Raw genomic sequence first — 57,671 nt, 5'->3', positions numbered from 1 at the left:
GGTATCGGCGAGATGGTCGACAAGGGGCTGAAGGCCACCGGCTTCGAGGAGGTCGGGCTGCTGTCGCTGTCCTCCGCCGACCACACCGAGATCGGCGACATCGCCAAGGGCCTCGCCGACCGGTACGAGGAGGACAAGATCGGCCTGTCCCTCCCCTCCACCCGGGTGGACGCCTTCAACATCGACCTCGCCAATGAGCTGACCCGCAACGGGCGCCGCTCCGGCCTCACCTTCGCCCCCGAGGGCGGCAGTGAGCGCATCCGTAAGGTCATCAACAAGATGGTCTCGGAAGAGGACCTCATCCGTACGGTGGCCACCGCCTACGGCAACGGCTGGCGGCAGGTGAAGCTGTACTTCATGTGCGGTCTGCCCACCGAGACCGACGACGATGTGCTCCAGATCGCCGACATGGCGACCAAGGTCATCGCCAAGGGCCGCGAGGTGTCCGGCAAGAACGACATCCGCTGCACCGTCTCGATCGGCGGTTTCGTCCCCAAGCCGCACACCCCCTTCCAGTGGGCGCCGCAGCTGAGCGCCGAGGAGACCGACGCCCGGCTGGAGAAACTGCGCGACAAGATCCGCGGCGACAAGAAGTACGGCCGCTCCATCGGCTTCCGCTACCACGACGGCAAGCCCGGCATCGTCGAGGGGCTGCTCTCGCGCGGTGACCGCCGGGTGGGCGCGGTCATCCGCGCCGTCTACGAGGACGGCGGCCGCTTCGACGGCTGGCGGGAGCACTTCTCGTACGACCGGTGGATGGAGTGCGCCGAGCGGACCCTGCCCGCGTTCGGCCTCGACGTGGACTGGTACACCACCCGCGAGCGCACCTACGAGGAGGTTCTGCCCTGGGACCACCTCGACTCGGGCCTCGACAAGGACTGGCTGTGGGAGGACTGGCAGGACTCCCTGGACGAGACCGAGGTCGAGGACTGCCGCTGGACCCCCTGCTTCGACTGCGGCGTCTGCCCGCAGATGCAGACCGAGATCCAGATCGGCCCCACCGGCCGGAAGCTGCTTCCGCTGTCGGTGAAGTAGCGGGTCACCGCGCCGGTGCGGTGGCCGCCCGCCCTGCCGGTGCGGTGGCCGCCCGCCCGCCGGGTCGGTGAGGCAGCTGTCCAGCGGGCCGGTGAGGCGGTTGTCCACCGGCTCTCCGCTCACCGGGCCGCCCACAAAGTAGGCTGGGAGGAACCGGGGTCCCAGCGGCCCTGGTGTTCGACCGCAAGGAAGTACAAGGAGACAGTCCCCTGGGCAAGCGACAGCCCGAAGGCCCGCCGCCCGCTCCCGCGGTGCAGCGCATCCGTTTGCGTTACACCAAGCGCGGCCGCCTCCGGTTCACCAGCCACCGCGACTTCCAGCGCGCCTTCGAGCGGGCGCTGCGCCGCGCCGAGGTGCCGGTGGCCTACTCGGCGGGCTTCACCCCGCACCCCAAGGTGTCGTACGCCAATGCCGCACCCACCGGCACCGGCAGCGAGGCGGAGTACCTGGAGATCCAGCTGACCGAGGCGCGTGACCCCGAGACGCTGCGTGTGCTCCTCGACGCGTCGCTCCCCGCGGGGCTCGACATCACCGACGCCGTCGAGGCCCGCACCCCGGGGCTCGCCGACCGGCTCCAGGCGTCCGTCTGGGAGATCCGGCTCGACCAGGTATCCCCCGAGGAGGCCGGGCGAGCCGTCGCCGCCTTCCTCGAAGCCGACACGGTCGAGGTGGAGCGGCGGACGAAAAACGGGTTGCGAACCTTCGACGCCCGTGCCGCGGTGGCCCGGCTGGAGGCTTTTCCGCTTCGGGCCGATAGGCCCGGAGACACTGGCTGTGCGATACTGCGGCTGGTGGTACGGCATCTGACACCTGCCGTGCGACCCGACGACGTCCTGTCCGGTCTCCGCGCTACGGCCGACCTGGCGCCGCCGGTCCCCGCAGCGGTGACCAGGCTGGCGCAGGGGCTGCTCGATGAGGAGTCCGGCACGGTGACCGACCCGCTCGCGCCCGATCGCGAGGCAGTTCAGGCCGCCCCATCCACGGCCGCCGAGCTGACCGCCGCGATGGCGCCGGAAGGTTCCGCGTAGGGCCGCCGTCGATGCGCCGCCGATGCACTTGGGAGCCACCCGGGTCCGGCTGGCGCACTGACCAGGAGACTTTCGCCGGTCCCGACACACTCGGTCCCGGCGAGCGAGACGACAGCTCCCGTGCGGCGACCGCGCCCCGGACGGCGGCACACGCGCACAGTGCGCGAGTGGCCGGCCGGAAGCAGGCGCGGCGCCCGGGAGCGTGACGGGAGAAACGCCCGCATGCTCGAACCAATTGAGCCGACCGAACCTGTCCAGCCCCTCGGGCCGTCCGTGCCGCGTGCCACGGCGCCAGGGGATCCCATCGAGAGCACGCCCAGCGACACCCTGCCGCCGCGCCGCCGCCGTGCGGCCTCCCGCCCGGCCGGCCCGCCGGCCGGCGCGGTGAGCGACGCCGAGGTCACCACGCCCTCCGTACCGGCCATACCGGCTGATCAGATCGGTTCCGCCGGTGCCCCGGAGGCCGCTTCCGAGCCTGTCGCCACCGGTGCCGCCGTGGCCGGCGCGAGTGGATCCGCGTCCGGCGCCGACACCGAACCGGCCGCTCCGCCCGCCCGTCCGCGGCGCCGCGCGACGCGCAAGGCGGCGGCTCCGGCGGGTTCACCGGAGGCGGCGGAGACCGTGGTGCCGGCCGATGCCGGCCGTGGCGCCGAGGAGACCGAGGCCGCCGCCGAGCCCCCCGTGGCGGAGGTGACCCCCGAGGCCGCTCCGCCCGCTCGTACGCGTCGTCGTGCGACCCGTAAGGCGACCGCTCCGGCTTCTCCGTCCGTGGAGGCGGAGGAGCCGGTGGAGGCGGAGGAGTCCGTGGCTGCCGCGGAGGCCGAGGCGGAGGCGGAGACCGCGCCCGCCGCGCCCGCTCGTACCCGCCGCCGTGCCACCCGTAAGGCCACCGCCCCCGCCGGAGCGCCCGCGGAGGCCGAGGCCGCCGAGGGCAGGGCCGCCGAGCAGCGGAGCGAGAGCGCCGAGGAGCCCGCCGGTACGGAGGCCGAGGAGGCGCCACGCGCCCGCACCCGCCGCCGTGCCACCCGTGCCACCGTCCCGGCCACGCCCGCCGCCGAGGAGCCCGCCGCCGCTCCGCAGCCGCGGGCCGCCGAGGCCCCGGCCACCGAGCCTGAGACCGAGCCCGCGCCCCGTTCGCGGCGTCGGGCGGTCCGCCCGCCGACGGCCGTGTTCCAGGCGCCGGTCTTCACCGAGCCGGTCTTCCAGACGCCGGAGAGCGCCGCCGCCGAGGCCGCCGCCGCGCTGGAGGAGGCCGAGGAGGAGGAAGACCAGGACCAGCCGAACCAGCCGACGGCCGAGGCCGTCGAGCCGGAGGCGCCCACCGGCCGCCGTCGGCGCCGCCGCCGTGGCGGTGAGCCCGTCGAGGAGCACCCGGAGGCCGAGGAGACCGCGGCCGAGGCCGAGTCCGGCCAGCCCGAGTCCGGCCAGCCCGAGGGCGAGCACGGCGAGGAGGAGTCGGGCGACCGTCCGGCCCGCCGCCGTCGCCGTGGCGGACGGCGCCGCCGCCGGGGCGAGACCGCCGAGACCGAGGGTGCCGAGGGGCGCCCCGAGGGCGAGGGCGACGAGCGGTACGAGGACGAGCCGGCCGCCGAGGGCGAGAGCCCCGAGGAGCAGGACGAGGGCCGGGAAGAGGCGGGCGCCGAGGCCGGTGAGCCCGGCGGCTCCTCCAGCACCAGCAGCCGTCGCCGTCGTCGCCGCCGCCGTCGCACCGGCGAGGCCGTCGACACGGAGGCGGGCGGCGACGACCCGGAGCGCACGGTCGTCAAGGTCCGCGAGCCGCGGGAGCGGCGCGGCAAGGAGACCGAGTCCAGCGCCGACGAGGTGCAGTCGATCAAGGGCTCGACGCGTCTGGAGGCCAAGAAGCAGCGCCGCCGCGAGGGCCGTGAGCAGGGCCGCCGCCGCGTTCCGATCATCACCGAGGCCGAGTTCCTGGCCCGCCGCGAGGCGGTCGAGCGGGTCATGGTCGTCCGGCAGAACGGCGACCGCACCCAGATCGGAGTGCTGGAGGACAACGTCCTCGTCGAGCACTTCGTCAACAAGGAGCAGGCCACCAGCTACGTCGGCAACGTCTACCTGGGCAAGGTCCAGAACGTGCTGCCGTCGATGGAGGCCGCCTTCGTCGACATCGGCAAGGGCCGCAACGCCGTGCTGTACGCGGGCGAGGTGAACTTCGAGGCGCTGGGGCTCGCGGGCGGCCCGCGCCGCATCGAGACCGCCCTGAAGTCCGGCCAGTCCGTCCTGGTGCAGGTCACCAAGGACCCGATCGGCCACAAGGGCGCCCGGCTGACCAGCCAGGTCTCCCTGCCGGGCCGCTATCTGGTCTATGTGCCCGAGGGCTCGATGACCGGTATCAGCCGCAAGCTGCCCGACACCGAACGGGCGCGGCTGAAGCAGATCCTCAAGAAGATCGTCCCCGAGGACGCGGGCGTGATCGTCCGCACCGCCGCCGAGGGTGCGAGCGAGGAGGAGCTGTCCCGCGACGTCGCCCGGCTGCAGGAGCAGTGGGAGGAGATCCAGAAGAAGGCGAAGAGCGGCGGCGCCCCGTCCCTGCTCTACGGCGAGCCCGACATGACCGTCCGGGTCGTCCGCGACATCTTCAACGAGGACTTCTCCAAGGTCATCGTCAGCGGTGACGACGCCTGGGACACCATCCACGGCTATGTCTCGCACGTGGCGCCCGACCTCGTGGACCGGCTCCAGAAGTGGACCTCGGACGTCGACGTCTTCGCCACCTACCGGATCGACGAGCAGCTGATGAAGGCACTGGACCGCAAGGTCTGGCTGCCCAGCGGCGGCTCGCTGGTGATCGACCGGACCGAGGCGATGGTCGTCATCGACGTCAACACCGGCAAGTTCACCGGCCAGGGCGGCAACCTGGAGGAGACGGTCACCAGGAACAACCTGGAGGCGGCCGAGGAGATCGTGCGCCAGCTGCGGCTGCGCGACCTCGGCGGCATCATCGTGATCGACTTCATCGACATGGTCCTGGAGTCGAACCGCGATCTGGTGCTGCGCCGGCTGCTGGAGTGCCTGGGCCGGGACCGTACCAAGCACCAGGTGGCGGAGGTCACCTCGCTCGGCCTGGTCCAGATGACCCGTAAGCGGGTCGGCCAGGGGCTGCTGGAGTCCTTCTCCGAGTCCTGTGTGCACTGCAACGGCCGTGGTGTGATCGTCCACATGGACCAGCCGTCGGCCGCCGGCGGCGGTGGCGGCAAGCGCAGGAAGAAGAAGTCCGCGGCCGTGGCCGGTCAGCAGCCGGCCGAGCAGGAGCAGGCCGCCGTGGCCGAGCCGGAGGACGTCACCGAGGCGGCGGCCGAGATCGCGGCGGAGGCCACGCAGCCCAAGCCGCTGCCCGAGCCGGTCTTCGCGGCCGACGAGGAGCTGTACAGCAGCGCCGCGGAGGCCGAGGCCGCCGCGACGCGTGGGCGTACGCGCCGCCGTGCCACCCGTAAGGTGACCGCCCCGGCGGGCGCCCCGAAGGCCGCCAGGCAGCCGGAGGGCGTGGTGGTCGTGGTGGCCGACGAACCGAAGGAGGCGCCCAAGGCGGAGCCCGAGCCGGAGGCGGCTGCCGAGGCCCCCGCCCCCGCGCCCGTCGAGGAGCCGCAGGCCGCGGCCCCGCTAGAGGCCGTTCCCGCGCCGCGTACGCGCCGCCGTGCGACCCGTAAGGTGACCGCCCCCGCGGGCTCGCCCACGGGCTCGGAGGAGGCGGCCGTGGTGGTCGTGAGCGCGCCCGCGGCGGAGCCGAAGCCGGAACCGGAGGCGGTGTCGGAGCCGAAGCCGGAACCGGTGTCGGAGTCGAAGCCGGAGGCGGCGCCCGAGCCCGAGGCGGCGCCCGAGGGCGCGTCCGCCGAGGACGTGCCCGCTGCCGAGGCGGCACCCGCCGAGGGCGAGGCCGAGGCACCGGCGAAGAAGACCGCCCGTAAGGCCGCCAAGAAGGCCCCCGCCAAGGCCTCCGCGAAGAAGACGGCGGCGAAGAAGACGGCCGCGAAGAAGACGGCGGCGAAGAAGACGGCCGCGAAGAAGACCGCGGCGAAGAAGACGACCGCCAAGAAGGCGGCGGCCAAGAAGACCGCGGCGGCGGAGCAGCAGTCTCCGCAGTCGGTGTCGGCCGCCGCCGACGACTGACGGCATCCGGTGCCCGAGGGGCGCCCGCGTACCCGCGCGGGCGCCCCTCGGGGCTCTGGTAGCCTTGACCCTCGGCGTCTGTACGCCAAACCCCTGAGCACATCCCTTCCGCTCCGCCGGAAGAGGCCGTTCGGCCGACGGTGAATCGCATGATCACTCGGTTGTCACGACCCCTGTGGGCCGTGTCGGGCGGCTGGCATCAGAGGTCCCCGATTTCTAGCGAGAGAGTGAGAACCGCGTGTACGCAATCGTGCGCACCGGCGGCCGCCAGCAGAAGGTGGCCGTGGGCGATGTCATCGAGGTCGACCGTCTGGCCACCAGCAAGGTCGGCGACACCGTCGAGCTCTCGACTCTGCTCGTTGTCGACGGCGACGCCGTCACCAGCGACCCGTGGGTGCTGGCCGGTGTGAAGGTTCACGCCGAGGTCGTTGACCACCACAAGGGTGCCAAGATCGACATCCTGAAGTACAAGAACAAGACCGGTTACCGCAAGCGGCTCGGCCACCGTCAGCTGCACACCGCGCTGAAGATCACCGGCATCGACTCGGCTGCGAAGTAAGGGACTGAGGAGACATGGCACACAAGAAGGGCGCATCGTCCACTCGGAACGGTCGCGACTCCAACGCCCAGCGGCTCGGCGTCAAGCGCTTCGGCGGCCAGACCGTCAACGCGGGCGAGATTCTGGTCCGTCAGCGCGGCACGCACTTCCACCCGGGCGCGGGCGTCGGCCGTGGCGGCGATGACACGCTGTTCGCGCTGGCCGCCGGTGCGGTGCAGTTCGGCACCCGCCGTGGCCGCAAGGTCGTGAACATCGTCCCGGTCGCTGAGTAATCAGCCCGGAGCGACATCGCACAGCCTTTCCGAGGGCGGACCGCTCTTCCCGTGAGGGGAAGCGGGTCCGCCCTCGGCGCGTTATGAGCGTGAGGCACGTAACCACACACCCAATCCGTACGTAACTGGAGGCACCCGTCATGACCACCTTCGTGGACCGCGTCGAACTGCACGTCGCCGCGGGTAACGGAGGCCACGGCTGCGCCTCCGTGCACCGCGAGAAGTTCAAGCCGCTCGGGGGGCCGGACGGCGGCAACGGCGGCCGTGGCGGCGATGTGATCCTGGTCGTGGACCAGTCCGTCACCACCTTGCTCGACTACCACCACAGCCCCCACCGCAAGGCCACCAACGGCAAGCCCGGCGAGGGCGGCAACCGCTCCGGCAAGGACGGCACCGATCTGATCCTGCCGGTCCCGGACGGCACCGTCGTCCTCGACAAACGGGGCAACGTCCTGGCCGACCTGATCGGGCAGGGCACCACCTACATCGCCGCCCAGGGCGGTCGCGGCGGCCTCGGCAACGCGGCGCTCGCCTCGCCCCGCCGCAAGGCCCCCGGGTTCGCGCTGCTGGGCGAGCCGGGCCACTCCGGCGACGTCGTCCTCGAGCTGAAGACCGTCGCGGACGTGGCCCTCGTGGGCTACCCGAGCGCCGGCAAGTCGTCGCTGATCTCGGTGCTCTCGGCGGCCAAGCCGAAGATCGCCGACTATCCGTTCACCACGCTGGTGCCCAACCTCGGTGTGGTCACGGCCGGTTCCACCGTCTACACCATCGCCGACGTCCCCGGTCTGATCCCCGGCGCCAGCCAGGGCAAGGGCCTGGGCCTGGAGTTCCTGCGCCATGTCGAGCGCTGCTCGGTGCTGGTGCACGTGCTGGACACGGCGGCCCTGGAGTCCGAGCGCGACCCGCTGACCGACCTCGATGTCATCGAGGCCGAACTGGCCCAGTACGGCGGTCTGGACGACCGGCCGCGCGTCGTCGTGCTCAACAAGGTCGACATCCCCGACGGCCAGGACCTCGCCGACATCATCCGGCCCGATCTGGAGGCCCGCGGCTACCAGGTCTTCGAGGTCTCGGCGGTGGCCCATCTCGGCCTCAAGGAGCTGTCCTTCGCCCTGGCGAAGATCGTCGCGCAGGCGCGGGCGGCCAAGCCGAAGGAGGAGGCGACCCGGATCGTCATCCGGCCGAAGGCCGTGGACGACGCGGGCTTCACGGTCGTCGCCGAGGAGGGCTTCTACCGCGTGCTGGGCGAGAAGCCCGAACGCTGGGTCCGCCAGACCGACTTCGCCAACGACGAGGCCGTCGGCTACCTCGCCGACCGCCTGGCCCGCCTCGGCGTCGAGGAGGAGCTGGTGAAGGCGGGGGCCCGCTCGGGCGACGAGGTCGTCATCGGCCCCGAGGACGACGCGGTCGTCTTCGACTGGGAGCCGAGCATCGCGACCGGGGCGGAGATGCTGGGCCGCCGTGGCGAGGACCACCGCTTCGACGCCCCGCGCCCGGCCGCCCAGCGGCGACGCGACCGGGACGCCGAGCGGGACGAGGCGCAGCAGGAGTACGACGCCTTCAAGCCGTTCTGAGTGGCTGAACCGGTCTCGGTCCCGGAGCCGTTCCGAGGACCGATCCGTTCTGAGGACGGAGCCGTTCTGAGGAGGCGTTTCGCGGCCCCCGCCCGGCCCAGCGGGGCGCCCCCGACGCCCAGAGCCCCGACACGGGCCCTGGGCGGGCTTCTCGGGGCCTTTCGGCGGATGGCACGGGGAAGGGCCCGGGAGTAATCTCCCGGGCCCTTCCCCATGCCGTCTCGGCGGTCGCGCTCACCGGCGTGTGTGCGGCCGGTCCGGAGCCTCAGACCGTCGCGCTCTCCTCCGTCTCCGGAGCGCTGGACTCCAGCTCCATCTCCTCCGCCGCGTCCCGGGCCTCGCGCTGCGAGGGGATCTCGTCGGACAGCCGGGTGGCCATCCGCGCCCGGCGCTGGTCGGCCTTGTCGCACAGGTCCTGCGTGGCCCGGTTGAAGCGCACCAGCGACGGCGGGTCGGACGGGCCGAGCAGATGGACCTTCAGCTCGGCGCGGGCGGTCGCGAGGGTGTCCTTCCCGGGGTCGCGGACCGCCTCCAGCAGCCCGGCCACGCCCTTGGCGTCCGGCGTGAGGATCGTGGCGGCGCGCACGGTCGGGAAGCCCGCCCGGAACTCCTCCTCCGACATCCCGCTGGTGTTCGCCACCGCGTACGGCTTCTCGCTCGTCAGGTAGTCAGAAACCACGCTGGAGACATCGCTGATCAGCACGTCGGCCTGGTTGAAGCAGGCGAAGATGCCCGGCTGCGGACCGGTGATGATCTGGTGCTCCCAGACCGGCAGCGAGGCCCAGTACGCGCTCTCCCAGGCGGCCGTGGCCGCGGTGACGGCCGCCGCGCGGTCGCCGTCCGGGGCCCCCTGGAGCTTCATGCGCTCGATCTCGTCCGCGCTGGGGCGGAAGGAGGCGCTGGTGAGGCGGTTGAGCTCAGCGGCGCGCCGGGCCAGCTCGGCGGCGGCCTCCGGGCCGGGGCGGGCGCCGGAGCGCTTGCCGTTCGCCTCGGTGATCATCGCCATGATGCGCTCGTTGGCGCGGCCCGCACGCGGGTCGACGGAGCCGGTCATCGGGTGCGGCTTGTAGAGCAGGCGCACCTTGGGGTCGGCGAGCAGCTGGCGGACGATGTTCTCACCGGCCAGGATCACCGAGGTGTTGCCGGGGTTCCCGTCCCAGCCCTCCCAGGTCGGCGCGTACAGCACGGTCGTGAAGTGTTCGCCACCGGCGCCGCCGAGGGCTCCCGTGGGCACGCCCGCGTAGGGGCGGATGGGGGCCAGCTGCGGCCGGCCGACCTCCACGACGTCCTTGTCCTCGACGCCGATGTCGGCGAGCTGGTAGCGCTCGCGCGCCGCCGGACCCGCGACCCACACCTCGTCGTACGCCTTGGCGTACGGGTTGCAGCTGGAGAGCTTGTCGCTCTCGCCGTGGTTGATGAACGCGTGCTTGATCGACGGGATGCGCAGCACCTGGGAGGTCTTGCCGGAGTTCGCCGGGTGCAGCAGCACCTTGAGCGTCGAGTGCTCCAGGCGCATCAGGTGCGCGACCTTGGGGATGCAGATGATCGGCACGTCCGTCGCCTCGATCTTCTGCACCATGAACCGCTCACGGAGCACGATGAGCGGCTTGCCGTCGAGCGCGGAGAGCGTGGAGAGCCACATGTTCGCCTGGTATGCCGAGGTGGTGCCGCCGGAGAAGTACATCCCCACGGTCGGCTTGTAGTCGGCCAGCCACTTGTCCAGCCACTGCAGGGCCGCGGCCTCGTTCACCACGCGCTTGCGCGGCAGCATCCAGGTGGCGAGGTGGGCCGTGCCGCCGATGCCGATCAGCAGCGCGATCGCCAGGCCGGCGCCGCCCCAGACGGCGTTCTTGGTGGCGGCGGTGGCCAGCAGACCGGCGGTGGACGGGACCGCCAGACGCAGCAGCCGGCGCCCGTGCTGGCGGGCGAACAGCCGCGGCGGGGCCTCGCTCAGCCGCAGCGCGGAGGCGTCGATGTTGCGCGTGACGAACGGCAGCTGGCGGCTCCGGCGGACCAGGATGGCCGCCGCCTGGCAGGCGAAGTGCACCAGGTAGAACAGCAGCAGCCCCACGGTGAGCGGCGCCTGCTCGTGCAGGGGGTTGATGCCCTCGATCCGCAGCAGCCCGACCACGATGAGCATGTCGCGGAACAGCTGGCGCACCGTGACGTCGAGGCGGATCTTGCCCAGCAGCGACAGCAGTCCGGGCTGCTTGTGCTGCAGGAAGAGATCGAGCGCGAGACCACACGCCGAGGCGACGATGAAAAGCGGTACGTTCGGAAGCACGGCGCCGACGAGCTGTGTGGCGAAGAACACGAGCATCGCGAGCAACGCCGTCAGCTGTACGACCCGACGTGGGGCGATTCCGGCAGAGGGCACGGGGTGGGCTCCTGGCAGGAGAGCGACGGACTGAATGGGGGACCCCTGACCGTATGCCGACGCCCCGCCCGGTGACAATCCGCGCTGGTGCCAACCGGTCGCAATCGGTGTCAAAGGTGTCCCCGCGAGGTGTCCGCTGTGCGCCGCCGAGGCGTCCGTGGCGTGCCGGCGAGGTGTCCGCGGGCCCCGGGAGGTGTCCGCCGGGCCCGGCGAGGTGTCCGTGCGGTGTCCGTGGTGTGCCGTCCATGGTGTCCCGGTGAAGTGTCCGTGCGGTGTCCGTGGTGTGTCCGTGGCGTCCCCTGTGAGGCGTGTCCGCGGGGCCCCGTTGGGTGTCCGTGTGGTGTCCATGTGGTGTCCATGTGGTGTCCGCCGACCGCTCGGAGCGGCCCGTAGGGCGGTGTCCGGGGGCTGAAATGCCAAGGCGGGCCAGGCCCCGACTGTCGTAGATTGCCCACTTGTCATGATGAGTGTGTAGGGCATGCGTTTCTTCGGGACGTGTGGTGAGCCGGGGACGAGCGAGGGAGCGGCGTGGCGGAGCAGGACGGGTCGGCGCTACGGGACGAGGTGGCCGCCGCCCGCAGGATCGTGGTCAAGATCGGCTCGTCCTCCCTCACCACCGCGGCGGGGGGTCTGGACGCCGACCGCGTGGACGCGCTGGTCGACGTGGTCACCAAGGTGCTCGACGGCGGCGGTAAGGGCAGCGGCAAGAACGGCGGCAACGGCAAGGAGATAGTCCTGGTCTCCTCCGGCGCCATCGCCGCCGGGCTGGCGCCCCTGGGCCTGGACCGCCGCCCCCGCGACCTCGCCCGCCAGCAGGCCGCCGCGAGCGTCGGACAGGGGCTCCTGGTGGCCCGCTACACCGCTTCCTTCGCCCGCTACGGGCGGCGGGTCGGACAGGTGCTGCTCACCACGGACGACACCAGCCGCCGCGCCCACTACCGCAACGCCACCCGCACCCTGGACCAGCTGCTGGCCATGGGCGCGCTGCCGATCGTCAACGAGAACGACACGGTGGCCACGGACGAGATCCGGTTCGGCGACAACGACCGGCTCGCGGCCCTGGTCGCCCATCTCGTACGGGCGGATCTGCTGGTGCTGCTCTCCGATGTGGACGGCCTGTACGACGGGGACCCCAGGACCCCCGGCGCCTCCCGGATCGAGGAGGTCCGGGGCCCCGCGGACCTGGACGGCGTCTCCATCGGCAGCGCGGGCCGCTCCGGGGTGGGCACCGGTGGCATGGTCACCAAGGTGGAGGCGGCGCGGATCGCCGCCGCGGCCGGGGTCCCGGTGGTGCTCACCTCCGCCAGCCGGGCCGGTGACGCCCTGTTCGGCCGCCGTACGGGCACGTTCTTCCACCGCACCGGCCGCCGCTCCGCGAACCGGCTGCTGTGGCTGGCCCACGCCTCCGCGCCGCGCGGCGCCCTCACCCTGGACGACGGGGCGGTACGGGCCGTCGTGGAGCGCCGCACCTCGCTGCTGCCGGCCGGGATCGCGGGCGTGGAGGGGGAATTCACCGCCGGTGACCCGGTCGAGCTGAGGGACACCGGGGGCCGTCCGGTGGCCCGTGGCCTGGTCAACTTCGATGCCAAGGAGATCCCCCAGCTGATCGGCCGGTCCACCCGGGACCTGGCCCGGGAGCTCGGCCCGGCCTACGAGCGCGAAGTGGTCCACCGCGACGACCTCGTCGTCCTGGACTGAGCCGCTCCGCGGCCGAACCGAGCTTCCGAAAAACCTCAAAAGCGCCCCGCGGGCGGGCGGGGGCTGGTCAACTTTGTTCAACGGGGTCGCGCGGGGCAGCGCACCCGCTGTGGGAGACGCGGCGGCGACCGAGCGGTATGCCGCGCCTACGGCACCGTCACGAGTGCTCCGCCCGCGCGTGAGCGGAGCAGCGAGTTACAGGAGGCCGCCGGTGAGACGAGGGCGCCCGGGGGCGTCGCCCGGAGGGGCGGCGGAGCGCACCCTGACCAGTGTCGGAGCGGGCGACGGCGACGCCGCGGCGGACGGCGGCGCCGTGGCGCGCGGTGCCGGGCGCGGCGAGGCGTCCCGGCTGTGGCACATCACGCTCAGCGTCTCGGGGAACGAGGCGCCGCTGAGGGAGGTCCGCAGGGCCCTGGAACAGCTGGCCCACGACCATCCCTTCCTGCTGACCAGCCGCTACGCCAACGATCACGCCGAGATCCGCTACTGGGAGGAGGCCCGTGATCTGCACGACGCCGCGGCGGTCGCGCTGCGGCTGTGGGGCGAGCACCGCTCCTCGGCCAGGCTGCCGCCCTGGGAGATCGTGGGGCTCGAGGTCATCGACCGCGATACGTATCACCAGCGGGTCGCCGAGGGGTACGGACCGCCGCCGGCCTCCCCGGTGGGCGTACACCCGTTCTGAGGACGGAGGTACGGCACCGAGATGTGAGAATGCCATCTCGAACTACGGAATAGCACGCGGTTCCCGGCCGTCGGCTCAGTAGGCTTCCTGCATGACCAGCGCACCCACGTCGCCGCTCACCGACCCCTGGCCGAAGTCCCCGGTCCTCCAGGCCGCCTACCGGGCCCGTGCCGCGGCCGCCGATCTCGCCCCGCTGCCCCGTGCCGTCAAGGACGACGCGCTGCTCGCGATGGCCGACGCGCTCGAGGTGCGCACCAAGGAGATCGTCGAGGCCAACGCGGCCGATGTGGCGCGGGCCCGGGAGGCCGGCACCAGCGAGGCCATCGTCGACCGGCTGACGCTCACCCCGGAGCGGGTGCGGGCCATCGCCTCCGATGTCCGCGACGTGGTCGCGCTGCCCGACCCGGTCGGCGAGGTGGTGCGCGGCTCCACGCTGCCCAACGGGATCGACCTGCGCCAGGTGCGGGTGCCGCTCGGCGTCGTCGGGATCATCTACGAGGCCCGGCCGAACGTGACGGTGGACGCCGCCGCGCTCTGCCTGAAGTCCGGCAACGCGGTGCTGCTGCGCGGCTCCTCGTCGGCGTCCCACTCCAACGCCGCGCTGGTGAAGGTCCTGCGGGACGCCGTCGGCGGGGCCGGGCTGCCCGCGGACGCCGTGCAGCTGGTGCCGGGGGAGAGCCGGGAGTCGGTGCGCGAGCTGATGCGCGCCCGCGGCCTGGTGGACGTGCTGATCCCGCGCGGCGGTGCCTCCCTCATCCGTACGGTCGTCGAGGAGTCCACGGTCCCGGTCATCGAGACCGGCACCGGCAACTGCCATGTGTACGTGGACGCCGACGCCGACCTCGACATGGCGGTCGAGATCCTGGTGAACTCCAAGGCCCAGCGGCCGAGCGTGTGCAACGCGGCCGAGACGCTGCTGGTGCACCAGGACATCGCCCCCCGGTTCCTGCCCCGCGCGCTGGACGCGCTGGCCGAGGCCGGGGTCACGGTCCACGCCGACGAGCGGGTCATCGCCCTCGCGGAGAGCTCCAAGGCCACGGTGGTCCCGGCGGTGGTCGAGGACTGGGAGACCGAGTACCTCTCGTACGACATCGCGGCGGCCGTCGTGGACTCCCTGGAGGCCGCGGTGGGCCACATCCGCCTGTGGTCCTCCGGGCACACCGAGGCCATCGTCACGTCCTCCCAGAAGGCCGCCCGCCGCTTCACCCAGCTGGTGGACTCCACCACGGTCGCCGTGAACGCCTCCACGCGGTTCACCGACGGCGGGCAGTTCGGCTTCGGCGCCGAGATCGGCATCTCCACCCAGAAGCTGCACGCCCGGGGGCCCATGGCGCTGCCCGAGCTGACCTCGACCAAGTACATCGTCACCGGCGACGGCCACACCCGCTGACTCACCCGTTCGGGGGATACCGCTTCCCGGCGGCGCCGGGGCGGACCTTCCCCGGACCGGGGGCGGATCTTCTCCGAACCAGGGGGCGGATCTTTCCCGGACCGGGGGGCGGATCTTCCCCCGAATACCATTTCACCCTGCCCAAATTGACCCATCCGGTCTACTCTGAATGGGTGCCGGACGACGTGGGGGGCAAGCCGTTCCCGAACGGCGACGAGCCCGACGACCGCAGCCACGGCGAGTCGAACGACGAGTTCGCCGCCGTGGTCTTCGACGAGGACTTCGTACGGGCGGCCCCGGTCCATGAGCCCACTGCCATCGAGCGGATGCTGGCCGCCGCGGAGGCCCGTGCCGAGGCCGAGGCGTCCCGGCGCCGCAGGCTCGGCGTACCTCCCGAGGACGAGCTCTTCGAGGACGGCTACGGCCCGGAGACCGAGTTCTACGGCCCGGACGACCCCGGCCGCTTCGGCCCCGCCGGGGACGCGGACGACGCCTATGGCCCCTACGGGCGGTACGGCAGCGCGGGGCGTCCTTACCGCGGCCATGCGCGCTGGCACCGCCCGGTGGCCTGGCTGCTGGCCGTCCTCATGGGCATCGGCGTGGTCGCCCTGGCCTTCACAGCCGTCTACCGGGGCGCCTCGGGCAACCGCCAGGACCCCGCTCCGCCGCCCGCCACCACCGGTGTCGACGGCTCGCCCCCGGGGCAGCCGCGCCTGGAGCCGTCGGGTTCGGAGTCGGCCCCGGAGCCGGCCGGGTCCACGAGCCCGCCCGCCTCCGCCGTACCGCCGTCACAGTGACGTCCTCGCAGGTCGCCGACGTGTCGCGGGATATGAGGGGGTTCCTCCCCGGCTGTCTCCCAACTTGTGGAGTACCACGGCGTTTACCGTCGCCCCCGGCGACCTACTCTTGAGACATGACCGGGCGTGGAGACCCTCCCGAGGGGACACCCGATGGCGTCCCGGGAGGTGGTGAGGACGAGTACCGCTCCGTCGTTTTCGACGAGTCGTTCGTCCGTGCTGCCCGGCTCCAGGAACTCTCCGCCCAGGAGCGCATGGGCGAGCACGCGCAGGCGGTGCGCAGCCGGCACGCCTGGGCCAGGGCCGGGGCGTCGCGCCAGGCCATCGCGCTCATCCTGCTGATCGCCGTCGCCTTCGCCACGGCCGTCTATATGGGGGTGCGCCACCCGTACCGGGCGCCGCAGCCGCAGGCCGTCGAACCGCTGCGCAGCAGTGTGGTGCCGCTCGCACCGCGCGGTGAGGTGCCCGGGGGGCCGCCGGACCGGCTGTTCCGCACCAGCCCGGCCGCCGAGTTCCGCACCGGCGCGGAAGGCGTCACCGTGCCCGGCGCCCGCCGGACCCGGAGCTTCTCCGAGAGCCAGGTGATGGCGGCGCTCACCACGGCCAAGGAGTACGTGGTCAAGTCCGCCATCGACCCGAGCGTGCTCACCGGCGGCCCGGTGCAGGCCGTAAGGCTGCTGCTGGACCCGGCCCAGCAGACCCAGTTCGACCAGAGTTTCGCACACCCGGTCGACGACGGACGGCATGCGGCCATCGGCTGGCTGACCCGCTTCAACCCGGCCGAGGTGACCCTGGCCGACACCCCGGTACGGGTCCGCGGCACCCTTACCGTTCTCGAGCGCAGCCCCGCGACCCTGGAGATCGCCGCCGACCACGTCTTCGTCTACGCGGTCCAGCGGGCCCACGAGCGCGGACCGGACCACGCCTCCCTGTACACCGTGCGCCGTGAGACACGGTTCCGCTTCGACCGTGACGATCTGCGCGACCACCATGTGGAGCTGGTGCAGAGCGCCGTCATGGCGGGCCCGCAGGCATGCGCCGCGAACGCCGCCGGCTATCTGCGGCCCCTGCTCGCCGGCCAGAGCGCCAAGGGCGACGCCCCCACCGGCACCAACCCGTACACCAGGGGCCGCACCCCGGTCTCGCTGTGCGGCGTCCTGGCCCCGGGGACCCAGCCCACCCTGAACGGGTAGTCCTGGCCGAGGGGAACGGGAGGTCCTGCCCGAGGGCCTTCAGGGGGCGCCGCGGGCCCGTCCGCCCCACTGGGGTGCGCGTCTCGGGCCCGGCCGTTGTCCCGGGCCCGCCCGGTCCGTCTGGGGCCCGTCTCGGGCGGTCTGCCCCGCCCGGCCCGCCCGGGGGCCGTTTCGGGCGGTCTGCCCCGCCCGTCCTGTCTGCGGCCCTGGGGCCCCTGGGCCGGTCTCTCGGACACAGGGGCCCCAGGGCCCGTCCGTGGGCGCGGGGGCCCTCTCCGGGGCGTCTCAGCGCTTCGGCGGGGTGTCTCCGGGCTCGTCGCCCCCCGGCCGCTGCTCCGGCCCGTCCCCCGGCCGCTGGTCCTCGGACGCGTCACCGGGCCGCCGGTCCTCGGATCGCCGGTCCTCGGACGCGTCCCCGGGCTCCTCCCGGGGCGGCGTGTGGTCCTCCGGGGTCTGCCCGCCCGGCTTGCCCCCGCCGCCGGTGAACCGGTCGCGCAGCTTGCTGCCCAGGTCCCCGGCGCCGCCCGCCACGTCCCTGACGAAGGCGAACAGCGGGTCCTTGCTGCTGCGGACCGACTCGCGGTAGTGGTTCGCCGACTCCCGGAGCGAGTCGCTGACCGAGGTGTCCTTGTCCTCGTCGCGCCGCGGGTAGTGACCGTCCATGAGCCGCTGGTAGTCGCGGGTCGCGGCCCACTTCTTGAGTTCGGCGGCGCGCACGGTGGTGAACGGGTGGCTGCGCGGCAGCATGTTCATGATCTTGAGGACGGAGTCCCGCAGATCGCCGCTCGACTCGTACTCCTCCGCCTGCTCCAGGAACGCGTCCACGTTCATCTCATGGAGGTGGTGGCCGCCCGCGAGCTTCATCAGCCCGCGCATCGAGGCCCGCAGATCCTGCCCGACCAGCAGCCCCGCCCGGTCGGCCGACAGCTCCGACTTGCGGAACCACTCCCGCAGCGCCGTCACCAGCGCCAGCACCGCCACATTGCCGAGCGGGATCCAGGCGACCTTCAGCGCGAGGTTGGTGAGGAACAGCAGTATCGTCCGGTAGACGGAGTGCCCCGACAGGGCGTGGCCCACCTCATGGCCGATGACCGCCCGCATCTCCTCCTCGTCGAGCAGTTCGACCAGTCCGGTGGAGATCACGATGATCGGCGCGTCCATGCCGATGCACATCGCGGTCGGCTGCGGGTTCTGGGTGACGTACATGGCCGGAACCCGCTCCAGGTCCAGGATGTAGCAGGCGTCCCGCAGCATGTCGTGGAGATGGGCGAACTGCCGCTCGCTCACCCGCACCGAATCGGACAGGTAGAGCAGCCGCAGGCTCCGCTCCGGCAGCAGACCGCTCATCGCCTTGAAGACCGTGTCGAAACCGGTCAGCTTGCGCAGCGCGACCAGCGCGGAGCGGTCCGCCGGATGCTCGTACGCCCGTGAGGAGATGCCGGGGAACCGCCGCCGCTCCCGGCCGGGCACATGCTCCCGGGCGCCTCCCGCCCCGTTTCCGCCACCGGTCTGGTGAATGTCGCTCATCTGGCCCCCTCGTTCGATTGCCCCTCGACGGGGCCGCCCGGTCCGGCCACCTCGTCCGGCGGCCCCCAGCCTAGGCCCTGGGCGGCCGGGGGTTAGCGTGGAGACATGCCCGACATGACTGGCCTCACCGAAGTCCTCGCCGCCACCTCCCACAGCAACGACGGTCCGGGGGCGCTGCTGCGCATCGTCATCGTGGTCGGTGTCGTGGGCGCCGCGCTGCTCGCCTGGCTCCTGCTGCGCGGGTACAAGCAGGACTGACCGCGGGGCCGGGGGCCGGCCACCGCCCCGCCGGCGGGGCGGGGCCCGAAGCAGGACGGACATCAGGATCGAAAACCGCCTCGCATACGATGTGGCCGACGTGTTGTGACGCCCAGACCCGGATAGGTATTGCCTGCGATGACCGCTATCAGCACCGCACACGCTGCCCTGACCACGCTCGCGTCCGAGGGCGGTGAGCACACCGACACCCACCCGAGCATCAGCCCGTTCATGACCGGCGGTGCGGCCCTGGTGATCCTGTTCCTGCTGCTGTGGATCACCACGCGTTTCAACCGGGACCGCTGACCTGGGCACTAGCCCCCATGGGCCCCGGCTCCGGGCCGGGCCCAGTAGGGTCTGCACGCATGGAAGAGCAGAAAGGGTCCGGTAAGCGGCGACTCGGTGTGATGGGCGGGACGTTCGACCCGATCCACCACGGTCACCTGGTCGCGGCGAGCGAGGTGGCCTCGCAGTTCCACCTCGACGAGGTGGTGTTCGTGCCGACCGGTCAGCCCTGGCAGAAGAGCCACAAGAAGGTCTCCCCGGCCGAGGACCGCTATCTGATGACGGTCATCGCGACCGCCTCGAACCCGCAGTTCTCGGTCAGCCGCATCGACATCGACCGCGGCGGCCCGACCTACACCACCGACACGCTCCGGGAACTGCGTGCGCTCAACGGTGACGCCGATCTGTTCTTCATCACCGGAGCCGACGCACTCGCCCAGATCCTCACCTGGCGCGACGCCGAAGAGCTCTTCTCGCTGGCCCACTTCATCGGGGTGACCAGACCCGGGCACATACTGGCCGACCCGGGGCTGCCGGAGGGCGGGGTGTCGCTGGTCGAGGTCCCGGCACTGGCGATCTCGTCATCGGACTGCCGGGCGCGGGTCGCTCACGGCGACCCCGTCTGGTACCTGGTGCCGGACGGCGTGGTGCGCTACATCGACAAGCGCGAGCTGTACCGGCACGACTGCTGAAGGGGTACCGGTGAACGACCGGCAGGACTCGTACGACCCGTACGCACAGGACCCGTACGGCCAGGAGCACCCGCAGATCTACGGCTATGACGCCTACGGACGTCCCGTGTACCAGCCGCAGGCGGCGCAGCAGCAGGGATACGACCCGTATGACCCGTATGCGCAGCAGCAGCCGCAGTACGGGCAGCAACAGCACGACGGGTACGGCTACGACCCCTACACCCAGCCGGAGCACCACCAGCAGCACACCCAGACGCACGGTTACGACCCGTACGCTCCGCAGCAACAGCAACAGCAACAGCAACAGCAACAGCAACAGCAGGACCAGTACCAGGGCCACTACCAGACCCAGGAGCACCAGTACCAGCAACAGCCACAGCCAGAGCCACAGGGCTACGGCTACCCGACGGCCGCCGCCCCGACCGTCCCCCCGCAGCGCGAGTCCAACCCCTATGAGGAGCTGAGCCCGGAGCAGCTGCGCGGCGCGGCCGACACGTCCCCGGCCGAGGAGCCCCGGTCCGCGGAGCCGGAGCGGCCCCGGGATTCCGGCCAGGAGGAGTACCGCACCGAGCAGTTCTCCTTCGTCGAGGAGGAGAACGAGGACTCCGACGACGTCATCGACTGGCTGAAGTTCGCCGAGACCCGTTCCGAACGCCGTGACGAGCGCCGCCGTAAGGGCCGCAACCGCCTCATCGCGCTGGTCGTGGTCCTGGCCGTCGCCGTCGTGGGCGGGGTCGGCTTCCTCTGGTACGCGGGCAAGCTCCCGGGGCTGTCCGGCGGCTCCGGGGACCAGGCGGCCGCGGGCGGGCCGCAGCAGCGCGATGTGATCGTCGTCCATCTGCGCGAGACCAAGGGCGGGCGTTCCTCCACGGCCCTGCTGGTGGACAACGAGACCACCAAGAAGGGCACCACCGTGCTGCTGCCGAACTCGCTGGCCGTCTCCACCGAGGACGGCGCCTCCACCACACTCGGCAAGTCGGTGACCGACGAGGGCTCCGACTCCACCCGGGACTCCCTGAGCACCCTGCTGGGCTCGAAGATCCAGGGCACCTGGCGGCTGGACACGCCGTATCTGGAGAACCTCGTCGAACTGGTCGGCGGGATCACCCTCGACGCCGACGCGACCGTCCCCAGCCCGGAGAAGGGCCAGGATCCGCTGGTCAAGCGGGGCAAGGACCAGATGCTGGGCGGCCAGGCGGCCGTGGCGTACGCCACCTACCGCGCGCCCGGCGAGGCGCAGACCAAACAGCTCGCGCGGTTCGGACAGGTCATGCACGCGGCGCTGAAGAAGCTCTCCAGCGATGCCAAGGACGCCACCAGCACCGTGGAGTCGCTGGCCCAGATCCCCGACCCCTCGCTGTCCGAGCAGCAGCTCGGCGCGTCGCTGGCCAAGCTGGCCGAGCAGGCCAAGACCGGCGCGTACGACACCACCACGCTGCCGGTCCAGCCGGACGGGACGCTCAGCAGCCAGGCGACCGACCATGTGGTCAAGGACATCCTCGGCGGCACGGTCAAGAACACCGACAAGAGCACCGCGCCCCGGGTCAGCGTGACCAACGCCGGAGGCCCCGAGGACGCCTCGAGCGCCGCGCGGGTCGCGCTGGTCAACGGCGGCTTCACGGTCGTCACGGCCACCGAGAGCGGCGGTACGCCGCAGCCGGCCTCGCAGGTGACCTACGCGGACGCCGCGCAGGCGGGGCAGGCCAAGGAGGTCGCCAAGACGCTCGGGCTGCCCGCGACCGCGGTGAAGAAGGGCAAGGGCGCGGCCAACGCGGACATCACCGTCCTCCTGGGCCCGGACTACGACGCCAAGGGCTGAGCCGGACATCCCGGGCACCCCGGGCATCCCGGGCGGCCGATTCTCGGCCGCCCGGGGTGACGGTGGGGCGTGAGACCCTGGGGGGAGCCAGACCTTCGAGGTACCACCGACCGAAAGCCTTGCCTGTGACCGCCACGGACCGCTCCGTCGAGCTCATCAATGCCGCCGCCCAGGCGGCCGCCGACAAGCTCGCGCACGACATCATCGCGTACGACGTCAGTGACGTGCTCTCCATCACCGATGCCTTCCTGCTGGCCTCGGCGCCCAACGACCGCCAGGTCAAGTCGATCGTCGACGAGATCGAGGAGCGGCTGAACAAGGACCTGGGCGCGAAGCCGGTGCGCCGCGAGGGCGACCGCGAGGCCCGCTGGGTGCTGCTGGACTACGTGGACATCGTGGTGCACGTCCAGCACAGCGAGGAGCGGGTGTTCTACGCCCTGGAGCGGCTCTGGAAGGACTGCCCGCAGCTGGAGCTGCCGGCCGACGCCGAGGCCACCCGGGGCAAGGCGGAGGAGTACGCGCAGGCGCAAGGCCCGGACGGTGGCGCGGGCGGTGAGCTGAGCTGAACGGCATCCAAGGCGGCCGTGGCCGCCGCATCGTCCTGTGGCGCCACGGTCAGACGGCCTGGAACATAGAGCGCCGTTTCCAGGGCTCCTTGGACATCGAGCTGACCGACACCGGTGTCGCGCAGGCGCACCGGGCGGCCCGGCTGCTGGCCGCCCTGAAGCCGGACGCGATCATCGCCTCCGATCTGAAGCGGGCGGCGGCCACGGCCGCCGAGCTGTCCGCCGTCACGGGTCTGTCGGTCACGCATGACGCGGGGCTGCGGGAGACCTACGCGGGCGCGTGGCAGGGGCTGACCCACGAGGAGATCGTCGAGCGCTTCGGCGAGCAGTACGCGGCGTGGAAGCGCGGCGAGCCGGTCCGGCGCGGCGGCGGTGAGCTGGAGGCCGAGGTCGCCGACCGGGCGGCGCCGGTGGTGCTGGAGAGCGCCGACAAGCTGCCGGACGACGGCACGCTCGTGGTGGTCAGCCACGGCGGCACCATCCGCACCACCATCGGCCGGCTGCTCGGCCTGGAGCCCTCGACCTGGGAGGCGCTGGGCGGGCTGTCCAACTGCTGCTGGTCGGTTCTGGGCGAGGGCGTGCGGGGCTGGCGGCTGCTGGAGCACAACGCCGGTTCGCTGCCCGAGCCGGTGCTCGGCGACGACGACTGAGCGGATTTCCTTTTCCGGCAGCTCACCAGCTATGCTCCTTCTCGTTCGAAGCGCTCCGGCGCAGCGAAGAGCGGGGCTATAGCTCAGTTGGTAGAGCGCCTGCATGGCATGCAGGAGGTCAGGAGTTCAATTCTCCTTAGCTCCACACGACCACGATCCCGCCTCCCTTGTCAGGGAGGCGGGATCGCCGCTTTCGGCGGCCCTGTCCGCGACCCCTGCTCGGCGGGCCCGGGACCTGGTTCCGCCCGGGACCGGCTCCCGCGCGCCGACGGCCCGTCACCGTAGCGCCGTCCCCACGCGCTGTTCCCATGTGCCATCCCCACGTGCTGTCCCCATGCGCCGTTCCCCTGGCTTCCGGTGCGGGGCCGTGCGTCCTGCGGCCCCCGCTCGCACGGGCGTTGACGACCGTAAGGGGGCATGGGGCGGTGGACAGCGGCGAGTTCCGGCGATGTGGGCTCAACTCGGCCCGCCGGCCAGGGCCGGTGCTCCTGGCGGCGTGTTCTCCGAACGCGTCGGACGGTACGGTGCCCCGTAAGGATTCCTCCGCACACGCCCCGCGGGTGACCTGCGCCGCCTTGGCCGGGCCGCGCCGCGCGGAGTACTGCGGAGTACTGATGAGTCTGGTGAGACGAGTGGGGAATCTCCGCTGACCTGCGCGTCGTCCCGTGGCAGAATCGGACGGCCGGAGGGGGATGGGGCCGACGTCCGATGGGGAGGGCAGGTGGGATGCCGACGAGCATCCTCGATGCGATCGAGGACCCGTCCCGCAGGGTGCGATTGGCCATGGTGTGCCCGTCGCACAGGGCGAGAGCGGACATGGCGTGCCCGTCCCGTGGCTCCGCGAAGGTGGCCCAGGTCCCCGGTGACAACGGCGGTGTTTCCTACGTGTGTACGGCCTGCGGACATAGCGGGAGCTGAGTGAGATGGGAGCCCACAGCCGGAAGTGCGACTGGTGCGGCACCGGCACACCGATCGTCCGCGACATGGAGCCGCTCAACTCCGACTACCAGTACTGGTGCGCGGAGTGCGCGCGGGCGCTGATCATCAGGGGCGACCCCATCGAGACGTACCGCGAGCTCGAGGGGGAACCGATCTACGGCCGGCTTCTCGACGAGCACTGCACGCTGAAGCGTTTCTATTCGTTCGCCACGGCGTAACGGGGCCCTGCTCCCGGCCCCCGGGGAATCGATTTGGCGGAAGGCCGGGGCATCCGTGTAATGTAGGCGTCGCCGCCGGGGAAACCGGGCGGAGCAGGACCTGGGGCTATAGCTCAGTTGGTAGAGCGCCTGCATGGCATGCAGGAGGTCAGGAGTTCAATTCTCCTTAGCTCCACATCGCGGAGGCGGGTCGTCCGGAAAGGGCGGCCCGCCTCCGGCATTGTGTGGCGGAGGCCACCTCCGTGCGGGTCGTCGGCGCCCTGCGGTAACCTGGCCCCATGCGTGCCGTACGCCTTCTGCTTAGCGGGCCGCGCTGATCAGCACCGACCGAGAACAGCTCCGGTCGGTATCAGCGCGGCGTCCCCTCCTGTGCGAGGGGTCTTTTTGTTTCGGAAGCGAGGGGCATCCGCTGCGTTGCCGCAGGCAGAGACGATCGATGGAGCTTTGAGGACCATGAGCGAGACCAATGCCGCGGCCGAGGTGGCCGCGCCGCACCGCTACACGGCCGCCTTGGCCGCCGACATCGAAGCCCGCTGGCAGGACTTCTGGGACGCGAACGGCACGTATGAGGCGCCCAACCCGAGCGGTGACCTGGCCGGCGACGCCGGGACGGCCGCCCGGCCCAAGAAGTTCGTCATGGACATGTTCCCCTACCCGTCCGGCGCCGGACTGCACGTGGGCCATCCGCTGGGCTACATCGCCACCGATGTGTTCGCCCGCTACCACCGCATGGCGGGCCACAACGTCCTGCACACCCTGGGCTTCGACGCCTTCGGCCTGCCCGCCGAGCAGTACGCGGTGCAGACCGGCACCCACCCCCGGGTCAGCACCGAGGCGAACATCGACAACATGCGGCGCCAGCTGCGCCGCCTGGGCCTGGGCCACGACCAGCGCCGCTCCTTCGCCACGATCGAGCCGGAGTACTACAAGTGGACCCAGTGGATCTTCGTGCAGATCTTCAATTCCTGGTACGACCCGGAGGCGAAGAAGGCACGCCCGATCGACACCCTGGCCGAGCAGTTCGCCTCCGGTGAGCGCGCCACCCCCGACGGACGCCCCTGGGGCGAGCTGACCGACGTCGAGCGCGCGGACGTGCTGGGCGAGTACCGCCTGGCCTACGCCTCGGACGCGCCCGTCAACTGGTGTCCCGGTCTGGGCACCGTGCTGGCCAACGAGGAGGTCACCGCCGACGGCCGCTCCGAGCGCGGCAACTTCCCGGTCTTCAAGGCCAAGCTGCGCCAGTGGAACATGCGGATCACCGCCTACGCGGACCGGCTGCTGGAGGACCTGGAGGCGCTGGACTGGCCCGAGGCCATCAAGCTGCAGCAGCGCAACTGGATCGGCCGCAGCGAGGGTGCCCGGGTGGACTTCCCCGTGGCCGGCCACCCCGACGCGAAGATCACGGTCTTCACCACCCGCCAGGACACCCTGTTCGGCGCGACCTACATGGTGCTGGCGCCCGAGCACGACCTGGTCGACGCCATCGTCCCGGCCGCCTGGCCGGAGGGCACCCACGAGGTGTGGACCGGCGGGCACGCCACCCCGGCCCAGGCGGTCGACGCCTACCGCAAGCAGGCCGCGGCCAAGTCGGACGTCGAGCGGCAGGCCGAGGTCAAGGAGAAGACCGGCGTCTTCACCGGCGCCTACGCGGTCAACCCGGTCAGCGGCGAACGGGTCCCGGTCTTCATCGCCGACTACGTCCTGATGGGCTACGGCACCGGCGCGATCATGGCCGTCCCGGCGCACGACAGCCGTGACTTCGCCTTCGCCCGCGCCTTCGAGCTGCCGATGCGCTGCGTCGTCCAGCCGTCGGACGACCGCGGCACCGACCCGTCGACCTGGGACGACGCATTCGCCTCGTACGACGCCACGATCGTCAACTCGGCGGGCGAGGGCGTCACCCTGGACGGGCTGGGCGTCGTCGAGGCCAAGGCCCGCATCACCGAGTGGCTGGAGGCCCGCTCCATCGGCGAGGGCACCGTCAACTACCGGCTGCGCGACTGGCTGTTCAGCCGTCAGCGGTACTGGGGCGAGCCCTTCCCCATCGTCTACGACGAGGACGGCGTGGCCCACGCGCTGCCCGAGTCGATGCTGCCGCTGGAACTGCCCGAGGTCGAGGACTACTCGCCGCGCACCTTCGACCCCGAGGACGCCGACACCTCCCCGGAGACCCCGCTGTCCCGGAACGAGGAGTGGGTCAACGTGGTGCTGGACCTGGGCGACGGCCGCGGCCCACGCCCGTACCGCCGCGAGACCAACACCATGCCCAACTGGGCCGGCTCCTGCTGGTACGAACTGCGCTACCTGGACCCGCACAACACCGAGCGGCTGGTCGACCCCGACATCGAGCGGTACTGGATGGGGCCGCGCGACGGGCAGCCGACCGGCGGCGTCGACCTGTACGTCGGCGGCGCCGAGCACGCCGTGCTGCACCTGCTGTACGCGCGCTTCTGGTCCAAGGTGCTGTACGACCTGGGGCACATCTCCTCGGCCGAGCCGTTCCACAAGCTGTACAACCAGGGCATGATCCAGGCCTATGTCTACCGGGACAAGCGCGGCATCGCGGTCCCGGCGGCGGAGGTCGAGGAGCGCGACGGCGCGTACTACTACCAGGGCGAGAAGGTCAGCCGCCTGCTGGGCAAGATGGGCAAGTCCCTGAAGAACGCCGTCACCCCGGACGAGATCTGCGCCGAGTACGGGGCCGACACGCTGCGCCTGTACGAGATGGCCATGGGCCCGCTGGACGTCTCGCGCCCCTGGGACACCCGCGCGGTGGTCGGCCAGTACCGGCTGCTGCAGCGGCTGTGGCGCAATGTCGTCGACGAGGGCACGGGAGAGGTCACCGTCGTCGACACCGAGCCCGACGAGGCGACGCTGCGCGCCCTGCACAAGGCGATCGACGGCGTCCGGCAGGACATGGAGGGCCTGCGCTTCAACACCGCCATCGCCAAGATCACCGAGCTGAACAACCACGTCACCAAGGTGCGCGAGGTGCCCCGCTCGGTGGCCGAGGGCCTGGTGCTGCTGATCTCGCCGCTGGCCCCGCATATCGCCGAGGAGCTGTGGCGGCGGCTGGGCCACTCGACGTCGGTCGTCCACGAGCCCTTCCCGGTCGCCGACCCGGCGTATGTCGTGGACGAGACCGTCACCTGTGTGGTGCAGGTCAAGGGCAAGGTCAAGGCCCGGCTGGAGGTCGCGCCCTCGGTCTCGGACGAGGAGCTGGAGGCGCTGGCGCTGGGCGATCCGGCGGTCGTGGCCGCGCTGAACGGCGCGGGCATCCGCAAGGTGATCGTGCGGGCGCCGAAGCTGGTCAACATCGTTCCGGCCTGACGGCGGGCCGGGGTCCCACGCATGGGCGGGTCGGAGGTTCGTCAGGAACCTCCGGCCCGCCCGGCGCGTTTACGCTGGGAGGACGACCGCCACCGCGCCGTGACCGCCGCCCCAAGGAGCGCACATGGAAGCCATCTGGATCCTGTTGCTGCTTTTCGTGTTGATCATGCTGCTGGGTGTCTACGCGGCCGTGCGAACGGTCAGGGCGGCCAAGCGCGGTATCGACCGCACCGTGCACCAGGCCCGCCGCACGGTGGAGGAGACCAGACTCCGGGCCCGGCAGCTCGCCCAGCCGGGCGCGGCCGGTGACCTCGCCCAGCTACGGCTCTCCCTGCGCGGCTCGATGCGCGCCACCGAGCAGGCGCTCCAGGCAGCCGCCCCGCAAGACCGCTCCCTCTCGGAGTCGTTGGGCCTGTTCCAGCGGCTGAGCGCGCATGCGCAGGATCTGGACGCGGATCTGAAGCGGCTGGAGCAGGAGCCCGACAAGGCCCGTATCGCGGCCCTGCTGCCCGAGCTGCGGCAGCGTACGCAGCGGATCACCCACTCCGCCGACTCGCTGCGCTGGGCGGTGCAGGAGCGGACACAGCGGTTGGCACACGACGATCTGGACTCGCTGGGCCGCGAGATCGAGCTGGAGACCGGGGCGCTGCGGCACTGGACGGCGGCGGAGCCGGAGGGTCCGCGGACGGAGACGCCGGGGACGGAGGCGCCGGGGCCTGGGGCGGGGGCCCGGCCGACGCCCGAGGCGGAGGCCCGGCTGACCCCTGAACCGGGGCCGCGGACGGGGCCCGAGGCGGGGAGGGAGCCGGAGTCGCCCCCGTCCCCGCCCGCGCTCGGAGCGACGCCGACGGAGCCCCGTACGTGGCAGAACTCCTGGCAGAAGCCCTGGCAGGAGCCCACCCGCCCCGAGAACCCGGCCTGAGAACGGCGAGAGCCCGGTCAGCACGCCGAGAGCCCGGCCTGAGAACGGCGAGAGCCCGGTCAGCACGCCGAGGACCCGGCCTGAGAAAGCTGAGAGCCGGGTCTGAGCACGCCGAGAACCCGATCTGAGAACAGGAAGCTGAGCCACGTCTGAACAGGGCATGATCGGAAAGGCAATTGATCATCCGCTGGGGTCGCGCTGTGAGCGGACTCCCTCCACCGATAACCTCCCAGTCATGTCCCGCCATGTCGCGATCGTGACCGATTCCACGGCTTACTTGCCGCCGGATGCGATGGAGCGGCATCGCATCACCTCCGTACCGCTGACGGTGGTGCTCGGAGACCGGGCGCTGGAGGAAGGCACCGAGATCTCGGCCCGGTCCCTCGCGCAGGCGTTGCAGAAGCGCAAGTCGGTGACGACGTCCCGGCCCAGTCCGGAGATGTTCGCGGCCGCCTACCGGGCCGCCGCCGAGGAGGGCGCGACGGGCATCGTCTCCCTGCATCTGTCGGCCGAGTTCTCCGGCACCTATGACGCGGCGGTGCTCGCGGCGCAGGACGCACCCGTTCCGGTGCGGGTGGTGGACAGCGGAATGGTCGCGATGGCACTCGGCTTCTGCGCGCTGGCGGCGGCCGAGACGGCGGAGGGCGGCGGGACGCTGGACGAGGCCGTGGCGGCGGCGGAGAAACGTGCCGACGGCACCGCCGCCTACTTCTACGTCGACACCCTCGACTATCTGCGGCGCGGCGGCCGCATCGGCGCGGCCCAGGCCCTGCTCGGCTCGGCGCTCGCGGTCAAACCGCTGCTCCAATTGGATGAGGGCCGGATCGAGCTGCGGGAGAAGGTCCGCACCGCCTCGAAGGCCATCGCCCGGCTCGAGGAGATCGTGGTGGAGCGGGCGGGGCGAAGCCCGGTGGACATCGCGGTGCAGCATCTGGCGGCGGGCGAACGGGCGGCGGCGCTCGCGGAGCGGTTGCGGGAGCGGGTGCCAGGGCTGGAGGAGCTCTACGTGAGCGAGGTCGGCGCGGTGATCGGGGCGCACACCGGACCGGGGCTGCTGGGAGCGGTGGTCTCTCCGCGGTAGCGGAGGGTGGCGGTGGTGGGGTGGGCGGCGAGTGGTCGGGGGACTCACCCGGTGGGGTGACTGAGTTGTCCACAACCTGGGGGTTATCCCCGGAAAACGCGGTCGGTCGGTGCGATCGGCCGCGGGTGTCTACCGTCAGGTGGCATGAGGTCACGATCACGCACGGTAATCAGCGCGGGGCCGGGGCGCGGCCGCCATCGCGACGTCGGGGCGGGACGCCGGCCGCGCCCGCCATCCGGCACCGGACCGTCCCGGGCCGGAAGCCGCCACGGCGGCGCACCCCGCCGTACCCACCCGACCGCACCCGCACGTGCCACTCGCGCGGCGGCGCTCTTCGCCAGGTCGCCGGCGCCCCCGGCCGCGGCCGGATCGCGCGCTCTGGGCAGCCGGGACGGGCCGAAAGGTGTGACGGGGGTCGGGGGCGAGGGGCTCCCGGGCAAGGACTTTCCGGCGGAGAGTCTCCCGGCGGGGAGCCTCCCGGCGGAGAGCCCAGCGGAGAGTCTCCCGGCCGATGGCTTCTCGGCGGAGGGCGACCTGGCCGAGAGCCGGATGGCCGGGGGGTTCCAGGCCGAGAGCCGTCTGGTGGGGGGCTTTCCGGCCGAGAGCCGTCTGGCCGAGAGCCGTCTGGCCGGGGGCCGTCTGGCCGGGGGCTTGCCGGACAAGGACGCGCGGGGCGAGGGCGCGGAGGAGAGGCGGAAGGAGGAGCCCGGGCCGCCTGAGGACGGTCCGCTGCGCCGCCGTGACCGGGTGGGGCTGGCTCTGCGTGAGCGGCTGCCGGTGTGGCTTCAGGTGCGCTGCGGTATGGAGCTCAGAACGGTCGCCGCCCTGGCCATCGTCCTGCTCGCCGCGGTGGCCTTCGCGGCCTACCACTTCTGGACCGGCCGCCCACAGACCGTGCGGGCACCGGACCCGGAGCCCGCACGCGCCGCGCCCTCCGGACCCGGCCCGATGACCGCCGGGCGGCCCACCCCCTCCGGCGGCGGTGGTCGGACGGTCGTGGTGGATGTGACGGGCAAGGTCCGGCGCCCGGGGCTGCGGAAACTGCCGCCCGGGGCGAGGGTCGCCGATGCCCTGGAAGCGGCGGGCGGGGTACGGCCGGGCGCCGACCTGAGCGGGCTGAACCGGGCCCGCCCGCTGGTGGACGGAGAGCAGATTGTGGTCGGCGCCCCCGCGGGCGGCCCGGCCGCACCGGGCGGGGCCGCCGCCCCGGCCGCCGGTGTGCCGAACGGGCCGAGCGGGTCGAACACGGTGAACGGGCCGAGCGCGCCGAGCGGGCCGGACGCGGCGAGTGCCCCGGCCGGACCGGTCGGCGTGGGGGCACCCGGCGGTCTGGTCAGCCTCAACTCCGCGACGGCCGAACAGCTTGACACCCTCCCAGGAGTCGGCCCCGTACTGGCCCGGCACATCATCGACTACCGCACCCAGCACGGAGGTTTCCGATCCATTGATGAACTCCGCGAGGTGAACGGCATCGGTGAGCGCCGGTTCGCCGATCTGCGTCCGCTGGTCCGGCCGTGACGGTCGCGAATCCGACACGGGCCCGCGCCCCGGTCCACGCCACGGCCGCGTCCCCGCGCGGTGCCTCACAGCCACGCCAGGAAGGCCCGCCCGACCTCCGCCTGGTACCCCCGGCCCTGGCCGCCTGGGCGGCCGCGGCCCTCGCCCTGGACGCGCCCGTCCATACGGTGACCCTGGCCTGCACCCTGGCCTCCCTCGTGGCGGCCGTCCTGCTCATCAGGGCTCGCCGACGAGCCACCCCGGCACCGGGTGGACGACGGCGTGGTGAACCCCGCTCGCGGCGTGGTCCGGACGCCTCCTCACCCGTGCTCCGTTCGGATGCCTGGGCCGCGCTCGAGCCCGCCGCGCCGCAGCCGGGCGGCACCGCGCCCCGGCCACGGGGGCAGGGGCGGAAGGGACCACGGTTGACGGCCGGACGGTCCTCCGGTGCTGGGTCCGGGGCGTCTGGTGCCGCATCCGGTTCGCCTGGTGCCGGGTCCGGTGCTGCGTCCGGGTCGTCTGGTTCTGGGTCCGGGGAGTCTGGTGCCGCGCCTGGCGTCCTGCCCGGGGCGTCTGGTGCTGGGGCCGGGGCGCTTGGTGCCGTGCCTGGCGCCGCGCCAGGGTCGTCTGGTGTCGCGTCAGGGCCGTCCTGCGCTGCATCTGGTTCGCCTGGTGCCGGGCCCGGTGCTGTGCCCAGGGCGCCTGATGCCGGGTCCGGTGCTGCGCCCGGGGCGTCTGGTGCCGTGCTTGGCGTTCGGCCAGAGACGTCCGGCGTCCTGCCCGGGGCGCCCCGGGCCGCGCCTGGGCCGCCTGGTGTCGTACCCGGGCCGTCCGGTGCCGCGTTCGGCGCCTCCTCCCGGTCGCCTGGTGCCGCATCCGGCGCTGGGCCCGGGGTGCGTGGCGCCGCGTCCGGTCTCGGACCTGGGGCCCGTGGGCGGATGGGTGGGCGGATGGGCAGTGGCGCGAGCCGCGACGCGCTGGGGGAGCAGGCGGCATCGCCGCTGCGAGCCGTCGCGTGGCGTGGACGGCGTGCGGCGGGGGCGGTGGCGGCGATGCTGCTGTGCGGGGCCGCCGCGGGGGCGGTCGCCGGGCTGCACGGGGCGGACGTGCGGACCGGCCCGGTGCCCGCGCTGGCCCGGGAATACGCCGAGGCCACGGCCGAGGTGACCGTCACGGGGGATCCACGGCTCACCCGGCCACGGGTGCGTGGCGCCGCGCTCGCGCCCACCTCCGTGGTTCTCGAAGCCGAGGTCACCCGCGTCACCGGGCCGGGCGGCACCACGACCGCCACCCGGGCCCCCGTCCTGCTGACGGTCCACCCCGGGGCACGCGAGCAGCGGGCGGCCTGGCTCGGGCTGCTGCCGTCCACCCGTCTGCGCGTCCACGGCCGCCTGGCGCCGCCGCTGCGCGACGGGGACCGTATCGCGGCCGTCGTGCGCGTGAGCGGCGGGGCCCCACGGGTCACGGGTGCGCCCAGCGCGGTACAGCGGCTGGCCGGGCGGCTGCGCGCGGGGCTGCGCACCGCGGCCGACGGGCTCTCGCCGGACGCGCGGGCCCTGCTCCCGGCGCTGGTCGTGGGGGACACCTCACGCGTGCCGCCCGAGCTGGACGAGGCGTTCCGGGCCACGGACATGCTTCATCTGATGGCCGTCTCGGGGAGCAACCTGACGCTGGTGCTCGCGCTGCTCACGGGTCCGCCACGGTTGGCCGGGCGGGCCGAGCGGCGTGGACTCGCGGGCGCGCTCGGTATCCGGCTGCGGACCACCGCCCTGCTCGGCGGCGGGCTCACGCTCGCCTTCGTCATCGTCTGCAGACCCGAGCCCAGCGTGCTGCGCGCCGCGGCCTGCGGGCTGATCACGCTGCTCGCCCTCGGCACCGGCCGCCGCCGCTCCCTGCTCCCGGCCCTGGCCGCCGCCGTCCTCGCGCTGGTGCTCTACGACCCCTGGCTGGCCCGGAGCTACGGGTTTCTGCTCTCCGTGCTGGCCACCGGTGCGCTGCTCACCTTCGCGCCGGGATGGAGCGCGGCCCTGCGGCGCCGTGGTGTACCGCCCCGGGTGGCCGAGGCGCTGGCGGCCGCCGCCGCGGCCCAGGCGGTCTGCGCACCGGTCGTGGTGGCGATGGCCGCGAGGGCCAGTCTGGTGGCCGTCCCGTGCAATCTCATCGCCGAGGTGGCGGTTGCCCCCGCCACCGTCCTCGGGTTCGCCGCGCTCGCGGTGGCCGCCGTCGCGCCGCCCGTCGCCGAGTGGATCGCCTGGCCGGCGGGTTGGCCCGCCGGATGGATCGCCCAGGTGGCCCGTACCGGCGCGGCGCTGCCCGGCGCCGAGGTGGACTGGCCGGGCGGCTGGACCGGCGGGCTGCTGCTGGCCGCCGTCACCCTGGCCGTGGTCCTCGCGGGCCGCCGGTTGCTGCGCCACCGACTGCTGTGCGCCGTGTGCGCGCTGCTGTTGCTGCTGGCCGTCGTGCGTCCGGCACCCCTGGCCCGGGTCATCACCGGCTGGCCACCGCCCGGTTGGCGGATGGTGGCGTGCGATGTGGGGCAGGGCGACGCCCTGGTCCTGGCCGCGGGACCCGGCACGGCCGTCGTCGTGGACACCGGACCCGAGCCGCGGGCCGTCGACCGCTGTCTGCGTTCCCTGGGCGTCGTGCGGATCCCGCTTCTGGTGCTCACCCACTTCCACGCCGACCATGTGGCCGGGCTGACCGGGGCGCTGCGCGGGCGCGCGGTCGGTGCCATTGAGACGACCGGTCTGGAAGAGCCGCCCGGTCAGGCCGAGTTCGTGCGGCGCCAGGCCCGGTCGGCGCGGATCCCGGTGGTCCCGGCGGTGCCGGGCGAGCGGCGCCGGTTCGGCCCGCTGTCCTGGGAGGTCCTGTGGCCCGCGCCCGTGTCCACTCCGACCGTGGCCGAGGGGCCGAACGACGCGAGCGTCACCCTGCTGGTCCGTACGGCCGGGCTGACCCTGCTCCTCCTCGGCGACCTCGAACCCCCGGCCCAGCAGTCCCTGCTGACGGCACACCCCGCCCTCCCCGCGGTCGATGTGCTCAAGGTGGCCCACCACGGCTCGGCCTACCAGGAGCCACGGCTGCTCCAGCGCATCCGGCCCCGCCTCGCCCTGATCTCCTGCGGTGCCGACAACCCCTATGGCCATCCGTCGCCCCGCACGATCGCCTCCCTGCGGGCCCAAGGGGCCGCCGTGCTGCGGACCGACACCGATGGGCCGATCGCGGTGACGGGCGGCCCGGAGCTGCGCGCGGTGCTCGGGGGCCGCGGCAGGGCCGCGGAACATTCCGCCGGCCGACGCCGCAGACGGCGTAGGTTCCCCCTCGGAGACTCTGTCAATTCCGAAAGGAAGCGCACTCATGTCGCTTGCGCAATGGACCAAGGTGGACGCGTACTTCAACGGCCTGCTGGCTCCCTCGGACCCGGATCTGGACGCGGCCTTGGAGCACAGCGCGGCCTCGGGACTGCCGCCGCATCAGGTGGCCCCCAACCAGGGCAAGCTGCTGCAGTTGCTGGCCCGGATCCAGGGCGCGCGGACCGTCCTGGAGATCGGCACCTTGGGCGGCTACAGCACCATCTGGCTGGCCAGGGCGCTGCCCGAGGACGGTCGGCTGATCTCGCTGGAGGCCGATCCGGAGTGCGCGGAGGTGGCGCGCGCCAACGTGGCACGGGCCGGGCTGGGCAACGTGGTCGAGATCCGCACCGGCCCGGCGCTGGACTCGCTGCCTCGGCTGGCCGAGGAGGGAGTCGGCCCGTTCGACGTGGTCTTCATCGACGCGGACAAGCCCAACAACCCCGGTTACCTGGAGTGGGCGCTGCGGCTCACCCGGCCGGGCAGCCTGATCATCGGCGACAACGTGGTGCGGGACGGCGCCGTGGCGGACTCGGAGAGCACCGACCCGAAGGTGCGGGGAGTACGGCGGTTCACCGAACTGATCGCCGAGGAGCCGCGGCTGACCGCCACCGCGATACAGACCGTCGGCGAAAAGGGGTACGACGGCTTCGCGCTGGCACTGGTCACGGGCTAGGCGCGTATGACCCGCGCCGGCGCCGGGAAGGGCCCGTGCCGACGCCGGTCACGGGGCGCGGGATGCGACGGTCTCGTCAGGGCGCTGGTCGCCGGGGGCGGGATGCGACGGTCTCGTCAGGGCGCTGGTCGCCGGGGGCGGGATGCGACGGGTTCGTCAGGGCGCTGGCCACTGGGGGCGGGGTGCGGCGGTTTCGTCAGGGCGCTGGTCACCGGGGGCAGGTACGGCGGTTTCGTCAGGGCGCTGGTCACCGGGGGCAGGTACGACGGGTTCGTCAGGGTGCTGGTCAATGGGGGCGGGTACGACGGGTTCGCGACGGAACTGGTCACCGGGGGAAAGAGGCAGACGGCCTGCGACGGGCAGTGGCCGGGTGTCGGCCACGCACCCGGCTATTCCGGCCATTCGGCCTCCAGCCAGCCGTCGTACTCGTCCGCGAACGCGTCCAGCGCCGCCGGGTCCAGCTCCCCGGCCGGGTCCTCGACCACCACCAGCCACTGGGCGTCCTCGGCGTCGTCCTCGCCCGCCAGCGCGTCCCGCACCAGCTGGGGCTCCTGGGTGACGCCGAAGCGCTCGGGCAGCGCCTCGGCCACCTCCTCCGCCGCGTCGCGGTCGGGCAGCACCAGCAGGTGCCGGGCGCCAGTCAGTCCCTCATCGATCACCGGAACATTGTCGGACATCCGGACGGCCGCGCTGTCGGTGGTCCGTGGGATGCTGGACCGCGATGGCCAGGAAGACGACGACCGACGATCCGCTCGCCCCCGTGACCCTCGCCGTGGGGCAGGAGGAGCTGCTGCTCGACCGCGCCGTGCAGCAGGTGGTGGCGGCCGCGCACGCGGCCGACCCCGATACCGACGTGCGCGATCTCATGCCCGACGCGCTGCGGCCCGGCACTCTCGCCGAGCTGACCAGCCCCTCGCTCTTCGCCGAGCGCAAGGTCGTGGTGGTACGGAACGCACAGGATCTGACGGCGGACACGATCAAGGACCTGAAGAACTACCTCGGCACCCCCGCCGAGGAGATCACCCTGGTGCTGCTGCACGCGGGCGGGGCCAAGGGCAAGGGGCTGCTCGACGCCGCCCGCAAGGCCGGGGCGCGCGAGGTCGCCTGCCCGAAGATGACCAAGCCCGCTGACCGGCTGGCGTTCGTGCGGTCGGAGTTCCGCACCACCGGCCGGTCCGCCACGCCCGAGGCGTGCCAGGCGCTGGTCGACGCCATCGGGAGCGATCTGCGCGAGCTGGCCAGCGCGGTCTCCCAGCTGGTGGCCGATGTCGAGGGCACGATCGACGAGGCCGTCGTGGGCCGGTACTACACCGGCCGCGCCGAGGCGTCCAGCTTCACCGTCGCCGACCGCGCCGTCGAGGGCCGCGCGGCCGAGGCGCTGGAGGCGCTGCGCTGGGCCGTCTCCACCGGGGTGGCGCCGGTGCTGATCACCAGCGCCCTGGCCCAGGGCGTCCGCGCCATTGGCAAGCTGGCCTCGGCGCCGCGTGGCGCCCGCCCCGGTGACCTGGCCCGTGAGCTGGGCATGCCGCCGTGGAAGATCGACCGGGTGCGGCAGCAGATGCGCGGCTGGTCGGCGGACGGGGTGGCGGTCGCGCTGCGCGCCGTCGCCGAGGCCGACGCGGGGGTCAAGGGCGGCGGAGACGATCCGGAGTACGCCCTGGAGAAGGCGGTCGTCACGATCGCCCGCGCCGCCCGAGCGGGCCGGGGCTAGCCGTCGGCTAGCCGAGCGAAGGCCCCGCCCCCCGGCTGAGGGCCCGCTCACGGCCGAGGGCTTGTCCCCCGGCTGGGGGGCCGTTCACGGCCGAGGGTTTGTCCCCCGGCTGAGCACCCGCCCCCGGCTGGGGGTCCGTCCCTCGGCTGAGGGCCCGGCCTCGGCTGAGCGCCCGTCCCCATGGCCGAGGGCCCAGGACCTGATCAGCGCCCGGCCCGGCCTGGGCAGGACCCGGCTGGGCGCCCTGTCCAGGCCGGGCCCGTGGTCACTCCTTCATCTTCTCCAGCGTCGCCTTGGCGCTCTTCTTGAGCATCTCGGTGGCCTCATCGGGCGTCTTGGCCTTGGTGCTGGAGGAGGACGACACATACTCCGACCAGGTCGACTGGTAGGTCATCCAGCCGTCCCGCACGGCGAGGATCACATAGGCACCGGTGGTGGAGCCGCTCTTGGTCTGCTGCCGCACCACATACGCCTCGTCGCCCAGCCCGCCGACCGGGCTCACCTTGTAGCTGTAGCTGGACGTCTCCTGGTTCTCGTACGCCCGGTACTGGGCCTCGAACTCGGGCTCGGGGTTGGTCTTCTTGTGCAGCGACGCGGAGGTGTAGAGCCACACCGAGGAGTAGTCGTTGCTGACCGCGTCGCTCGGCTCGAAGTCGATGTTGCAGGTCATCGTGTCCAGCGTGGGGCTCTCGGAACTGCTGTGCTGGTCGGACGTCGATCCGCTGTCGTCCTTCTGCCGGTACCCGGAGTCCTCGAAGGGCTGGGCATCCGTCGGGTTGCACAGATTGGTCATGTAGCGGTAGCCCGCGAGATCGGCCTTCGCCTCCCCGTCGAAGCCTCCTGTGGCGAACAGCGCCCCGGCCCAGACCGCCGAGGTGACGACCGCCCCGCCGAGCCCCCACAGCCAGCCCTTGCCGCCGCCCCCGGAGCCCGTGGGCGGCGCCCCGGGAGGCGTGCCCACCGGGCCGTATCCGCCCAGCGGTATGGAAGGCATCGTCGGCTGGGCGTACGGATTGTGCTGGGGCGGTTGGCCCTGCGGCGGTACCTGCCCGTACGGGCCGGGCGGCGGCGGGCCCTGCGGAGACCCCTGAGACGGCTGCTGGGGAGGCCCCGGCGGGAGTCCCTGCGGAGACCCCTGGGGCGGTCCCTGGGGCTGCCCCTGTGGCGGGTTCTGCTGAGGCGGCTGAGGCGGCTGCGACGGCTGGGGCGGCTGCGGCTGTCCGTGTGGGTTGGGTGTCTCCCCCGGTATCGACATGACGTGAACATACCCGAATAAAGCGCGAAAGCCCCGCCTTGTCCTGGGGAAAGGACGTGGCCGGGCCTTCGTGTCGATCAAGTGCGCCGCAGTGCGCGTGGCGAACGCAGGCCGCGTGCGGCGCGGTGCCGCTGACGAATCCGTCGGCTGCCGGTCGGAGCGGGTGAGAGGGACCGCTGTGCCCAAACCGGCGGGGTGGGGCGGTGACGCCCCGGGGAGGAATCAGCCCTGGAGCTCGGCTCTTGGGTCAGCCCTTGAGACCGGCGATCTGCTGGGCGAGCGCCGACTTCTTGTTGGCGGCGTTGTTCTTGTGCAGAACGCCCTTGCTGACGGCCTTGTCGAGCTTGCGCGCGGCGACGCGGGCGGCTTCGGTGGCCTTCTCGGCGTCACCGGCGGCCACGGCCTCGCGGGTGCGGCGGATGGCGGTCTTCAGCTCGGACTTGACCGCCTTGTTGCGCTGGCGCGCCTTCTCGTTCGTCTTGTTCCGCTTGATCTGGGACTTGATGTTCGCCACGTAAAAAGCCTTCGCAGGTTCGTTGGGTATCGCTTGCTTCGTTGTGCGTCCGTGTCCGTGCGAGAGGGGCACAAGACACGGTCGGCCAGGTTACCAGCAGGGTCGATGGCGTCCCAAACCCGGAGGAGGTCGCCATTCATGGGACCATGGACGGGACTGACCCATACCGATAACACCGAGTCCCGCCTAGACACAGGACCCTGCGTGCCCGCGACCCCTACCAATGTGCCGGAGCCGAGCCGTACCGACCCGGCTCTGATCCGTAACTTCTGCATCATCGCGCACATCGACCACGGCAAGTCGACGCTCGCCGACCGCATGCTCCAGCTGACCGGTGTGGTCGAGCAGCGGCAGATGCGCGCGCAGTACCTCGACCGCATGGACATCGAGCGCGAGCGCGGCATCACGATCAAGTCCCAGGCGGTCCGGCTGCCCTGGGCGCCGACGAAGGACGAGGGCGGCGAGCCGGCCACCCACATCCTCAACATGATCGACACCCCCGGCCACGTGGACTTCACCTATGAGGTCTCGCGTTCCCTCGCCGCCTGTGAGGGGTGCATCCTGCTGGTGGACGCGGCCCAGGGCATCGAGGCCCAGACCCTCGCCAACCTCTACCTGGCGATGGAGCACGACCTCACGATCATCCCGGTCCTCAACAAGATCGACCTGCCCGCCGCCCAGCCCGAGAAGTACGCCGCCGAGCTGGCCCATCTCATCGGCTGCGACCCCTCCGACGTGCTCAAGGTCTCCGCCAAGACCGGCGAGGGCGTGGCCGAGCTGCTGGACCGGGTCGTCGAGCTGGTTCCGGCCCCGGTCGGCGTCAAGGACGCCCCCGCCCGTGCGATGATCTTCGACTCCGTCTATGACGCCTACCGGGGCGTCGTGACCTACGTGAAGGTCGTCGACGGCACGCTCAGCAAGCGTGAGCGGATCAGGATGATGTCCACCGGCGCCGCCCATGAGCTGCTGGAGATCGGCACCAACTCCCCGGAGATGACCTCCGCCGACGGGCTGTCCGTGGGCGAGGTGGGCTATCTGATCACCGGTGTGAAGGACGTCCGCCAGTCCAAGGTCGGTGACACGATCACCCAGGTCTCCAACGGCGCGCAGGAGCCGCTGGGCGGCTACAAGGACCCGAAGCCGATGGTGTTCTCGGGGCTGTATCCGCTGGACGGCTCGGACTATCCCGAGCTGCGCGAGGCCCTGGACAAGCTGCAGCTCAACGATGCCGCGCTGGTCTACGAACCGGAGACCTCGGCCGCTCTCGGCTTCGGCTTCCGCGTCGGCTTCCTCGGGCTGCTGCACCTGGAGGTCATCCGTGAGCGCCTGGAGCGCGAGTTCAATCTCGACCTGATCGCCACCGCGCCCAATGTGGTCTACCGGGTGGAGATGGAGGACGGCAGCGAGCACACGGTGACCAACCCCAGCGAGTTCCCGGTGGGCAAGATCGACACGGTGCACGAGCCGGTCGTCCGGGCCACCATCCTCGCCCCGAGCGAGTTCATCGGCGCGATCATGGAGCTGTGCCAGAACCGCCGCGGTGTGCTGCTCGGCATGGACTACCTCTCCGAGGACCGGGTGGAGATCCGTTACACCCTGCCGCTCGCCGAGGTCGTCTTCGACTTCTTCGACCAGCTGAAGTCCAAGACCCGCGGCTATGCCTCGCTCGACTACGAGCCCACCGGTGAGCAGACCTCCGACCTGGTCAAGGTGGACATCCTGCTGCACGGCGACAAGGTGGACGCGTTCTCGGCGATCACCCACAAGGACAAGGCGTACGCGTACGGTGTCCGGCTGGTCGCCAAGCTGCGCGAGCTCATCCCGCGGCAGAACTTCGAGGTGCCCATCCAGGCGGCCATCGGCTCCCGGGTCATCGCCCGTGAGACGGTCCGTGCCATCCGTAAGGACGTCCTCGCCAAGTGCTACGGCGGTGACATCTCCCGTAAGCGGAAGCTGCTGGAGAAGCAGAAGGAAGGCAAGAAGCGGATGAAGATGGTCGGCAGCGTGGAGGTCCCCCAGGAGGCGTTCATCGCGGTGCTGTCGTCCGACTCCGACGGCAAGGACTCCAAGGCGAAGAAGTAGCGGCTCCGAGGCGAGGACGGAACGCCAAGGACCGGAAGACGCCCCGGGCCGGCATCCGGCGCCGGGAGAAGAGCGTGGTCAGCGGGCCCGGCGTGAGGGATGCGCCGGGCCCGCCGCGTGCGTGGGCTCCTCTTGGGCACCTCATGAGGACAACGTGACGCGGACCCCCTTACGCGGTAAGGATTCGGCCCCTACTCTGATCACCACTTGAAGGTTACTCACGAGTCACCAAGCAATGACGCGGGCCCCGGAGGATGCCGTGACCGACACACAGATCCTGCTCGAGAACCGGCCGCCGTCCCTGGCGACGCACTTCCTCCAGCGCGTCGAGGCGACCCCGGACAGGGAGGCGTACCGCTATCCGGTGCCTTCCGCCTCCGGCGAGGGCCCCGACGACTGGCGGTCGCTGACCTGGCGGGAAAGCGCGGACCGGGTCTTCGCCATCGCGGCCGGGCTGATCGATCTGGGGGTCCGCCCCGAGGAGCGGGTGGCGCTGGCCTCCGCCACCCGCGTCGAGTGGGTCCTGGCCGACCTCGGCGTGCTGTGCGCGGGCGCGGCGACCACCACGGTCTACCCCACCACCAACGCCGACGAGACCGCCTTCATCCTCTCCGACTCGGGCAGCCGGGTGCTGATCGCCGAGGACGCGGCCCAGCTCGCCAAGGTGCGGGCGCAGCGCGATGAACTCCCCGAGCTCGCCCATGTGGTGGTGATCAAGGCCGAGGACGCGGTTCCGGCCGCGGACGACCCCGAGGGCTGGGTGCTCTCGCTCACCGAGCTGGAGAAGCGGGGCACGGCCCGTCTGGAGCGCCGTCCGGACGCCGTGCGGGAGCGGATGGACGCCCTGCGCGGCGATCAGCTGGCCACGCTCATCTACACCTCCGGCACCACCGGCCGCCCCAAGGGCGTACGGCTGGCACACGACTCGTGGTCGTACATGGCGATCGTGATCGGCACCCGGGAGGGGCTGCTCTACCCCGACGACGTGCAGTACCTGTGGCTGCCGCTCGCACACGTCTTCGGCAAGGTGCTGACGGCGGGACAGATCTATGTCGGCCACGCCACGGCGGTGGACGGCCGGGTCGACAAGATCATCGAAAATCTGCCGGTGGTCCGGCCGACCTATATGTGTGCCGTGCCGCGGATCTTCGAGAAGGTCTACAACGGGGTGGCCCAGCGGGCGCGCGAGGGCGGGGCGGCCAAGTACAAGATCTTCCAGTGGGCGGCCGGGATCGCCCGGGAGTACGCCAAGACCTCCCAGGACAACTTCCGCCGCACCGGCACCGCCTCCGTGCCCGTCGGTCTCAAGGCCCGGCACGCGGTGGCCGACAAGCTCGTCTACGCCAAGCTGCGCGAGGCGTTCGGCGGCCGGCTGCGGGCCGCGGTGTCCGGCTCCGCCGCGCTCACCCCCGAGATCGGCTACTTCTTCGCGGGCGCCGGTATCAACATCCTGGAGGGCTACGGCCTGACCGAGTCCAGCGCCGCCAGCTTCCTCAACCCGGCGGACTACCGCACCGGCACGGTCGGCAAGGCGTTCCCGGGCCTGGAGGTGCGGCTGGCCGAGGACGGTGAGGTGCTGCTGCGCGGCCCCGGCATCATGCAGGGCTACCACGGGCTGCCGGAGCTGACCGCGCAGGTGCTGGAGTCCGACGGCTGGTTCCACACCGGGGACATCGGGGAGCTGTCCCCCGACGGCTATCTGCGCATCACCGACCGCAAGAAGGACCTGATCAAGACCTCGGGCGGCAAGTACGTCGCCCCGGCGGAGATCGAGGGCCAGTTCAAAGCGGTGTGCCCGTTCGTCTCCAACATCCTGGTGCACGGCGCCGGCCGCAACTACTGCACCGCCCTGATCGCCCTCGACGAGCCGACGATCATGAAGTGGGCGGCCGACCACGGTCTGGAGGGCACGTCCTACGCGGAGGTCGTGGCCTCCGAGGAGGTGCGGGAGCTGATCGAGGGCTATGTGCGCCGGCTCAACGAGGGGCTCCAGCGCTGGCAGACGATCAAGAAGTTCCGGCTGCTGCCGCGCGATCTCGACGTGGAGCACGGGGAGCTGACGCCCAGCCTGAAGCTCAAGCGGCCGGTGGTCGAGCGTGAGTACAAGGGTCTGATCGAGGACATGTACGTGGGCACGAGGGAGGTTTAACGGGCAAGGATACGGTCCGGCGCCGGATTTCCGGTCGACCGGCCCGCCGGACACATGAATTTTCCCCTTATCGCGGTTCACTTGCGTGACTCGGTGCATATCAAGGCGGTCCGTCTGCCACCCTGTCGGTGCCGGATACGGTTACGGACACGGCGTTATGACGGAGCTTCTTCAGGAGCCGCACAGTGGGGACGTCATCTTCTGCCACTTCTGGTGGGTCGGTTGAGGGCGGTGGGGTGGTTCTACCGGTCGGGGGTGGGGTCGGTCCCGTCCGTACCAGCGCCTCGGCACGCGCCAGCCTGCCCGGCACACCGCGAGCGGCCTCGGCCGCGCGCCGGTTCGTCCGTGCCGCCCTCGCCGAATGGGCCGCACTCGACGTCCCGGCCGCCGACCGGATCACCGACCGGGTCGCCGACGAGGCCGTACTGCTGGTGAGCGAACTGGTCACCAACGCGGTGGTGCACGCCGGCACCGACGTCGAGGTGAGCTGTGCGCTGGACGTGTCGGACCACGAGGACGAACCGCCGTCCCTGGTCGTCGAGGTCACCGACCGCCACCCCACCCGGGTGCTGCGCGGCGACCCGCCGGATCCCTACGAACGGCCCGAATACGCGGGCGGGCACGGGCTGCGGCTGGTGGCCGAGATCGCCGACTCCTGGGGGACGACGTACCGGCGGGCCACCAAGTCGGTGTGGTTCCAGATGGCCGTGGCGCCCACGGGCGGGCCCGCCGCGGGCGCGGCCTTCAGGGACGCGGCGACCGCCATGGACCCCGCGACCGGGGCCGAGACGGAGCCGGAGCAGTTGGAGGCCGGAGCCGTCCGTGAAAGCCGTAAGGAGGCCATCGAGATCGTCGCGCCCGCGCCGAGCCGCGTCCCGGCCCGCCGCGACCCCGAGTGGATCGAGCGCGGCGCGCTCACCTTCCTCGCCGAGGCGTCCGATCTGCTGGCCGGACAGTTCGAAGAGGACAAGGTGACCTCACTCGCCGGGCAGCTGCTGGTGCCCCGGCTCGCCGACTGGTGCGCGATCTGGCTCGACTCCGCGAGCGGCCCGCCGCTGCTCGCCCGGGTCTGGCACGCCAGCGAGGGGCGCATCGAGGAGTTGCGGCAGGTGCTGGAGAAGGAGCCGCCCCAGCTGCCCGCCGCCGCCCGCGGCAGGGCCGTGGCATGGCCCTGGCCGGCCGACCCCGCCGCCTACGGACCCGGCGGCGCGGCCCTCGCCTGCCGGCTGGTGGCGGGCGGCCGTGCGCTCGGCACGCTGCTGCTGGGGCGGGCCGGGCTGGTGCGGATGCCGGCCGAAGACGTCGGCCTGATCGAGGACTTCGCCCGCCGCGTCGCCCTGGCCCTCGCCTCCGCCCGCCGCTACACCCGGCAGGCGACCATCAGCCGGGTGCTGCAGCGCGGGCTGCTGCCGGCCGTCATCCCGCGGATCCCCGGGGTCGAGTCGGCGGTGGTGTACGAGCCGACCGGCGACATCTCGGCCGGCGGCGACTTCTATGACATCTTCCAGGCCGGCGACGGCCGCTGGTGCTTCGTCCTGGGCGACGTCTGCGGCAACGGCCCGGAGGCGGCCGTGGTGACCGGTCTGGTCCGGCCCTGGCTGCGGCTGCTCGCCCGCGAGGGATACGGCGTGGGGGAGGTCCTGGACCGGCTCAACCAGCTGCTGGGCGAGGAGGCGGTGGAACAGGCGGTCGAGGGCGCCGCGGGGGCCGTGGCGGCCGGTGTGGAGGCGGCGGAAGGCTCCGCCGGGGCAGTGGAACTGGTGGACGGGGACCTCGTCGGCACCGCCGGCCCGGGGCTCCCGGCGGGCGGCGGCGGGGTCCCGCGGTTCCTGTCGATGCTGTACGGGGAGCTGGAGCCGCTGGGCGAGGGCGAGGGGGTGCGCTGCACCCTGGCCAGCGCGGGCCATCCGCTGCCGCTGGTACTGCGGCCCGGGGGCGAGGTGCGGACCGTCGCGGCGCCGCAGATACTGCTGGGCGTCGTGGACGAGGTGGGGTACGAGAGTGAATCGTTCGAGCTGGCGCCCGGGGAAACACTGCTGTGCGTGACGGACGGGGTGACGGAGCACAGATCCGGTGACCGGCAGTTCGACGACGAGGACGGCCTGGCGGCGACGTTCGCGCTGTGCGCGGGGCTGAGCGCGCGGGAGGTCGCCGAACGGGTGCGGCGGGCGGTGGACGAGTTCGCGGCGGAGCCGCCGGACGACGACCTGGCGATGCTGGTCCTGAAGGCGGTCCAGCCGGGTCAGGCCGAGGTCTAGCCGAGCCGGGCCGAGCCGGGGTCCGTGACCCCGTGCTCCCCGGAGTCCGGGGCTCGCCGTCACCGGGGGGCCGCGCTTCGCGCTTCCCGGAGTCCGGGGCTCGCCGTCACCGGGGGGCCGCGCGCCGCGTTCCCGGGGCCCGGGGCTCGTCGTCTTCAGGGGCCCCGGCCGTGCCGGACAATGGGGGCATGCCTTCCGTATTGCCTGATGGTGAGCCCGTGCCCGAGGACGGCGCACTGCCCGCGACCGCTTTGGCGGGGGCGGAGCGGCGGCCGCTGGGGTTCTATCTGCATGTGCCGTACTGCGCCACCCGCTGCGGCTACTGCGACTTCAACACCTACACCGCCAGTGAGCTGCGCGGTTCCGGCGGTGTGCTCGCCTCCCGGGACAACTACGCCGAGCTGGTCGCCGAGGAGGTGCGGCTGGCGCGGAAGGTGCTGGGGGACGACCCGAGGCCGGTGGAGACCGTGTTCGTCGGCGGCGGGACCCCGACCCTGCTCGCCGCGGCGGACCTCGGGCGGATGCTCGGGGCGATCCGGGACGAGTTCGGGCTCGCCGACGGGGTCGAGGTCACCACCGAGGCGAATCCGGAGTCGGTCGGTCCGCGGTATCTGGCGGAGCTGCGCGAGGCGGGGTTCAACCGGATCTCCTTCGGCATGCAGAGCGCCCGCCGGCACGTCCTGAAGGTGCTGGACCGTACGCACACCCCGGGGCGGCCGGAGGCGTGTGTGGCCGAGGCGCGGGCGGCCGGGTTCGACCATGTGAACCTGGACCTGATCTACGGGACGCCGGGGGAGAGCGACGCGGACTGGCGGGCGTCCCTGGAGGCGGCCCTCGGGGCGGGGCCGGACCACATCTCGGCGTATGCGCTGATCGTCGAGGAGGGCACCCAGCTGGCGCGGCGGATCCGGCGCGGCGAGGTCCCGATGACCGACGACGATGTGCACGCGGACCGCTATCTGATCGCCGAGGAGACCCTGTCGGCCGCCGGATTCGCCTGGTACGAGGTCTCGAACTGGGCGACCTCGCCCGGCGGGCGCTGCCGGCACAACGAGCTGTACTGGCGCGGCGCCGACTGGTGGGGCGCCGGACCCGGCGCACACAGCCATGTGGGCGGCGTGCGGTGGTGGAACGTGAAGCACCCCGGGGCCTACGCGCAGGCCCTGGGCGAGGGCAGGTCCCCCGGCGCGGGCCGGGAGCTGCTCTCCGACGAGGAGCGCCGGGTGGAGCGGATCCTGCTGGAGCTGCGGCTGGCCGAGGGGTGCCCACGGGAGCTGCTGCGCCCGGCCGGGGCGGCGGCCGCGGCGCGGGCGCTGGAGGACGGTCTGCTCGAGCCGGAGCCGTACGGGCGGGGGCGGGCCGTGCTCACGCTGCGCGGGCGGCTGCTGGCGGACGCGGTGGTGCGCGACCTGGTGGACTGACCGCGCCCCGGCGCGGGGAGCGCTACCCGCCGGGCGTGCCGGCGCCTTGGCCGGGGGAGCGTCCCGGCCGTCGCGGAGCGGTGCGGCCGGCCCGCCACCGTGCCGACGGGCGGCCGTGGGCCGGGGCTACCGCCCCGCGGTGACGTGATCGATCAGCTCTTCGACCCGCCCCAGCAGCTCCGGCTGGAGGTCCTTGTAGGAGTGGACCGAGGACAGGATCCGCTGCCAGGCGGCCCCGGTGTTCTCCGGCCAGCCCAGGGCCCGGCAGACGCCCTTCTTCCAGTCCTGGCCGTGCGGCACGGTCGGCCAGGCCGGGATGCCGACGGAGGACGGCTTCACGGCCTCCCAGATGTCGATGTAGGGGTGGCCGAGGACCAGCACGTGCTCGCCGGTGACCTGCGCGGCGATACGGGACTCCTTGGAGCCCGCCACCAGGTGGTCGACGAGGACGCCGAGCCGGGCGTCCGGACCGGGGGAGAAGCCGTCGACGATGGCGGGCAGGTCGTCGACGCCCTCCAGGTACTCCACGACGACGCCCTCGACGCGCAGGTCGTCGCCCCAGACCCGCTCGACCAGCTCCGCGTCATGGCGCCCCTCGACGTAGATGCGCCCCGCGCGGGCGACCCTCGCGCGGGCTCCCGGAACGGCGATCGATCCCGAGGCCGTGCGCTGGGGCGCGGAGGGGGCCGCCGCACGCGGGCGTACCAGGGTGACGACACGCCCCTCGAGGAGAAAACCGCGCGGCTCCATGGGGAAGACGCGATGTTTGCCGAAGCGGTCCTCAAGAGTGACCGTGGGGCCCTGGGCGGTCTTCTCGCAGCGGATCACCGCACCGCAGAACCCTGTGGTGACCTCCTCCACGACGAGGTCCGGTTCGGCGGGGACCTCGGGGGCGGGCCGCTGCCGCTTCCAGGGCGGGGTCAGGTCCGGGTCGTACTGTCGCATCCGGATGACGATAGCGCGCGCCGGGCGCCCGCCCGCTCAGGTGGACACGCCGAAGCGGGCGGCCAGTTCGTCGCGTTGGGCGCGGACGAAGGCGGCGTCCACGACGGAGCCGTGCCCCGGGACGTACAGCGCGTCCTCGCCGCCGAGCGCGAGCAGCCGGCCGAGGGCGGCGGGCCAGTGGCCGGGGATCGCGTCGGGTCCGGCCTGGGGGGTGCCGGACTCCTCCACCAGATCGCCGCAGAAGACCACCTCGGGCCGGCCTGGCACCAGAACGGCCAGGTCATGGGCGGTGTGGCCGGGCCCCACATTGGCCAGCAGCACCGGCCGGTCGCCCAGGTCGAGGGTCAGCTCCCCGGAGACCAGGTGGTGCGGGCCGACGAGATGGTCCACCGCCTCGGTGGCGGCTCCCCGGTCCACCCCGTGGCGGATCGCGTCCTCGCGCAGCGCCTCCCGCTCACGGCGCAGCAGCTCGTCCACGCCCGTGGCCCCGTACACCTCGCAGCCCGCGAAGGCGGCAGAGCCCAGCACGTGGTCGAAGTGCGGATGGGTGAACGCGATCCGGGTGGGACGGCGGCCGGTCAGCCGGGTGATCGCGGTGCGCAGCTCGGCCCCGGCGCGCAGGGTCGCGCCGGTGTCCACGACGAGGATGCCGGTCCGGCCGACGACCACGCCGACCGTCTCGTCCCACTCCGGCATCCGGCGGCGGGCCACACCCGGTGCTAGCCGTTCCCAGCCTGCCTCTTCCCAACACGTCTCCATACCGCGACGCTAGCTCAGCGGGGGTGGTGGAGAGTTGCTGCCGACGGCAGCTCTTGCCCATGCCACCGCACCCCGCCGTACACTGGCGGAGGGGTTCTGGCACTCGTGCCGTGTGAGTGCCAGGCGGACGACCTGATGAGACCGCTGGACTGGAGGTGCGCGGGGTGCTCAGCGAACGCAGACTCGAGGTGCTGCGTGCCATCGTCCAGGACTATGTGGGGACGGAGGAGCCGGTCGGCTCCAAGGCGCTCACCGAGCGGCACCGGCTGGGGGTCTCCCCGGCCACGGTGCGCAACGACATGGCCGCTCTGGAGGACGAGGGCTTCATCGCCCAGCCGCATACGAGCGCCGGGCGGATCCCCACGGACAAGGGCTATCGCCTCTTCGTGGACAAGCTGGCCGGGGTCAAGCCGCTGTCCAGCCCGGAGCGGCGGGCCATCCAGAACTTCCTGGACGGTGCGGTCGACCTCGACGACGTGGTGGGCCGCACGGTCCGGCTGCTGGCGCAGCTGACCCGGCAGGTGGCGGTCGTGCAGTACCCGTCGCTGACCCGATCCACGGTGCGCCATGTGGAGCTGCTGCCGCTGGCCACCGCGCGGGTGATGCTGGTGTTGATCACGGACACCGGGCGGGTGGAGCAGCGCATGATCGACTGCCCGGCGCCGGTCACCGAGGACTCGCTGGCCGATCTGCGCGCCCGGCTCAACAGCCGGGTCGTGGGGCGGCGTTTCGCGGATGTGCCGCAATTGGTGCAGGATCTTCCGGAGTCCTTCGAACAGGAGGACCGGGGGACCGTCTCGATCGTGTTGTCGACCTTGCTCGAGACGCTGGTGGAGGAGACCGAGGAGCGGCTGATGATCGGCGGCACCGCGAACCTCACGCGTTTCGTGCATGATTTCCCCCTGACGATCCGGCCCGTTCTGGAGGCGCTCGAGGAGCAGGTCGTCCTCCTCAAGCTGCTGGGCGAGGCCAAGGACTCGGGGATGACCGTGCGCATCGGGCATGAGAATGCTCACGAGGGGCTCAACGCCACCTCGGTCGTCGCGGTCGGCTACGGTTCCGGCGACGAGGCGGTCGCCAAACTCGGCGTGGTCGGACCGACCCGCATGGACTACCCCGGAACGATGGGAGCGGTACGCGCAGTGGCACGTTACGTCGGACAGATCCTGGCGGAGTCGTAAGTGGCGACGGACTACTACGCAGTCCTGGGCGTGCCGCGTGATGCCTCGCAGGACCAGATCAAGAAGGCATTCCGCCGGCTCGCCCGCGAGCTGCATCCGGACGTGAATCCGGATCCGAAGACCCAGGAGCGGTTCAAGGAGATCAACGCCGCTTACGAGGTCTTGTCGGACCCGCAGAAGAAGCAGGTCTACGACCTGGGCGGGGACCCGATGTCCGGGGCGGGCGGCGGTGGCGCCGGCGGCTTCGGCGCGGGCTTCGGCAACTTCTCCGACATCATGGACGCCTTCTTCGGCACCGCCTCGCAGCGCGGTCCGCGGTCCCGGACCCGGCGCGGTCAGGACGCGATGATCCGTCTCGATGTGGAGCTCAGCGAGGCCGCGTTCGGGACCACCAAGGACATCCAGGTCGACACCGCGGTCGTGTGTACGACGTGCAGCGGCGAGGGCGCGGCGCCGGGCACCTCGGCGCAGACCTGTGACATGTGCCGGGGCCGCGGTGAGGTCTCCCAGGTGACGCGGTCCTTCCTGGGCCAGGTCATGACCTCGCGGCCGTGCCCGCAGTGCCAGGGCTTCGGCACCGTGGTGCCGACCCCGTGCCCGGAGTGCGCGGGCGACGGCCGGATCCGCTCGCGGCGCACCCTGACCGTGAAGATCCCCGCCGGTGTGGACAACGGCACCAGGATCCAGCTGGCCGGTGAGGGCGAGGTCGGCCCGGGCGGCGGCCCGGCGGGCGACCTCTATGTGGAGATCCACGAGGTCCCGCACCCGGTCTTCCAGCGGCGCGGCGACGACATGCACTGCACGGTGACCATCCCGATGACGGCGGCGGCACTGGGCACCAAGGTGCCGTTGGAGACGCTGGACGGCCTGGAGGAGGTCGACATCCGGCCCGGCACCCAGTCCGGCCAGTCGATCCCGCTGCACCAGCGCGGCGTCACCCATCTGCGGGGCGGCGGCCGGGGCGATCTGATCGTGCACGTCGAGGTGACCACCCCGAGCAAGCTCGACCCGGAGCAGGAGGAGCTGCTGCGGCGGCTGGCCAAGCTGCGCGGTGAGGAGCGCCCGACCGGCGAGTTCAAACCGGGGCAGCAGGGGCTGTTCTCGCGCCTGAAGGACGCGTTCAACGGGCGGTAGCGGTGGTAAGGCGGGAAGGCGCCTCGGGGGACGGTGAGCCCTTGGGACGCCGTTCACGCGCCGGTCACCGTGCGGTGGGCGCTTCGGGGACGCCGGTCACCGGGTGGTGGACGCTTCTTTCGGTCGGGATGAGCGCCTCGGCGCCTTCGAGTGGCGGTGAGCCTTTGCGGGACGCGTTCACCGGGCGCGTGGGCGCTTCGGGGACGCGTTCGGTCGGGATGAGCGCCTCGGCGCCTTCGTGCGGGCGCCTTCGAGCGGCGGTGAGCCCTTGGGGGCGCGTTCACCGGGCGGTGGGCGCTCGGAGGACGCCTCCGGGAGCGGTGGGCGCTTCCGGCCAAGGCCCGGAGGATGCCGTTCGGCGGACGGTGGTCCAAGGGTGAGCCGATGCGGAGGGCGTGACACGATGTGCCCATGTCCTCCGCGCTGACCGGCCTTTTCCGGTACCCGATCGTGCAGGCGCCGATGGCAGGTGGAGCCTCCTGCCCGCGGCTCGCCGCCACCGTCTCCGGGGCCGGTGGTCTCGGCTTCCTCGCCGCCGGCTACAAGACGCCGGAGGCGATGTACGAGGAGATCAAACAGGTGCGGGGGCTGACCGACCGGCCCTTCGGCGTCAACCTCTTCATGCCGCAGCCGCCCAACGCCGACCCGGCCGCCGTCGCGGCCTACGGCGGTCGGCTCACGGGCGAGGCGGCACGGTACGAAACCTCGCTGGGCGACCCGGACGCGGGCTCGGACGACGCCTACGACGCCAAGCTGGCCGTCCTCCTCGACAACCCGGTTCCGGTGGTCTCCTTCACCTTCGGCTGCCCGACCCGCGCGGTCCTCGACGCCCTCGCCGCGGTCGGCACCCGCACCGTCGTGACCGTGACCTCGCCCGTCGAGGCGCAGACCGCCCAGTGGGCGGGCGCCGACGCCGTCTGTGTGCAGGGCGTGGAGGCGGGCGGCCACCAGGGCACGTACGGCAACGATCCGGCCGCCGACGGGATGGGCGCCGGGATCGGCCTGCTGTCCCTGATCACGCTGGTCCGGGAGTACGTCCAGATCCCGATCATCGCGGCGGGCGGGATGATGCGCGGTTCGCAGATCGCCGCGGCGCTCGCCGCGGGCGCGGTCGCGGGCCAGCTGGGCACCGCGTTCCTGGTGTGCCCCGAGTCCGGGGCGAACGCCCTGCACAAGCAGGCGATGACGGACCCGGTGTTCGGCCGCACCGAGCTGACCCGCGCCTTCTCCGGCCGCCCGGCCCGGGGCCTGGTCAACCGCTTCATGCGCGAGCACGGCCCGTACGCGCCCGCCGCCTACCCCCAGCTGCACCACATGACCTCCGGCCTCCGTAAGGCGGCCGCCAAGGCGGGCGATCCGCAGGGCATGGCGCTGTGGGCCGGGCAGGGGCACCGGCTGGCGCGTGAGCTGCCCGCCGCGCGGCTGGTGGAGACGCTCGCGGTGGAACTCGACGCGGCACGGAGCGCGTTGGGGCTTCAGCCCCAGCGGGGTGCGGTGTCGTGACCGCCCCCGTGTTCGTGGCCGACTCCCTGGCGGGGGCGGCCGAGGGAGCCCGGGTCTGGCTGGAGGGCCCCGAGGGGCGCCACGCGGTGTCCGTGAGGCGGCTGCGCGTCGGGGAGCCGGTGGTGCTGACCGACGGCCACGGAACGGGCGTCCAGGGCACCGTGGCGGCCGTCGAGGGCAAGGACCGGCTCCAGGTCGCGGTGGACGAGGTGCGCCGGGAGACGGCCCCGGACCCGCGGATCACCGTCGTCCAGGCGCTGCCCAAGGGCGACCGGGGCGAGCTGGCGGTGGAGACCATGACGGAGACGGGCGTGGACGCCGTCGTTCCGTGGTCGGCCGCCCGCTGCATCACGCAGTGGAAGGGCGAGCGCGGCCTCAAGGCGCTCGGCAAGTGGCGGTCGACCGCCCGCGAGGCGGGCAAGCAGTCCCGTCGGCTGACCTTCCCCGAGGTCATGGACGCGATGACGACCAAGCAGGTCGCCCGGCTGCTCGCCGACGCCGATTTCGCGGCCGTGCTCCACGAGGAGGGCGGCGAACCGCTCGCCACGGCGCACCTGCCCGCGAGTGGCCGGATCGTGCTGGTCGTCGGCCCCGAAGGGGGCGTGTCCCCCGAGGAGTTGGCGGCCTTCGCCGAGGCGGGCGCACGGCCGTACCGGCTGGGCCCGAGCGTGCTGCGCACCTCCACGGCCGGAACGGCGGCCGCCGCGCTGCTGCTGGGCCGCACCGGCCGCTGGAGCTGAGCCGCCCCGGGCGGTGCCGTAACCGCCCGGCCGGCCGGGCCGCCCCGGGCGTCCGTTCGGGCCGGTCGGCTCGGTGGTCCGAACGGGCCGGGCTTCCGATCGCCCTCGCCCTGGTCCCGCGATCGCCCGGCCCTCCGATCGTCCCTGGCTTCCGACTGCCCGGCCGATCCGATCCGGTCGATCCGATCCGGTCGCTCCGATCCAGTCGCTCCGATCCAGTCGATCCGATCCGGTTGCTCTGATCTGGTCGATCCGATCCCGTCGATCCAGTCGCCGGGTCGGCGCCGCCGCTCCCGTCCGCGCGGCCGCGCGCTCACCGCCCGGCGTGCCGCGTCTGTCTCCTCCTGATTGGCGGGCGGCGGAGGGGGGACCCGGTGGCGTCCGGCGGTGCCGGTTTCGGCCGCGGAGGCGGGTATGGCAATACGTCATCGTCTGATCAAGACCAGTCCGCAGACCGTCTGGGGTGTCCTCGCGGACGGCAGCCGGTACGGGGAGTGGGTGGTGGGGACGTCCACGTCCCATCCGGTGCGGGGCGACTGGCCGCGGAAGGACGCGGTCATCGGCTACGAGGTACGGCTGGGGCCGCTGCGGCTCGCCAACGAGACGGTCGTACGGAGCTGCGACGAGGGAGACGGGGCATTCGCGGTGGAGCTCGAGGCCCAGGCGGGCTTCCTGGGCTCGGCGCGGATCGCCATCGAGCTGCGCCCGTGGGGCGACCACTGCCTGGTGATCGTGGACGAGCATCCGCTGCGGGGCGCGGGCGGTGCGCTGCACAACATGGGCGTGGAGGCACTGATCCAGGTGCGGCACCGGGCGATGCTCGCCCGGCTGGCCAAGGTGTGCGAGGGGGACGCCGCCCAGGGGCTGGACCGGCCCGTCCCGCACACGGCCGGGCGGCCCCCCGGGGCAGGAGGCGGCCGTGGCTGACGCGGTGGTGATCGGGGCCGGGCCGAACGGACTGGTGGCGGCCAATGTGCTGGCCGACGCGGGCTGGAGCGTGGAGGTCCTGGAGGAGCAGCCGGAACCCGGCGGAGCCGTGCGCCACGACAGGGGCGTCCATCCCGACTTCGTCCACGATGTCTTCAGTTCCTTCTACCCCCTTGCCGCCGCCTCCCCCGTCGTGGCCGGGCTCCACCTGGAGGATCACGGGTTGCGGTGGAGCCATGCGCCGCACGTGCTGGCCCACCCCTTGAGCGACGGCAGGTGCGCACTGCTCGACCGCGCGCTCGACGCCACGGCGGGCTCCCTCGACGGCTTCGCGGCGGGGGACGGGGACGCCTGGCGCCGGTTGCACGAGATGTGGGAACGTCTCCGGCCGGCTGTGCTGGACGCCCTGTTCACGCCGTTTCCCCCGGTCAAGGCGGCGGCCCGGCTCTTCGTCCGGCTCCGGGGCGCGGGCGGGCTGCGCATGGCCCGCACCATGCTGCTGCCGGTGAGGCGGCTGGGGGAGGAGGAATTCCGGGGGGAGGGCGGCAGGCTGCTGCTGGCCGGAAACGCCCTGCACGCCGACCTGGCTCCGGAGGCCGCGGGCAGCGGCGGATTCGGCTGGCTGATGTCCATGCTCGGCCAGACCTACGGCTTCCCGGCCCCGGTCGGCGGCTCGGGCGCCCTGGTCGGGGCCCTGGTCCGGCGGCTGCGGGCACGCGGCGGGGTGCTGCGCTGCGGACAGCGCGTCGATCGGGTGATCGTCCACGCCGGACGGGCCAGAGGGGTGCGCACCGCCGGGGGCGGGACGGTCGCCGCACGGCGTGCCGTGCTCGCCGATGTGTCCGTGCCCGCCCTGTACGGCCGGCTCGTCGGGGCCGAGCACCTGCCGCCGTCCCTCCTGTCCGACCTGCGCCGCTTCCAGTGGGACTTCGCCACCTTCAAGGTGGACTGGGCGCTGGGCGGACCGGTGCCGTGGCAGGCCGAGGAGGCGGCGCGGGCCGGTACCGTCCACCTGGCCGACGGGCTGGACGAGCTCACCCGGTTCGCGGCGCAGATCGCCATGCGCCACGTCCCCGACCGCCCTTTCGCGCTGTTCGGCCAGATGACGACCGCGGACCCCGCTCGGTCGCCCCGGGGCACCGAGTCGGCCTGGGCCTACACCCACGTGCCCCACCGGATAGCGGCCGACGCCGCGGAGGAGGGCCTGACGGGCACCTGGGACCCCAGGGAGCAGGAGGTCATGGCCGACCGTGTCGAACGTCAGGTCGAACGGTTCGCGCCGGGCTTCCGGGCCCTGATCCGCTCCCGGCGCATCCTGGCCCCGCCCACGCTCCAGTCGCTCGACGGCAACCTGTACGGGGGCGCCATCAACGGCGGCACCGCCCATATCCACCAGCAGGTCGTCTTCCGCCCGCTGCCCGGGACCGGGCGGCCGGAGACGCCGGTGGGTGGCCTGTACCTCGCCTCCGCCGGTGCCCACCCCGGCGGCGGGGTCCACGGCGCCCCGGGGGCCAACGCCGCCCGTGCCGCACTGCGCCGGAACCTGCCTCCGGGCCTGGCGGGGGCGCAGCGCCTGCTCGCCCGGCGCGACCGGCTCGGCAGACGGCCGCCCCCGCCCGCTGACCGGCGATGAATCCCCGACGAATCGTCGTGATCGCGAATCATCGAGGCGGCGAATCGTCGTAAGCGACGAACCATGGAGGCGGCGAATCGTTGTGAGCGACGAACCATCGAAGCGACGAATCGCCGTGATCGACGAACCGCCGTGATCGACACATCACCGAAGCGATGAATCAGTCCCGGTGACCCCTCACATCGACTGCGGTGGGAACCCGGTGACGAAAGGGGCGGCCATGGGAGGCAGTCCGCTCGAGGACCGGACCGTGGTGGTGACCGGAGCCGCCCGCGGGCTGGGCGCGGCCCTGGTGCGCGACCTCGCCCGACGTGGCGCCAGGACGGCACTTCTCGGCCATGAGAAACCGGGCCTGGACGAGGTGGCCGCCTCGCTGCCGACCGCCGCGCTGGCCCTGGAGGTCGATGTCACTGACGACACCGCGCTGAAGAGCGCGGCCCAGGAGGTGCGTCGGTGCCTGGGCCGCCCCTCGGCCGTCGTCGCGAACGCGGGGGTCGCGGAAGCCGGGCTGTTCGCCGCGTCCGATCCGGCCGTATGGCGCCGCGTGATCGACGTCAACCTCAGTGCGAGCGCCCTTACGGCGCACACCTTCCTCCCGGACCTCATGGCCTCGCGCGGCTACTTCCTCCAGATCGGGTCGCTGGCGTCGATCGGCGCCGTTCCCATGATGAGCGCCTACTGCGCGTCCAAGGCGGGCGTGGAGGCGTTCGTCCACGCGCTGCGGGCCGAAGTGGCGCACCACGGCGTCGCGGTCGGCATCGCCTACCTCAACTGGGTCGACACCGACATGATCCGCGGCGATGACGCATCCGCCGCCCTGCGTGCGCTGCGCTCCCATGTGCCGCCACCGATCCGTCGTGTCTCCGAGGCGGACGTGGTCGCCCGCCGGCTGGCGCAGGCCGTGGAGCGGCGCCGCACCGCGCTCTACGTGCCCGCGTGGCTCCGCCTCCTCCAGGTGGCGCGCGCCGCACTGCCGCCGGTCGTGATGCGCGTGTCCCGTCGTACACTGCCACGGCTGGAGGCCGAGCGACCGCTGCGCCCCACCGGGCTGCTGGGCGCCGGTGGACGCGCCGACGAGCCGCACGGAAAGCCATAGCGCGGGCCGTGCAGCTGGCCGATGACGGTCTTCCGGTTCACGTCGCCCGATGGGAACCTGTCCCCTATGGGGGCATTGAGCCGGGTAAGGCGGGGACGGGCGGTCTTGGCCGTCGCGGTGGTCGGCGCGGCGGCGGTCGCGATGACGGGATGTGAGCCGGCGGACGACGGCCTCAGCTCCGTGACGGTCGCGGTCACCACGGACCAGGTCGCCACCCGCGCGCTGGAGAGGGGCGGGGTCGGCGTCCTCTGGATGAGCTGCAACGCCGAGTTCAGGAACGGCCGTACGGTCGGCGCCTCGCCTTCGCGCGGGAGCGGGTGGACGCGGGCGGGTGAGCGGGCGCGCGAGAACGTTCGGGTCCGGGAGAGCGCTCGGGTCCGGGAGAGCGTTCGGGCGCGTGCGACCGAGCGGCGCGAGCGGGCACAGGCGACCGACGCGCGGGTGGACTGCCGGGGCAGGACCGAGAACCACAAGGACATCAGGATCAGCGGACGGGTCACCTACGTACGGGAGAACCACTGCGTCCGGGGCGACTTGACCGGCCAGGTGGACGGCCGGAAGGTCTTCGAGGCGAAGGTGATCGGGGAGTGCCAGGGCCGCGCCCTCGACACCGAGCGCGAGCCCGAGACCGAGAGCCCTCGGCCGACCCGTAGCCACCCGTGGGACCACCGGACCACCGACAGCGGCGCACATCCGGGCGGCGACGGAAGCGGCGCACCTCCGGACGGCGTGGGCAGCGGCGTCGGTCCGGGCGGCGACGGGAGCGGCGCGACTCCCGGTGGCGATGGGGGCGGCACGGCTCCCGGTGGTGCCGGGAGCGGCGCGACTCCCAGTGGTGCCGGGAGCGGCGTCGGGCCGGGCCGTGGCGGGCACAGTTCCGTTCCCGGCGGCGTCGAGCGCAGCGCCGGACCGGACGTCACCTACGGCGGCGGTCAGGGCGGATAGGCCACGGGCGCGCCCGCGGGCAGGGCCTCCCGGTACCATCCGGACCGTACGTGCCGACGATCCGTAAGGAGCCACCGGTGGCGGGAGAACCGCAGGCCGACTGCCTGTTCTGCAAGATTGTCTCGGGGGAGGTGCCGGCCACCGTGGTCCGCGAGACGGACACCACCGTGGCGTTCCGCGACATAAACCCCCAGGCGCCCACCCACGTCCTGGTGATCCCCAAGGTGCACCACCCGGACGCGGCCGCCCTCTCGGCCGCCGAACCGCAGATCGCCGCCGATGTGCTGCGCGAAGCGGGCGCGGTCGCCGCCGATGAGAAGATCGACGGCACCGGCTACCGCGTGGTGTTCAACACCGGCTCCGGCGCCGGCCAGACCGTCTTCCACGCACATGCCCACGTCCTGGGCGGCCGCGGGCTCAACTGGCCTCCCGGATAAGCCCTTGTCCACACGGGAACTGATCGTCCTCGGCACCGCCAGCCAGGTGCCGACCCGGCACCGCAACCACAACGGCTATCTGCTGCGCTGGGACGGCGAGGGCCTGCTCTTCGACCCCGGCGAGGGCACTCAGCGGCAGATGCTGAGGGCCGGGGTCGCCGCGCATGACATCGACCGGATCTGTGTCACGCACTTCCACGGGGACCACTCCCTGGGCCTGGCCGGGGTGATCCAGCGGATCAACCTCGACCGCGTGCCGCACCGGGTGACCGCCCACTACCCGGCGGACGGTCAGCGGTTCTTCGAGCGGCTGCGGTACGCGACCGCCTACCGCGAGACGGTGGCGCTGGCCGAGGAGCCGGTCTCCGGTGACGGCGGGGTGCTGGCCCGCACCCCCGCCTACACGCTGGAGGCGGCCCGGCTCTCGCACCCCGTCGCGTC

At 72.6% G+C, this 57,671-nt stretch carries 45 protein-coding genes, 2 tRNA genes and 1 pseudogene (1 of these 48 running past the window's edge); 41 read left to right on the top strand and 7 right to left on the bottom strand.

Going from position 1 to position 57,671, the window contains the following annotated elements:
* The 6 genes from AXW62_RS09030 to obgE all read left to right on the top strand — a co-directional run.
* Nucleotides 1–1,035 carry the 3' portion of a TIGR03960 family B12-binding radical SAM protein gene (locus tag AXW62_RS09030; protein ID WP_060944031.1) on the top strand. Its footprint begins 888 nt before the window's first position, so the window shows 1,035 of its 1,923 coding nt (coding positions 889–1,923); the start codon falls outside the window, past its left edge; it ends in the stop codon at nt 1,033–1,035.
* A gap of 251 nt (nt 1,036–1,286) precedes the next feature.
* Nucleotides 1,287–2,063, top strand: coding sequence for a TIGR03936 family radical SAM-associated protein (locus AXW62_RS09025; protein ID WP_060944030.1), 777 nt, complete (start codon nt 1,287–1,289; stop codon nt 2,061–2,063).
* A gap of 222 nt (nt 2,064–2,285) precedes the next feature.
* On the top strand, nt 2,286–6,188 hold the full coding sequence (locus AXW62_RS09020; RefSeq protein ID WP_060944029.1) for an Rne/Rng family ribonuclease: 3,903 nt from the start codon (nt 2,286–2,288) through the stop codon (nt 6,186–6,188).
* Nucleotides 6,189–6,426: 238 nt separating this feature from the next.
* Nucleotides 6,427–6,747 (top strand): 50S ribosomal protein L21, encoded by a 321-nt coding sequence (gene rplU / locus AXW62_RS09015; RefSeq protein ID WP_030835607.1) that lies wholly within the window; start codon nt 6,427–6,429, stop codon nt 6,745–6,747.
* A 14-nt stretch (nt 6,748–6,761) separates the two neighbouring features.
* Nucleotides 6,762–7,019, top strand: coding sequence for a 50S ribosomal protein L27 (gene rpmA / locus AXW62_RS09010; protein ID WP_030835604.1), 258 nt, complete (start codon nt 6,762–6,764; stop codon nt 7,017–7,019).
* A 140-nt stretch (nt 7,020–7,159) separates the two neighbouring features.
* Complete coding sequence (obgE, locus tag AXW62_RS09005; RefSeq protein ID WP_060944028.1) at nt 7,160–8,593, top strand: GTPase ObgE; 1,434 nt, start codon at nt 7,160–7,162, stop codon at nt 8,591–8,593.
* A gap of 265 nt (nt 8,594–8,858) precedes the next feature.
* Here obgE and AXW62_RS09000 read toward each other — a convergent pair whose 3' ends face one another.
* Nucleotides 8,859–10,970, bottom strand: coding sequence for a hypothetical protein (locus AXW62_RS09000; protein WP_060944027.1), 2,112 nt, complete (start codon nt 10,968–10,970; stop codon nt 8,859–8,861).
* Nucleotides 10,971–11,534: 564 nt separating this feature from the next.
* Between AXW62_RS09000 and proB the strand changes: the two genes are divergently transcribed.
* The 5 genes from proB (at nt 11,535) to AXW62_RS08975 (ending at nt 16,730) form a co-directional block, all read left to right on the top strand.
* Nucleotides 11,535–12,668: a glutamate 5-kinase gene (gene proB / locus AXW62_RS08995; RefSeq protein WP_107406249.1), complete on the top strand. Its 1,134-nt coding sequence runs from the start codon at nt 11,535–11,537 to the stop codon at nt 12,666–12,668.
* Nucleotides 12,669–12,879: 211 nt separating this feature from the next.
* Nucleotides 12,880–13,350, top strand: coding sequence for a DUF8830 family protein (locus AXW62_RS08990; RefSeq protein ID WP_060944025.1), 471 nt, complete (start codon nt 12,880–12,882; stop codon nt 13,348–13,350).
* A gap of 91 nt (nt 13,351–13,441) precedes the next feature.
* On the top strand, nt 13,442–14,740 hold the full coding sequence (locus AXW62_RS08985) for a glutamate-5-semialdehyde dehydrogenase (RefSeq protein WP_030835590.1): 1,299 nt from the start codon (nt 13,442–13,444) through the stop codon (nt 14,738–14,740).
* 173 nt (nt 14,741–14,913) lie between these two features.
* Nucleotides 14,914–15,537 carry an SCO2584 family spore wall biosynthesis protein gene (locus tag AXW62_RS08980; protein WP_060944037.1) on the top strand — a complete coding sequence of 208 codons (624 nt, stop codon included), beginning with the start codon at nt 14,914–14,916 and terminating at the stop codon, nt 15,535–15,537.
* 116 nt (nt 15,538–15,653) lie between these two features.
* Complete coding sequence (locus AXW62_RS08975) at nt 15,654–16,730, top strand: SCO2583 family membrane protein (RefSeq protein WP_060944024.1); 1,077 nt, start codon at nt 15,654–15,656, stop codon at nt 16,728–16,730.
* Nucleotides 16,731–17,015: 285 nt separating this feature from the next.
* On the opposite strand, the gene AXW62_RS08970 is transcribed toward AXW62_RS08975, so the two are convergent.
* Nucleotides 17,016–18,257: a M48 family metallopeptidase gene (locus AXW62_RS08970; RefSeq protein WP_060944023.1), complete on the bottom strand. Its 1,242-nt coding sequence runs from the start codon at nt 18,255–18,257 to the stop codon at nt 17,016–17,018.
* A gap of 105 nt (nt 18,258–18,362) precedes the next feature.
* On the opposite strand from AXW62_RS08970, the gene AXW62_RS43815 reads away from it, so the two are divergent.
* The 15 genes and pseudogenes from AXW62_RS43815 (at nt 18,363) to AXW62_RS08905 (ending at nt 34,540) form a co-directional block, all read left to right on the top strand.
* Complete coding sequence (locus AXW62_RS43815; protein ID WP_037647057.1) at nt 18,363–18,515, top strand: hypothetical protein; 153 nt, start codon at nt 18,363–18,365, stop codon at nt 18,513–18,515.
* Nucleotides 18,516–18,653: 138 nt separating this feature from the next.
* Nucleotides 18,654–18,821, top strand: a complete 168-nt coding sequence (locus tag AXW62_RS44415; RefSeq protein ID WP_030835578.1) for a hypothetical protein — start codon at nt 18,654–18,656, stop codon at nt 18,819–18,821.
* Nucleotides 18,822–18,880: 59 nt separating this feature from the next.
* Nucleotides 18,881–19,492: a nicotinate-nucleotide adenylyltransferase gene (nadD, locus tag AXW62_RS08965; RefSeq protein WP_060944022.1), complete on the top strand. Its 612-nt coding sequence runs from the start codon at nt 18,881–18,883 to the stop codon at nt 19,490–19,492.
* 10 nt (nt 19,493–19,502) lie between these two features.
* Entirely contained in the window at nt 19,503–21,311 is a 1,809-nt protein-coding gene (locus AXW62_RS08960; RefSeq protein WP_060944021.1) for an LCP family protein, read from the top strand.
* A 125-nt stretch (nt 21,312–21,436) separates the two neighbouring features.
* Nucleotides 21,437–21,877: a ribosome silencing factor gene (gene rsfS, locus AXW62_RS08955; protein ID WP_060944020.1), complete on the top strand. Its 441-nt coding sequence runs from the start codon at nt 21,437–21,439 to the stop codon at nt 21,875–21,877.
* Nucleotides 21,874–22,527 (top strand): histidine phosphatase family protein, encoded by a 654-nt coding sequence (locus AXW62_RS08950; protein ID WP_060944019.1) that lies wholly within the window; start codon nt 21,874–21,876, stop codon nt 22,525–22,527. Before rsfS ends, AXW62_RS08950 begins: the two co-directional genes overlap by 4 nt.
* 72 nt (nt 22,528–22,599) lie before the next feature.
* Nucleotides 22,600–22,672: transfer RNA gene (locus tag AXW62_RS08945), tRNA-Ala, on the top strand.
* Between the two features lie 778 nt (nt 22,673–23,450).
* The gene (locus AXW62_RS08940; protein WP_030835565.1) at nt 23,451–23,684 is read left to right on the top strand and encodes a hypothetical protein; all 234 of its coding nucleotides are present in this window, start codon (nt 23,451–23,453) and stop codon (nt 23,682–23,684) included.
* Between the two features lie 102 nt (nt 23,685–23,786).
* A tRNA-Ala gene (locus AXW62_RS08935) sits at nt 23,787–23,859 on the top strand.
* 278 nt (nt 23,860–24,137) lie between these two features.
* On the top strand, nt 24,138–27,014 hold the full coding sequence (gene leuS, locus AXW62_RS08930; protein WP_060944018.1) for a leucine--tRNA ligase: 2,877 nt from the start codon (nt 24,138–24,140) through the stop codon (nt 27,012–27,014).
* 124 nt (nt 27,015–27,138) lie between these two features.
* Nucleotides 27,139–27,936, top strand: coding sequence for a hypothetical protein (locus AXW62_RS08925; RefSeq protein WP_060944017.1), 798 nt, complete (start codon nt 27,139–27,141; stop codon nt 27,934–27,936).
* Between the two features lie 235 nt (nt 27,937–28,171).
* Nucleotides 28,172–29,017 (top strand): DegV family protein, encoded by an 846-nt coding sequence (locus AXW62_RS08920; protein WP_060944016.1) that lies wholly within the window; start codon nt 28,172–28,174, stop codon nt 29,015–29,017.
* A gap of 405 nt (nt 29,018–29,422) precedes the next feature.
* The gene (locus tag AXW62_RS08915; RefSeq protein ID WP_252368551.1) at nt 29,423–30,535 is read left to right on the top strand and encodes a ComEA family DNA-binding protein; all 1,113 of its coding nucleotides are present in this window, start codon (nt 29,423–29,425) and stop codon (nt 30,533–30,535) included.
* Between the two features lie 1,031 nt (nt 30,536–31,566).
* Nucleotides 31,567–33,780: pseudogene (locus tag AXW62_RS40610) on the top strand (ComEC/Rec2 family competence protein); the annotation flags it as partial.
* 91 nt (nt 33,781–33,871) lie between these two features.
* The gene (locus tag AXW62_RS08905; protein WP_060944014.1) at nt 33,872–34,540 is read left to right on the top strand and encodes an O-methyltransferase; all 669 of its coding nucleotides are present in this window, start codon (nt 33,872–33,874) and stop codon (nt 34,538–34,540) included.
* Nucleotides 34,541–34,929: 389 nt separating this feature from the next.
* Here AXW62_RS08905 and AXW62_RS08900 read toward each other — a convergent pair whose 3' ends face one another.
* Nucleotides 34,930–35,217: a hypothetical protein gene (locus tag AXW62_RS08900; RefSeq protein WP_060944013.1), complete on the bottom strand. Its 288-nt coding sequence runs from the start codon at nt 35,215–35,217 to the stop codon at nt 34,930–34,932.
* A gap of 44 nt (nt 35,218–35,261) precedes the next feature.
* Between AXW62_RS08900 and holA the strand changes: the two genes are divergently transcribed.
* Nucleotides 35,262–36,251, top strand: a complete 990-nt coding sequence (gene holA, locus AXW62_RS08895; RefSeq protein WP_060944012.1) for a DNA polymerase III subunit delta — start codon at nt 35,262–35,264, stop codon at nt 36,249–36,251.
* Nucleotides 36,252–36,516: 265 nt separating this feature from the next.
* Here holA and AXW62_RS08890 read toward each other — a convergent pair whose 3' ends face one another.
* Both AXW62_RS08890 and rpsT read right to left on the bottom strand, forming a co-directional pair.
* Nucleotides 36,517–37,245: a hypothetical protein gene (locus AXW62_RS08890; protein WP_079115537.1), complete on the bottom strand. Its 729-nt coding sequence runs from the start codon at nt 37,243–37,245 to the stop codon at nt 36,517–36,519.
* 508 nt (nt 37,246–37,753) lie between these two features.
* Nucleotides 37,754–38,020, bottom strand: a complete 267-nt coding sequence (rpsT, locus tag AXW62_RS08885; protein ID WP_030835534.1) for a 30S ribosomal protein S20 — start codon at nt 38,018–38,020, stop codon at nt 37,754–37,756.
* Between the two features lie 204 nt (nt 38,021–38,224).
* On the opposite strand from rpsT, the gene lepA reads away from it, so the two are divergent.
* From lepA to hemW, 4 genes are all read left to right on the top strand, one after another.
* Nucleotides 38,225–40,102 carry a translation elongation factor 4 gene (gene lepA, locus AXW62_RS08880; protein WP_030835532.1) on the top strand — a complete coding sequence of 626 codons (1,878 nt, stop codon included), beginning with the start codon at nt 38,225–38,227 and terminating at the stop codon, nt 40,100–40,102.
* Nucleotides 40,103–40,361: 259 nt separating this feature from the next.
* Entirely contained in the window at nt 40,362–42,251 is a 1,890-nt protein-coding gene (locus tag AXW62_RS08875; RefSeq protein WP_060944035.1) for an AMP-dependent synthetase/ligase, read from the top strand.
* A gap of 236 nt (nt 42,252–42,487) precedes the next feature.
* Nucleotides 42,488–44,509: a SpoIIE family protein phosphatase gene (locus AXW62_RS08870; RefSeq protein ID WP_060944010.1), complete on the top strand. Its 2,022-nt coding sequence runs from the start codon at nt 42,488–42,490 to the stop codon at nt 44,507–44,509.
* A 188-nt stretch (nt 44,510–44,697) separates the two neighbouring features.
* Nucleotides 44,698–45,930: a radical SAM family heme chaperone HemW gene (hemW, locus tag AXW62_RS08865; protein WP_060944009.1), complete on the top strand. Its 1,233-nt coding sequence runs from the start codon at nt 44,698–44,700 to the stop codon at nt 45,928–45,930.
* 126 nt (nt 45,931–46,056) lie between these two features.
* Here hemW and AXW62_RS08860 read toward each other — a convergent pair whose 3' ends face one another.
* Entirely contained in the window at nt 46,057–46,875 is an 819-nt protein-coding gene (locus AXW62_RS08860; RefSeq protein WP_060944008.1) for a DUF3097 domain-containing protein, read from the bottom strand.
* 36 nt (nt 46,876–46,911) lie between these two features.
* Complete coding sequence (locus AXW62_RS08855) at nt 46,912–47,634, bottom strand: MBL fold metallo-hydrolase (protein ID WP_060944007.1); 723 nt, start codon at nt 47,632–47,634, stop codon at nt 46,912–46,914.
* Nucleotides 47,635–47,798: 164 nt separating this feature from the next.
* Here AXW62_RS08855 and hrcA point away from each other — a divergent pair, with 164 nt between their 5' ends.
* The 10 genes from hrcA to AXW62_RS08805 all read left to right on the top strand — a co-directional run.
* Nucleotides 47,799–48,815: a heat-inducible transcriptional repressor HrcA gene (hrcA, locus tag AXW62_RS08850; protein ID WP_030835513.1), complete on the top strand. Its 1,017-nt coding sequence runs from the start codon at nt 47,799–47,801 to the stop codon at nt 48,813–48,815.
* Nucleotides 48,816–49,949 (top strand): molecular chaperone DnaJ, encoded by a 1,134-nt coding sequence (gene dnaJ, locus AXW62_RS08845; protein ID WP_030835510.1) that lies wholly within the window; start codon nt 48,816–48,818, stop codon nt 49,947–49,949.
* Between the two features lie 411 nt (nt 49,950–50,360).
* A complete protein-coding gene (locus AXW62_RS08840; protein WP_060944006.1) occupies nt 50,361–51,452 on the top strand; it encodes a nitronate monooxygenase in 1,092 nt (363 codons plus the stop codon).
* On the top strand, nt 51,449–52,192 hold the full coding sequence (locus AXW62_RS08835) for a 16S rRNA (uracil(1498)-N(3))-methyltransferase (protein WP_060944005.1): 744 nt from the start codon (nt 51,449–51,451) through the stop codon (nt 52,190–52,192). Before AXW62_RS08840 ends, AXW62_RS08835 begins: the two co-directional genes overlap by 4 nt.
* A gap of 414 nt (nt 52,193–52,606) precedes the next feature.
* Nucleotides 52,607–53,119: an SRPBCC family protein gene (locus AXW62_RS08830; protein ID WP_060944004.1), complete on the top strand. Its 513-nt coding sequence runs from the start codon at nt 52,607–52,609 to the stop codon at nt 53,117–53,119.
* On the top strand, nt 53,112–54,752 hold the full coding sequence (locus AXW62_RS08825; protein WP_060944003.1) for a phytoene desaturase family protein: 1,641 nt from the start codon (nt 53,112–53,114) through the stop codon (nt 54,750–54,752). Before AXW62_RS08830 ends, AXW62_RS08825 begins: the two co-directional genes overlap by 8 nt.
* 220 nt (nt 54,753–54,972) lie before the next feature.
* A complete protein-coding gene (locus AXW62_RS08820) occupies nt 54,973–55,848 on the top strand; it encodes an SDR family oxidoreductase (RefSeq protein ID WP_060944002.1) in 876 nt (291 codons plus the stop codon).
* 105 nt (nt 55,849–55,953) lie between these two features.
* Nucleotides 55,954–56,793, top strand: coding sequence for a hypothetical protein (locus AXW62_RS43810; protein WP_063817548.1), 840 nt, complete (start codon nt 55,954–55,956; stop codon nt 56,791–56,793).
* 77 nt (nt 56,794–56,870) lie between these two features.
* Nucleotides 56,871–57,230 carry a histidine triad nucleotide-binding protein gene (locus tag AXW62_RS08810; protein ID WP_030835491.1) on the top strand — a complete coding sequence of 120 codons (360 nt, stop codon included), beginning with the start codon at nt 56,871–56,873 and terminating at the stop codon, nt 57,228–57,230.
* Nucleotides 57,231–57,234: 4 nt separating this feature from the next.
* Nucleotides 57,235–57,671: MBL fold metallo-hydrolase (locus AXW62_RS08805; protein WP_159060841.1), on the top strand; the 437-nt coding region annotated here is incomplete at its 3' end.

Source organism: Streptomyces hygroscopicus subsp. hygroscopicus, from assembly GCF_001553455.1.
GTDB classification, from domain to species: domain Bacteria; phylum Actinomycetota; class Actinomycetes; order Streptomycetales; family Streptomycetaceae; genus Streptomyces; species Streptomyces hygroscopicus.
This window is presented reverse-complemented; position numbering and strand designations above follow the sequence as displayed.

Bases quoted from the DNA above. Each gene is read 5' to 3' on its own strand.
- AXW62_RS09020 (WP_060944029.1), top strand. From the start codon at position 2,286: ATGCTCGAACCAATTGAGCCGACCGAACCTGTCCAGCCCCTCGGGCCG.
- obgE (WP_060944028.1), top strand. From the start codon at position 7,160: ATGACCACCTTCGTGGACCGCGTCGAACTGCACGTCGCCGCGGGTAAC.
- AXW62_RS08820 (WP_060944002.1), top strand. From the start codon at position 54,973: ATGGGAGGCAGTCCGCTCGAGGACCGGACCGTGGTGGTGACCGGAGCC.
- AXW62_RS08860 (WP_060944008.1), bottom strand. From the start codon at position 46,875: ATGCGACAGTACGACCCGGACCTGACCCCGCCCTGGAAGCGGCAGCGG.
- AXW62_RS08925 (WP_060944017.1), top strand. From the start codon at position 27,139: ATGGAAGCCATCTGGATCCTGTTGCTGCTTTTCGTGTTGATCATGCTG.
- hemW (WP_060944009.1), top strand. From the start codon at position 44,698: ATGCCTTCCGTATTGCCTGATGGTGAGCCCGTGCCCGAGGACGGCGCA.
- AXW62_RS08840 (WP_060944006.1), top strand. From the start codon at position 50,361: ATGTCCTCCGCGCTGACCGGCCTTTTCCGGTACCCGATCGTGCAGGCG.
- nadD (WP_060944022.1), top strand. From the start codon at position 18,881: ATGGAAGAGCAGAAAGGGTCCGGTAAGCGGCGACTCGGTGTGATGGGC.
- AXW62_RS08970 (WP_060944023.1), bottom strand. From the start codon at position 18,257: ATGAGCGACATTCACCAGACCGGTGGCGGAAACGGGGCGGGAGGCGCC.
- AXW62_RS08985 (WP_030835590.1), top strand. From the start codon at position 13,442: ATGACCAGCGCACCCACGTCGCCGCTCACCGACCCCTGGCCGAAGTCC.
- AXW62_RS08975 (WP_060944024.1), top strand. From the start codon at position 15,654: ATGACCGGGCGTGGAGACCCTCCCGAGGGGACACCCGATGGCGTCCCG.
- AXW62_RS08890 (WP_079115537.1), bottom strand. From the start codon at position 37,245: ATGCCTTCCATACCGCTGGGCGGATACGGCCCGGTGGGCACGCCTCCC.
- leuS (WP_060944018.1), top strand. From the start codon at position 24,138: ATGAGCGAGACCAATGCCGCGGCCGAGGTGGCCGCGCCGCACCGCTAC.
- AXW62_RS08920 (WP_060944016.1), top strand. From the start codon at position 28,172: ATGTCCCGCCATGTCGCGATCGTGACCGATTCCACGGCTTACTTGCCG.
- holA (WP_060944012.1), top strand. From the start codon at position 35,262: ATGGCCAGGAAGACGACGACCGACGATCCGCTCGCCCCCGTGACCCTC.
- AXW62_RS08905 (WP_060944014.1), top strand. From the start codon at position 33,872: ATGTCGCTTGCGCAATGGACCAAGGTGGACGCGTACTTCAACGGCCTG.
- AXW62_RS08940 (WP_030835565.1), top strand. From the start codon at position 23,451: ATGGGAGCCCACAGCCGGAAGTGCGACTGGTGCGGCACCGGCACACCG.
- AXW62_RS08855 (WP_060944007.1), bottom strand. From the start codon at position 47,634: ATGGAGACGTGTTGGGAAGAGGCAGGCTGGGAACGGCTAGCACCGGGT.
- AXW62_RS08900 (WP_060944013.1), bottom strand. From the start codon at position 35,217: ATGTCCGACAATGTTCCGGTGATCGATGAGGGACTGACTGGCGCCCGG.
- rpmA (WP_030835604.1), top strand. From the start codon at position 6,762: ATGGCACACAAGAAGGGCGCATCGTCCACTCGGAACGGTCGCGACTCC.
- AXW62_RS08830 (WP_060944004.1), top strand. From the start codon at position 52,607: ATGGCAATACGTCATCGTCTGATCAAGACCAGTCCGCAGACCGTCTGG.
- AXW62_RS44415 (WP_030835578.1), top strand. From the start codon at position 18,654: ATGACCGCTATCAGCACCGCACACGCTGCCCTGACCACGCTCGCGTCC.
- AXW62_RS43815 (WP_037647057.1), top strand. From the start codon at position 18,363: ATGCCCGACATGACTGGCCTCACCGAAGTCCTCGCCGCCACCTCCCAC.